This is a genomic window from Glycomyces mayteni (assembly GCF_042428885.1).
Lineage (GTDB): Bacteria > Actinomycetota > Actinomycetes > Mycobacteriales > Micromonosporaceae > Glycomyces > Glycomyces mayteni.
The window spans coordinates 562,379-615,104 of record NZ_JBHMBP010000002.1 but is presented as its reverse complement, the minus strand read 5'-3'; the positions used below and the strand labels follow the sequence as shown (position 1 = coordinate 615,104).

62 protein-coding genes (2 of these 62 cut by a window edge) are annotated in these 52,726 nt (G+C 71.9%); 30 read left to right on the top strand and 32 right to left on the bottom strand.

The window, feature by feature from the left end; all coding sequences use genetic code 11:
• Window positions 1–273, top strand: partial view of a YncE family protein gene (locus ACFFXY_RS09535; protein ID WP_382348942.1) — the final stretch only. 282 nt of this gene lie to the left of the window's left edge; the window shows 273 of its 555 coding nt (coding positions 283–555); the start codon falls outside the window, past its left edge; the stop codon is at window positions 271–273.
• 117 nt (window positions 274–390) lie between these two features.
• The gene (locus ACFFXY_RS09530) at window positions 391–1,227 is read left to right on the top strand and encodes an SDR family oxidoreductase (RefSeq protein WP_382348939.1); all 837 of its coding nucleotides are present in this window, start codon (window positions 391–393) and stop codon (window positions 1,225–1,227) included.
• Between the two features lie 3 nt (window positions 1,228–1,230).
• On the opposite strand, the gene ACFFXY_RS09525 is transcribed toward ACFFXY_RS09530, so the two are convergent.
• Window positions 1,231–2,025, bottom strand: a complete 795-nt coding sequence (locus ACFFXY_RS09525; RefSeq protein WP_382348936.1) for a class I SAM-dependent methyltransferase — start codon at window positions 2,023–2,025, stop codon at window positions 1,231–1,233.
• Window positions 2,026–2,090: 65 nt separating this feature from the next.
• On the opposite strand from ACFFXY_RS09525, the gene ACFFXY_RS09520 reads away from it, so the two are divergent.
• The gene (locus ACFFXY_RS09520) at window positions 2,091–2,984 is read left to right on the top strand and encodes a DUF6597 domain-containing transcriptional factor (protein ID WP_382348933.1); all 894 of its coding nucleotides are present in this window, start codon (window positions 2,091–2,093) and stop codon (window positions 2,982–2,984) included.
• Here the strand turns inward: ACFFXY_RS09520 and ACFFXY_RS09515 are convergent.
• The gene (locus ACFFXY_RS09515) at window positions 2,959–5,466 is read right to left on the bottom strand and encodes an excinuclease ABC subunit UvrA (protein WP_382348930.1); all 2,508 of its coding nucleotides are present in this window, start codon (window positions 5,464–5,466) and stop codon (window positions 2,959–2,961) included. The genes ACFFXY_RS09520 and ACFFXY_RS09515 overlap by 26 nt on opposite strands.
• Before the next feature lie 137 nt (window positions 5,467–5,603).
• Here ACFFXY_RS09515 and ACFFXY_RS09510 point away from each other — a divergent pair, with 137 nt between their 5' ends.
• From ACFFXY_RS09510 to ACFFXY_RS09500, 3 genes are all read left to right on the top strand, one after another.
• The gene (locus tag ACFFXY_RS09510) at window positions 5,604–6,596 is read left to right on the top strand and encodes a phosphotransferase enzyme family protein (protein WP_382348927.1); all 993 of its coding nucleotides are present in this window, start codon (window positions 5,604–5,606) and stop codon (window positions 6,594–6,596) included.
• Between the two features lie 88 nt (window positions 6,597–6,684).
• Window positions 6,685–7,284 (top strand): dihydrofolate reductase family protein, encoded by a 600-nt coding sequence (locus ACFFXY_RS09505; protein ID WP_382348924.1) that lies wholly within the window; start codon window positions 6,685–6,687, stop codon window positions 7,282–7,284.
• Between the two features lie 119 nt (window positions 7,285–7,403).
• Entirely contained in the window at window positions 7,404–8,306 is a 903-nt protein-coding gene (locus ACFFXY_RS09500; protein WP_382348921.1) for a 2-hydroxyacid dehydrogenase, read from the top strand.
• Between the two features lie 2 nt (window positions 8,307–8,308).
• Here the strand turns inward: ACFFXY_RS09500 and ACFFXY_RS09495 are convergent, their stop codons facing one another.
• Window positions 8,309–8,581, bottom strand: a complete 273-nt coding sequence (locus ACFFXY_RS09495) for a DUF2277 domain-containing protein (protein ID WP_359949396.1) — start codon at window positions 8,579–8,581, stop codon at window positions 8,309–8,311.
• Between the two features lie 117 nt (window positions 8,582–8,698).
• Between ACFFXY_RS09495 and ACFFXY_RS09490 the strand changes: the two genes are divergently transcribed.
• The gene (locus ACFFXY_RS09490; RefSeq protein ID WP_382348918.1) at window positions 8,699–9,331 is read left to right on the top strand and encodes a TetR/AcrR family transcriptional regulator; all 633 of its coding nucleotides are present in this window, start codon (window positions 8,699–8,701) and stop codon (window positions 9,329–9,331) included.
• 89 nt (window positions 9,332–9,420) lie between these two features.
• Window positions 9,421–10,518 carry an acyltransferase family protein gene (locus ACFFXY_RS09485; RefSeq protein ID WP_382348915.1) on the top strand — a complete coding sequence of 366 codons (1,098 nt, stop codon included), beginning with the start codon at window positions 9,421–9,423 and terminating at the stop codon, window positions 10,516–10,518.
• Here the strand turns inward: ACFFXY_RS09485 and ACFFXY_RS09480 are convergent.
• From ACFFXY_RS09480 to metX, 4 genes are all read right to left on the bottom strand, one after another.
• Window positions 10,515–11,750 (bottom strand): endo-1,4-beta-xylanase, encoded by a 1,236-nt coding sequence (locus ACFFXY_RS09480; RefSeq protein WP_382348912.1) that lies wholly within the window; start codon window positions 11,748–11,750, stop codon window positions 10,515–10,517. The two genes, ACFFXY_RS09485 and ACFFXY_RS09480, sit on opposite strands and share 4 nt — an antisense overlap.
• A 63-nt stretch (window positions 11,751–11,813) precedes the next feature.
• Window positions 11,814–12,293: a hypothetical protein gene (locus ACFFXY_RS09475; protein ID WP_382348909.1), complete on the bottom strand. Its 480-nt coding sequence runs from the start codon at window positions 12,291–12,293 to the stop codon at window positions 11,814–11,816.
• Between the two features lie 13 nt (window positions 12,294–12,306).
• Window positions 12,307–13,278 (bottom strand): aldo/keto reductase, encoded by a 972-nt coding sequence (locus tag ACFFXY_RS09470; RefSeq protein ID WP_382348906.1) that lies wholly within the window; start codon window positions 13,276–13,278, stop codon window positions 12,307–12,309.
• Window positions 13,279–13,333: 55 nt separating this feature from the next.
• Window positions 13,334–14,500 carry a homoserine O-acetyltransferase MetX gene (metX, locus tag ACFFXY_RS09465; RefSeq protein WP_382348903.1) on the bottom strand — a complete coding sequence of 389 codons (1,167 nt, stop codon included), beginning with the start codon at window positions 14,498–14,500 and terminating at the stop codon, window positions 13,334–13,336.
• Between the two features lie 90 nt (window positions 14,501–14,590).
• On the opposite strand from metX, the gene ACFFXY_RS09460 reads away from it, so the two are divergent.
• The 7 genes from ACFFXY_RS09460 to ACFFXY_RS09430 all read left to right on the top strand — a co-directional run bounded on the left by ACFFXY_RS09460 (window position 14,591) and on the right by ACFFXY_RS09430 (window position 20,537).
• Entirely contained in the window at window positions 14,591–15,877 is a 1,287-nt protein-coding gene (locus tag ACFFXY_RS09460) for an O-acetylhomoserine aminocarboxypropyltransferase/cysteine synthase family protein (protein WP_382348900.1), read from the top strand.
• Entirely contained in the window at window positions 15,877–16,464 is a 588-nt protein-coding gene (locus tag ACFFXY_RS09455) for a CoA-binding protein (protein ID WP_382348897.1), read from the top strand. Before ACFFXY_RS09460 ends, ACFFXY_RS09455 begins: the two co-directional genes overlap by 1 nt.
• A 29-nt stretch (window positions 16,465–16,493) precedes the next feature.
• A complete protein-coding gene (locus tag ACFFXY_RS09450; protein WP_382348894.1) occupies window positions 16,494–17,063 on the top strand; it encodes an OsmC family protein in 570 nt (189 codons plus the stop codon).
• Window positions 17,063–18,286, top strand: coding sequence for an NAD(P)-binding domain-containing protein (locus tag ACFFXY_RS09445; RefSeq protein ID WP_382348891.1), 1,224 nt, complete (start codon window positions 17,063–17,065; stop codon window positions 18,284–18,286). Before ACFFXY_RS09450 ends, ACFFXY_RS09445 begins: the two co-directional genes overlap by 1 nt.
• 81 nt (window positions 18,287–18,367) lie before the next feature.
• Window positions 18,368–19,555, top strand: a complete 1,188-nt coding sequence (locus ACFFXY_RS09440) for a nucleoside 2-deoxyribosyltransferase domain-containing protein (protein WP_382348888.1) — start codon at window positions 18,368–18,370, stop codon at window positions 19,553–19,555.
• An 81-nt stretch (window positions 19,556–19,636) separates the two neighbouring features.
• Window positions 19,637–20,044: a cupin domain-containing protein gene (locus tag ACFFXY_RS09435; RefSeq protein ID WP_382348885.1), complete on the top strand. Its 408-nt coding sequence runs from the start codon at window positions 19,637–19,639 to the stop codon at window positions 20,042–20,044.
• A gap of 64 nt (window positions 20,045–20,108) precedes the next feature.
• Window positions 20,109–20,537 (top strand): GNAT family N-acetyltransferase, encoded by a 429-nt coding sequence (locus tag ACFFXY_RS09430; protein WP_382348882.1) that lies wholly within the window; start codon window positions 20,109–20,111, stop codon window positions 20,535–20,537.
• A 31-nt stretch (window positions 20,538–20,568) separates the two neighbouring features.
• Here ACFFXY_RS09430 and ACFFXY_RS09425 read toward each other — a convergent pair whose 3' ends face one another.
• From ACFFXY_RS09425 to ACFFXY_RS09415, 3 genes are all read right to left on the bottom strand, one after another.
• Window positions 20,569–22,038, bottom strand: coding sequence for an Hsp70 family protein (locus tag ACFFXY_RS09425; RefSeq protein WP_382348879.1), 1,470 nt, complete (start codon window positions 22,036–22,038; stop codon window positions 20,569–20,571).
• A gap of 119 nt (window positions 22,039–22,157) precedes the next feature.
• Window positions 22,158–23,246, bottom strand: a complete 1,089-nt coding sequence (locus ACFFXY_RS09420) for a Gfo/Idh/MocA family protein (RefSeq protein WP_382348876.1) — start codon at window positions 23,244–23,246, stop codon at window positions 22,158–22,160.
• Complete coding sequence (locus tag ACFFXY_RS09415; RefSeq protein WP_382348873.1) at window positions 23,231–23,938, bottom strand: ThuA domain-containing protein; 708 nt, start codon at window positions 23,936–23,938, stop codon at window positions 23,231–23,233. The genes ACFFXY_RS09420 and ACFFXY_RS09415 overlap by 16 nt, the downstream gene beginning before the upstream one ends.
• A 140-nt stretch (window positions 23,939–24,078) precedes the next feature.
• Here ACFFXY_RS09415 and ACFFXY_RS09410 point away from each other — a divergent pair, with 140 nt between their 5' ends.
• Window positions 24,079–25,095, top strand: coding sequence for a LacI family DNA-binding transcriptional regulator (locus ACFFXY_RS09410; protein WP_382348870.1), 1,017 nt, complete (start codon window positions 24,079–24,081; stop codon window positions 25,093–25,095).
• A gap of 7 nt (window positions 25,096–25,102) precedes the next feature.
• Here ACFFXY_RS09410 and ACFFXY_RS09405 read toward each other — a convergent pair whose 3' ends face one another.
• The 8 genes from ACFFXY_RS09405 to ACFFXY_RS09370 form a co-directional block, all read right to left on the bottom strand.
• Window positions 25,103–25,948: a sugar phosphate isomerase/epimerase family protein gene (locus ACFFXY_RS09405; protein WP_382348867.1), complete on the bottom strand. Its 846-nt coding sequence runs from the start codon at window positions 25,946–25,948 to the stop codon at window positions 25,103–25,105.
• Window positions 25,945–26,772, bottom strand: coding sequence for a hypothetical protein (locus tag ACFFXY_RS09400; RefSeq protein WP_382348864.1), 828 nt, complete (start codon window positions 26,770–26,772; stop codon window positions 25,945–25,947). Before ACFFXY_RS09400 ends, ACFFXY_RS09405 begins: the two co-directional genes overlap by 4 nt.
• Complete coding sequence (locus ACFFXY_RS09395; protein WP_382348861.1) at window positions 26,769–28,007, bottom strand: ROK family transcriptional regulator; 1,239 nt, start codon at window positions 28,005–28,007, stop codon at window positions 26,769–26,771. Before ACFFXY_RS09395 ends, ACFFXY_RS09400 begins: the two co-directional genes overlap by 4 nt.
• Complete coding sequence (locus tag ACFFXY_RS09390; RefSeq protein WP_382348858.1) at window positions 28,004–29,260, bottom strand: enolase C-terminal domain-like protein; 1,257 nt, start codon at window positions 29,258–29,260, stop codon at window positions 28,004–28,006. The genes ACFFXY_RS09395 and ACFFXY_RS09390 overlap by 4 nt, the downstream gene beginning before the upstream one ends.
• Window positions 29,261–29,296: 36 nt before the next feature.
• A complete protein-coding gene (locus ACFFXY_RS09385) occupies window positions 29,297–30,181 on the bottom strand; it encodes an NAD-dependent epimerase/dehydratase family protein (protein ID WP_382348855.1) in 885 nt (294 codons plus the stop codon).
• Window positions 30,178–31,068 carry a carbohydrate ABC transporter permease gene (locus tag ACFFXY_RS09380; RefSeq protein ID WP_382348852.1) on the bottom strand — a complete coding sequence of 297 codons (891 nt, stop codon included), beginning with the start codon at window positions 31,066–31,068 and terminating at the stop codon, window positions 30,178–30,180. Before ACFFXY_RS09380 ends, ACFFXY_RS09385 begins: the two co-directional genes overlap by 4 nt.
• Window positions 31,065–32,006, bottom strand: a complete 942-nt coding sequence (locus tag ACFFXY_RS09375; protein ID WP_382348849.1) for a carbohydrate ABC transporter permease — start codon at window positions 32,004–32,006, stop codon at window positions 31,065–31,067. Before ACFFXY_RS09375 ends, ACFFXY_RS09380 begins: the two co-directional genes overlap by 4 nt.
• Window positions 32,007–32,068: 62 nt before the next feature.
• Complete coding sequence (locus ACFFXY_RS09370) at window positions 32,069–33,460, bottom strand: extracellular solute-binding protein (RefSeq protein ID WP_382348845.1); 1,392 nt, start codon at window positions 33,458–33,460, stop codon at window positions 32,069–32,071.
• A 170-nt stretch (window positions 33,461–33,630) separates the two neighbouring features.
• Here ACFFXY_RS09370 and ACFFXY_RS09365 point away from each other — a divergent pair, with 170 nt between their 5' ends.
• The 3 genes from ACFFXY_RS09365 to ACFFXY_RS09355 all read left to right on the top strand — a co-directional run bounded on the left by ACFFXY_RS09365 (window position 33,631) and on the right by ACFFXY_RS09355 (window position 37,481).
• Window positions 33,631–34,758, top strand: coding sequence for a Gfo/Idh/MocA family protein (locus tag ACFFXY_RS09365; protein ID WP_382348842.1), 1,128 nt, complete (start codon window positions 33,631–33,633; stop codon window positions 34,756–34,758).
• A 72-nt stretch (window positions 34,759–34,830) separates the two neighbouring features.
• Complete coding sequence (locus ACFFXY_RS09360; protein ID WP_382348839.1) at window positions 34,831–36,630, top strand: serine/threonine-protein kinase; 1,800 nt, start codon at window positions 34,831–34,833, stop codon at window positions 36,628–36,630.
• A gap of 59 nt (window positions 36,631–36,689) precedes the next feature.
• Window positions 36,690–37,481, top strand: coding sequence for an FHA domain-containing protein (locus tag ACFFXY_RS09355; protein ID WP_382348836.1), 792 nt, complete (start codon window positions 36,690–36,692; stop codon window positions 37,479–37,481).
• Here ACFFXY_RS09355 and ACFFXY_RS09350 read toward each other — a convergent pair.
• Window positions 37,478–37,891 carry a hypothetical protein gene (locus tag ACFFXY_RS09350; protein WP_382348833.1) on the bottom strand — a complete coding sequence of 138 codons (414 nt, stop codon included), beginning with the start codon at window positions 37,889–37,891 and terminating at the stop codon, window positions 37,478–37,480. The genes ACFFXY_RS09355 and ACFFXY_RS09350 overlap by 4 nt on opposite strands.
• Before the next feature lie 85 nt (window positions 37,892–37,976).
• Between ACFFXY_RS09350 and ACFFXY_RS09345 the strand changes: the two genes are divergently transcribed.
• The 6 genes from ACFFXY_RS09345 (at window position 37,977) to ACFFXY_RS09320 (ending at window position 41,025) form a co-directional block, all read left to right on the top strand.
• The gene (locus tag ACFFXY_RS09345; RefSeq protein ID WP_382348830.1) at window positions 37,977–38,357 is read left to right on the top strand and encodes a DUF1304 domain-containing protein; all 381 of its coding nucleotides are present in this window, start codon (window positions 37,977–37,979) and stop codon (window positions 38,355–38,357) included.
• 102 nt (window positions 38,358–38,459) lie between these two features.
• Window positions 38,460–38,801, top strand: a complete 342-nt coding sequence (locus tag ACFFXY_RS09340) for a WXG100 family type VII secretion target (RefSeq protein ID WP_382348827.1) — start codon at window positions 38,460–38,462, stop codon at window positions 38,799–38,801.
• Window positions 38,802–38,865: 64 nt separating this feature from the next.
• On the top strand, window positions 38,866–39,360 hold the full coding sequence (locus ACFFXY_RS09335) for a WXG100-like domain-containing protein (RefSeq protein WP_382348824.1): 495 nt from the start codon (window positions 38,866–38,868) through the stop codon (window positions 39,358–39,360).
• Window positions 39,353–40,009, top strand: a complete 657-nt coding sequence (locus tag ACFFXY_RS09330) for an ADP-ribosyltransferase (protein WP_382348821.1) — start codon at window positions 39,353–39,355, stop codon at window positions 40,007–40,009. The genes ACFFXY_RS09335 and ACFFXY_RS09330 overlap by 8 nt, the downstream gene beginning before the upstream one ends.
• A gap of 51 nt (window positions 40,010–40,060) precedes the next feature.
• Window positions 40,061–40,477, top strand: a complete 417-nt coding sequence (locus tag ACFFXY_RS09325; RefSeq protein ID WP_382348818.1) for a hypothetical protein — start codon at window positions 40,061–40,063, stop codon at window positions 40,475–40,477.
• 5 nt (window positions 40,478–40,482) lie between these two features.
• Entirely contained in the window at window positions 40,483–41,025 is a 543-nt protein-coding gene (locus ACFFXY_RS09320) for an RNA 2'-phosphotransferase (protein WP_382348815.1), read from the top strand.
• Between the two features lie 4 nt (window positions 41,026–41,029).
• Here the strand turns inward: ACFFXY_RS09320 and ACFFXY_RS09315 are convergent, their stop codons facing one another.
• The 3 genes from ACFFXY_RS09315 to ACFFXY_RS09305 all read right to left on the bottom strand — a co-directional run bounded on the left by ACFFXY_RS09315 (window position 41,030) and on the right by ACFFXY_RS09305 (window position 43,596).
• Entirely contained in the window at window positions 41,030–41,617 is a 588-nt protein-coding gene (locus tag ACFFXY_RS09315) for an NIPSNAP family protein (protein ID WP_382348812.1), read from the bottom strand.
• Window positions 41,614–42,054: an Rrf2 family transcriptional regulator gene (locus ACFFXY_RS09310; RefSeq protein WP_382348809.1), complete on the bottom strand. Its 441-nt coding sequence runs from the start codon at window positions 42,052–42,054 to the stop codon at window positions 41,614–41,616. The genes ACFFXY_RS09315 and ACFFXY_RS09310 overlap by 4 nt, the downstream gene beginning before the upstream one ends.
• Before the next feature lie 90 nt (window positions 42,055–42,144).
• Entirely contained in the window at window positions 42,145–43,596 is a 1,452-nt protein-coding gene (locus ACFFXY_RS09305) for an MFS transporter (RefSeq protein WP_382348806.1), read from the bottom strand.
• 164 nt (window positions 43,597–43,760) lie between these two features.
• Here ACFFXY_RS09305 and ACFFXY_RS09300 point away from each other — a divergent pair, with 164 nt between their 5' ends.
• Complete coding sequence (locus ACFFXY_RS09300; RefSeq protein WP_382348803.1) at window positions 43,761–44,150, top strand: winged helix-turn-helix transcriptional regulator; 390 nt, start codon at window positions 43,761–43,763, stop codon at window positions 44,148–44,150.
• 74 nt (window positions 44,151–44,224) lie between these two features.
• Window positions 44,225–44,611, top strand: a complete 387-nt coding sequence (locus tag ACFFXY_RS09295; protein WP_382348800.1) for a VOC family protein — start codon at window positions 44,225–44,227, stop codon at window positions 44,609–44,611.
• A 56-nt stretch (window positions 44,612–44,667) separates the two neighbouring features.
• Here ACFFXY_RS09295 and ACFFXY_RS09290 read toward each other — a convergent pair whose 3' ends face one another.
• From ACFFXY_RS09290 to ACFFXY_RS09270, 5 genes are all read right to left on the bottom strand, one after another.
• Window positions 44,668–45,414, bottom strand: coding sequence for a class I SAM-dependent DNA methyltransferase (locus ACFFXY_RS09290; protein ID WP_382348797.1), 747 nt, complete (start codon window positions 45,412–45,414; stop codon window positions 44,668–44,670).
• 59 nt (window positions 45,415–45,473) lie between these two features.
• The gene (locus ACFFXY_RS09285) at window positions 45,474–45,860 is read right to left on the bottom strand and encodes a nuclear transport factor 2 family protein (protein ID WP_382348794.1); all 387 of its coding nucleotides are present in this window, start codon (window positions 45,858–45,860) and stop codon (window positions 45,474–45,476) included.
• Window positions 45,861–45,941: 81 nt separating this feature from the next.
• Window positions 45,942–46,691 carry an SDR family NAD(P)-dependent oxidoreductase gene (locus tag ACFFXY_RS09280; protein WP_382348792.1) on the bottom strand — a complete coding sequence of 250 codons (750 nt, stop codon included), beginning with the start codon at window positions 46,689–46,691 and terminating at the stop codon, window positions 45,942–45,944.
• 64 nt (window positions 46,692–46,755) lie between these two features.
• Entirely contained in the window at window positions 46,756–47,193 is a 438-nt protein-coding gene (locus tag ACFFXY_RS09275) for a hypothetical protein (RefSeq protein WP_382348789.1), read from the bottom strand.
• Entirely contained in the window at window positions 47,187–47,648 is a 462-nt protein-coding gene (locus tag ACFFXY_RS09270; RefSeq protein ID WP_382348786.1) for a hypothetical protein, read from the bottom strand. Before ACFFXY_RS09270 ends, ACFFXY_RS09275 begins: the two co-directional genes overlap by 7 nt.
• A 154-nt stretch (window positions 47,649–47,802) precedes the next feature.
• On the opposite strand from ACFFXY_RS09270, the gene ACFFXY_RS09265 reads away from it, so the two are divergent.
• The gene (locus tag ACFFXY_RS09265) at window positions 47,803–48,720 is read left to right on the top strand and encodes an NAD-dependent epimerase/dehydratase family protein (RefSeq protein ID WP_382348783.1); all 918 of its coding nucleotides are present in this window, start codon (window positions 47,803–47,805) and stop codon (window positions 48,718–48,720) included.
• A gap of 95 nt (window positions 48,721–48,815) precedes the next feature.
• Here ACFFXY_RS09265 and ACFFXY_RS09260 read toward each other — a convergent pair whose 3' ends face one another.
• A complete protein-coding gene (locus tag ACFFXY_RS09260; protein ID WP_382348780.1) occupies window positions 48,816–49,124 on the bottom strand; it encodes a hypothetical protein in 309 nt (102 codons plus the stop codon).
• Window positions 49,117–49,419: a hypothetical protein gene (locus ACFFXY_RS09255; protein ID WP_382348777.1), complete on the bottom strand. Its 303-nt coding sequence runs from the start codon at window positions 49,417–49,419 to the stop codon at window positions 49,117–49,119. The genes ACFFXY_RS09260 and ACFFXY_RS09255 overlap by 8 nt, the downstream gene beginning before the upstream one ends.
• Before the next feature lie 322 nt (window positions 49,420–49,741).
• Here ACFFXY_RS09255 and ACFFXY_RS09250 point away from each other — a divergent pair, with 322 nt between their 5' ends.
• Complete coding sequence (locus ACFFXY_RS09250; RefSeq protein WP_382348774.1) at window positions 49,742–50,581, top strand: Scr1 family TA system antitoxin-like transcriptional regulator; 840 nt, start codon at window positions 49,742–49,744, stop codon at window positions 50,579–50,581.
• Window positions 50,553–50,807: a DUF397 domain-containing protein gene (locus ACFFXY_RS09245; RefSeq protein WP_359949272.1), complete on the top strand. Its 255-nt coding sequence runs from the start codon at window positions 50,553–50,555 to the stop codon at window positions 50,805–50,807. The genes ACFFXY_RS09250 and ACFFXY_RS09245 overlap by 29 nt, the downstream gene beginning before the upstream one ends.
• Before the next feature lie 54 nt (window positions 50,808–50,861).
• On the opposite strand, the gene ACFFXY_RS09240 is transcribed toward ACFFXY_RS09245, so the two are convergent.
• The 3 genes from ACFFXY_RS09240 to ACFFXY_RS09230 form a co-directional block, all read right to left on the bottom strand.
• The gene (locus ACFFXY_RS09240; RefSeq protein WP_382348771.1) at window positions 50,862–51,467 is read right to left on the bottom strand and encodes a hypothetical protein; all 606 of its coding nucleotides are present in this window, start codon (window positions 51,465–51,467) and stop codon (window positions 50,862–50,864) included.
• A 152-nt stretch (window positions 51,468–51,619) separates the two neighbouring features.
• Entirely contained in the window at window positions 51,620–52,093 is a 474-nt protein-coding gene (locus ACFFXY_RS09235) for a phosphotransferase (RefSeq protein WP_382348768.1), read from the bottom strand.
• Window positions 52,090–52,726, bottom strand: partial view of an inositol monophosphatase family protein gene (locus ACFFXY_RS09230; RefSeq protein WP_382348765.1) — the 3' portion only. 320 nt of this gene lie beyond the right edge of the window; only the last 637 of its 957 coding nucleotides appear in the window; the start codon falls outside the window, past its right edge; its stop codon occupies window positions 52,090–52,092. Before ACFFXY_RS09230 ends, ACFFXY_RS09235 begins: the two co-directional genes overlap by 4 nt.

Genomic DNA, 52,726 nt, shown 5'->3' with positions numbered 1-52,726 from the left:
GAACACGACGCCAACGCGTGGGCCGTCAAGATCACCCTGTACGCCCCGAGCGGACAGATCGCCGGCAAGATCGAGTTCCACCCGCAGGGCGAGTACGTGTACGTCTACGACACCCTGTCCGACGGCGTGTCCCTCTTCGCGACCATCAACGGCGAGAAGCACCTCCCCAAGGGCGGCACCCCCTACGACCTGGCCTTCGACGAGGGCGCGAACGTCATGGTGTCGATCCACACCTCGAACGGCGTCTTCGAGTCGGGGCTCGGGAACGCTTGACCGCCCCGGCCGGAGGAAATTCGGATAGCATTCGTACCGAACGAACGGCACCCCCTGGCGGGGTGCCGTTTCTCGTTCCGTTCGAGGAGAAGGGAAGCGGTCGTGGGGATTGTCGCGGTGACCGGGGCTACCGGGCAGTTGGGGGCGCGGGTGGCGGAGCTGCTGGCCGGGCGCGGGGTGGCGCAGCGGCTGGTGGTGCGGGACGCCTCAAGGGCGCCGGTGCTGGCGGGGGCGGAGGTCGCCGTCGCGTCGTACGAGGACGAGGGGGCGCTGCGGGAGGCGCTGGCGGGGGCGGACACGCTGTTCATGGTGTCCGCGCACGAGAGCGAGGACCGGATGCCCGAGCACCGCAGCGCGGTGCGGGCCGCGGTGGCCGCGGGGGTCGAGCGGGTCGTGTACACCTCGTTCATGGGCGCGTCGCCGCACGCGACGTTCACGTTCGCGCGGGAGCACTCGCTGACCGAGCAGCTCATCGTCGAGTCGGGGCTGCGGCTCACGGCCCTGCGCAACGCGCTGTACGCCGACATGCTGCCGCTGTTCGTCCAGGACGGCGAGATCCGCGGGCCCGCCGGGAAGGGCCGGGTCGCGTGGGTCGCCCGCCACGACGTGGCGCGGCTCGCCGCGCAGGTGCTCGTGGACCCGGCGCACGCCGACCGGGTCTACGACGTGTCGGGGCCCGAGCCGCTGAGCATGGACGAGTCGGCGCGCGTCCTCGGCGGGGTCCTCGGGAGCGAGATCCGGTACGTCGCCGAGACCGACGAGGAGGCGCGCGCCTCGCGGGCCGGGGCCGAGGAGTGGCAGATCGACGGGTGGGCCGGGTCCTACAAGGCCGTCGCCACCGGCGAGACCTCGGTGACCAGCCACACGATCGAGCACGTGACGGGGCAGCGGCCCTGGACGCTGGAGGAGTTCCTGCTCAACGAGCCCGGCTCGTGGACGCATCTGCGCGACTGAACGTCAGTGCGCCGCAAGGTGGCAGCGGAAGACCATGCCCATGCGGACCGTGCCGTCGGCCCGGGTGAGCGGCGCGAACAGCGTGCGCAGCGCCGCATCGACTGCGGCCCTTCCGGAGTGGCGGACCGCCGCCGTCACCGGGCCCGCCGGGAGCTGGGCCGCGACGGCCGCGTCGACCGAGGCGTAGTCCACGTCGAACGCGATGTCGAAGGTCGTCGCCGTGGCGAATCCGGCGCGGCGCAGGGCCTCGCCCGCGGCGGCGGGGTCGGTGAGGTCGAACGCCTCGGCGTCGGGGACCTCGGCGGGCGCGGCGAGCGGGTTGACGAGCGCCGCGCTCCGGGCCTGGTCGGGGCCCGCGCCGACCGTAAGGACGGCCCGGTCGGCGCTCACGCGCGCGATCTCGGCGAGCGCGCGGTGCGGGTCGGCGGCGTAGTGGACGGCGTTGAACGCGGTGACGGTGTCGAACGCGTCGTCGCGGAACGGGATGCGGCCGAGGTCGCCGACGACGTAGCGGGGCCCGGGGCGGTGGGCGCGGGCGTAGGCGATCAGGCCGGGCGCGGCGTCGAGGCCCATGACCTTCGCCCCGGTGCGGGCGGCGAGGTCGGCGAACAGGCCCGCGCCGCACCCGGCGTCGAGGAGCCGGGTGCCCGAGTGCGGTTGCAGCCGTAGCAGGATGCGCTCGTAGAGGGGCAGGATGCGGCCTTCGGCGGTCTCGGCCCAGGACTGCGGGTCGCTGCTCCACAGCTCCCCTTGGACCGCGGCGTTCGAGGCGGCGGCGGACGGCTTGGTGTCGGACATGGCTCGACCGTACGGCCGCGGACCGGTCCCGGTCTTGAACGAACCGGGCATGGATACTCAGACGCGTGAGCGACGTTGCTGTGAACACCGCTGCCGTGGCGAGCACTGCCGGCGGGCAGAGCCACGTCGAGCGCGCGCCCGGCGCGGCCCTGCGCGGGCTCGTGGCCTCGGCGTGGGTGCAGCGGGTCGAGGCCGGTGCGGCGCCGTACGTCCACCGCCGCCTCCCCAACGGCGCCGTCGAACTCACCTGCACGATCGGGGCCGCCCCGCGGCTGGTCGGGCCGCTCACCGCGCCGCTGACGGAGACGATCGCGCCCGGGGCGACCGTGGTCGGCGTCCGGTTCGCGCCCGGCGCCTTCCCCGCGGTCGCGGGGGTCCCGGCCTCGGAGCTGACCGGGCTCGACGTTGCGGCCGAAGCGGTCTGGGGCCGCGCGGCGGCCGAACTCGGGGAGGCGGTCGCGGAGGCGGCGACGCCCCAAGCGGCGCTGTCCCTTCTGGAGCACCACGTGGCCGAGCGCGCCCGGGACGGCGGGGAGCCCGATCCGCTGGTTTCGGCGGCCGTGCGGGGCCTGATGCCATGGCGCGCAGGCGATGTCGCCTCGATCCGGGCGTCGCTGCACATCTCGGAGACGCAGTTGCGCCGCCGCTGCCTGAGCGCCGTGGGGCTCGCGCCGAAGGCGCTGCACCGGATGCTCCGGTTCCAGGGGTTCCTGGCCCTCGTGCAGGAGTCGATCGCGCGGCACCGCGCGCCCACCGAGACCCTCGCGCACCTGGCGACGCGGGTCGGGTACGCCGATCAGGCGCACCTGTCGCGCGAGTGCGTCCGGCTCACCGGCGTGCCGCCGCGGGTCTTCCTGGCGCAGACCCGCATGACCTGCACCGAAGGACACGACCACTCGGCCTCGTTCGCGCCGCTGCTCAGCGCCGAGCCCGTCACGTCGCGGGGCCCGCGGCCTTGAGGTGCCGGTCGAGGTAGCGGCCGGTGAGGCTGTCCGGCTCCCGCGTCAGGTCCTCGGGCGTGCCGGTGGCGACCACGGTCCCGCCCCGCGAACCGCCGCCCGGGCCCATGTCGATCACGTAGTCGGCGTTGGCGATCAGGTCCAGATCGTGCTCGATGACGAGCACGGTCGCGCCGTGCCCGGTGAGCCGGTCGAGGACGCCCAGGAGCGTGCGCACGTCGAGCGGGTGCAGGCCCACCGAGGGCTCGTCGAACACGAACAGGGCGTCGGTCTGGTCGCGGCCGAGCTCGGAGGCGAGCTTGAGGCGCTGGGCCTCGCCGCCGGAGAGCGCGGGCGTGGCCTCGCCGAGGGTCAGGTACCCCAGGCCGAGGTCGGCGAGGGTCCGCAGGCGCGCGCCCACCTTCTTCAAACCCTGGACGCGGCCGAGCGCCTGCGTCGCGGTGAGGGTGAGCAGGTCGGGGAGGGCGAGGCCGTCGCGCTCGTAGCGGCGGGCCGCGGGCGCGTAGCGGCAGCCCTTGCAGTCGGGGCAGGCGATGTCCACGTCGGGGAGGAACTGCACGTCGAGCGAGATCTCCCCGGTCCCTTCGCATCTGGGGCAGCGCAGCGAACCGGTGTTGAAGGAGAAGTCCCCCGCGGTGAGCCCGTCGGCCTTCGCGTCCGGGGTGGCGGCCCAGGCGCGGCGCAGGTCGTCGAGGATGCCGGTGTACGTGGCGACGGTGGAGCGGACGTTCGCGCCGATGGGTGAGGAGTCCACGGTGTGGACGCGGCGGACCGGTCCGGGGCCGACGTCGGCGACGTGCGCCGGGAGCGGCGCTTCCGCAAGGCGCGCTTGCAGCGCCGGGATGAGGCTTTCGAGGACCATCGTGGTCTTGCCCGAGCCGGAGACGCCGGTGACCGCCGTCAGGCGTCCGGCCGGAACGTCGAGGCCGAGGGCGTGGACGGTGTGGATCGGCCTGGTGGACAGCGTGATCCGGCCCAGGGCGAACACGTCGTCGGCGCGGGCGCGGACCACGGAGGGCTCACGTCCGGCGAGGAACGGCCCGATGAGCGAGCGCCCGTTCGCGGCGAGCGCGGCGGCGTCGCCGGTCGCGAGCACCTGGCCCCCTTGCGATCCCGAGCCGGGGCCGATCTCGATGAACCAGTCGGCCTCGCGGAGCACCTGCACGTCGTGGTCGACCATGACCACGGAGTTCCCGTCGGCGAGCAGGTCGCGCATGACGGTGATGAGGCCGTCGACGTTGGAGGGGTGGAGGCCGATGGACGGCTCGTCGAGGACGTAGAGCACGCCCGTGGTCTCGTTCCGCACGGCCCGGGTGAGCTGCACGCGCTGCCGCTCCCCCGTCGAGAGCGTCGATCCCGCGCGGTCGAGCGAGAGGTAGTCGAGGCCGAGCCCGATGAGGCGCTTGCCGATCTCCAGGAACTGCGCGGTGATCGTCTCGCCCATCCGGGCCATGTCGGCGGGGAGCGCGGCGACCACTTCGGGGACCCAGACGACGAGTTCGCCGAGGGTCGTCGCGGTGGCCTCGGCGAGGTCGCGACCGTCCACGGTGGTGGAGCGCGCCCGCTCGTTGAGCCTGGTGCCGCCGCACACGGGGCAGGTCTGGACGGAGATGAAGCGGTTGACGCGGGCGAGGCCCTTCTCGCTGGCGGCGTTCCTGACCGCCTCCTCGACCGCGCGGCGGGCGTTGCGGTAGGTGAAGTTCAGGTCGAACAGCTTGCCGCTCTTGGAGGGCACGCGGATCTGCCGCTTGACCTCGGGGCCGCGCATGACCGTCTCGCGCTCCTTCGCGGTCAGGTCGGCGTACGGCACGTCGGTGCGCACGCCCAGCTCGGCGGCGACCGCGGGCATGACGGTGAGCCCGAACATGGACCACGGCGCGACCGCGCCGTCCTCGATGGACTTGGACGGGTCCGGGACGAGCGTGGCCTCGTCGACCTCCCGGACCACGCCCGTGCCCTCGCAGCGCGGGCACGCGCCGTCGGAGTTGAACGCGAACGACTCCGCGCCCGGCGGCGTGAACACCGCGCCGCACACCGGGCACGTCAGGTCCGCGCCGGTCGCCACGTCGATCGTCGGCTCCTGCCGGTGGCCGTTGGGGCACAGGTGCGCGCCGAGCCGGGAGTACATGAGCCGCAGGTAGTTCAGCAGTTCGGTGGAGGTCCCGAAGGTGCTGCGCACCGAGGGCGGGCCGGGGCGCTGGCGCAGGGCCAGCGCGGCCGGGACGTGCTCGACGGAGTCGACCTCGGCGCGCGGGGCCTGGGCGAGGCGGCGGCGCGTGTAGGTCGAGAGGGCCTCCAGGTAGCGGCGGGAGCCTTCGGCGTAGAGGACGCCGAGCGCGAGGGAGGACTTCCCGGACCCGGAGACGCCCGCTACGGCGACGAGCCTGCGCAGCGGCACTTCGACGTCGATGCCCTTGAGGTTGTGGACCCTCGCCCCGCGCACCGCGATGCGCACCGGTGCGCCGTCCCCGTCTCGTCCCATGTCGGTCCCTTCCGCCTAGGCCATCTTCGCCGCATCGCGCCCGCAGGGGGCGGTTTTCGCCGGGCGCGCCTGGATTCGTCGGGTCTGGCGGCTAAATCGCTTGCCGCCTCCGGGCCGGGCCGGTTGAATTGCCGGTTATGGACGTGACCGGTGTGCCCGAGCAGCTCGATCTGGGACGGCCCCTGCGGCCGCCGACCGTGCTCAAGGACGACGAGCAGAACCCGGTGTGGCGGGTCGAGACCGATTCGGGCCCTTGGGTGGTGAAGGTCCTCCAGCCGTGGGGCGACTTCTGGCTGCGGATGGCCGCGCAGTCCGGCTCGCTCGAAGCCGCGGCCTGGGAGTCCGGCATGGCGATGCCCGAGCCGCACACGACGGTGCTCGGCGAGGCGGGCCTGTGGCGTCCGGTCGGCGGGGGCCGATACGCGCGGGCCGTCCGCTTCGTCGAAGGGGCGCACCCGGAGCCGCCCGCTTCGGAGGCGCTCGCGGGGTGGATCGGCGGCGCGGTCGCACGGCTGGCGCGGCTCGGCGTCCCGTCCGATCCGACCGTGGACGGCGACTACAAGTCCCACCCCCGGGAGGAGTGGGACGACTGGTTCGAGGAGGCCGAACGCCTTCGGACGCTCAGCGCGGACGAGGTCCGCCGCTTCCGGCACGCGGTGGACCGCGCGGAGGCCATGGTCGCGGCCAACCGCGACCTGTGGGAGAAGAAGCAGGTCATGCACCGCGACCTGCGGTTCCCGAACCTCCTGATCGGCGCGGACGGGCCGGTGCTCCTCGACTTCGACGCGGCCGGGGCGCAGCTGCCGTGGTGGGAGCTGGTGCAGGCGGCGTTCCAGACGGCGGGGTTCGGCGACGGCTCGCTGGTGCCCGAGCGGCGGATCGTGGCGGCCTGCGTGGCGGGGTACGCGGACGCGGGCGGGGAGGTCGGCCCGGCCGACGAGTCGGCGTTCGCGGGCATGTTCGCGGGCCGTGTGGGCGCGGCGACCTGGCAGATGTGGATGGCGTCCGGGCACCGCGGCGGGAGCCCCGAGTTCCAGGCCGGGTTCGGGCGGATGCTGCGGGAGTCGGTGGCGGCCATGGACGTCACGCTCAAATCGCTGCCGGAATGGTCGGGCTGGCTCGCCGCGTAGGGCCGCCGCGATGAATCCGCGGTGGCCGCCTCGTCTCAATCCGTGACGCCGGCGCGCGGTCGGCGGCACGACGCGGATTGGAGCGAGGATGAGCAAGGTGCTGAGCCACATGACGATGTCGCTGGACGGCTTCATCGCGCAGCCCGACGACCAGATCGGCGAGCTGTTCGAGTGGTACGGGGCCGGCGACGTGGAGGTGCCCGGCCCGAACGAGGACGTCAGGATCACCGTGGACGCCGAGAGCGCGGCGTTCCTCACGGAGGTCGTCGGGAACTGCGGGGCGCTCGTGGCGGGGCGGCGGCTGTTCGACATGACCGGCGGATGGGGCGACCGGCACCCGGTGGGGGCGCCGGTCGTGGTCGTCTCGCACGGGGTGCCCGAAGACGCCGCGCAGCGGTGGCCGAGGACCGAGTTCGTCGACGGCGTGAAAGAGGCGCTCGCGCGGGCGCGGGAGATCGCCGGGGACCGGGACGTGACGATCGCCAGCGCGAACATCACGCAGCAGGCGCTCGCGCTGGGCCTGGTGGACGAGGTGTGCGTGAGCCTGGTGCCGGTGCTGTTCGGGGAGGGCGTGCCGTACTTCGCGGCGTTCGACACCGGGCACCTACTGCTGGAGGACCCGGTGGTGGTGCAGGGGCGGCGCGCGGTGCACCTGCGGTACCCGGTGCGGCGGCCCGCGGGCGGCTGAGCTGGGGCGCTGCCGTGGCCGGGTGGCGGGCCCGGCCGTTCGGCGCGCGCATGTGACCGATCCTCGGGCTTGCCGGTCGGCCGGTCGGGGCTGCGTGGGGGACGCCATAGGATGGGCGCATGAAGATCTGGATCGCTCATGAAGCGGGGCTGCCGCACCTCGGAGTCCTCCCCGACGGCGCCGAGGTCGAGGTCTGGGACGGCGGCGAGTTCCCCTCCGACCCGGCCGACGTGAAGCTGCTGGTCGCGGGGGGCGGCGGCGTGGACGAGCGGGCGCTCAAGGCGATGACGGGGCTGGCGGCGGTGCAGATCCTGAGCGCCGGGGCCGAGAAGTGGGTCCCGATCATGCCCGCGGGGGTCGCGCTGTGCGACAACCGGGGCGCGCACACCGAGACGACGGCCGAGTGGATCCAGGCGGCGGCGCTCGCGTCGGTCCGCCGGTTCGACGCGTTCGCGCGCAACCAGTCGGAGCGGAAGTGGGCGACGGCGTTCACCGGGACGCTGACGGGCGCGACCGCGCTCATCGTGGGCGCCGGGTCGATCGGCGAGTCGGTGGCGCGGCGGTTCGCGGCGGGCGGCGTGAACGTCGTGAAGATCGCCCGCACGGCGCGGCCGGGCGTGGGGACGATCGAGGACCTGCCCGACCTGCTGCCGAAGGCCGACGTCGTGGTGATCATCGTGCCGCTGACGCCCGAGACCGAGGGCCTGGTGGACGCGGCGTTCCTGGCGCGCATGAAGGACGGCGCGCTGCTGGTCAACGCCGCGCGCGGCCGGGTCGTGGACACGGGCGCGCTGACGGCGGAGGTGGCCTCGGGCCGCCTGCGGTGCGCGCTCGACGTCACCGAGCCCGAGCCGCTCCCGGCCGACCACGAGCTGTGGGGCCTGGAGGGCGCGCTCATCACCCCGCACGTGGGCGGCGCGGTCGCCGGGTTCGTGGAGCGGGTCTATCCGCCGGTCGGCGAGCAGATCCGCCGCCTGGCGGCGGGCGAGCCGCTCGCGAACACCGTGGTGAACGGCTACTGACCTCAGGCGGTGCCGAAGCGCGCCGCCGAGCGCGCCTTGGCCTTCGCGGCCTCCTCTTCTCTGTCCCGGGGCGGCGCCGCGGTCACGAGGGAGTCCAAGAGCTCCCTGGTGGCGGCGGCGACCGCCTCGACCGCTTTGTCGAACGCCTCCTGGTTGGCCTTCGACGGCTTCGCCGACCCGCTGAGCTTGCGCACGTACTGGAGCGCCGCGGCGGCGACCTCTTCATCGGTGGCGACGGGGTCGAGGTTGAACAGGGTCTGGATGCTTCGGCACATGCCCCAAGCCTGACACGGGCCACCGACAGTCCGCAGCCGCGTCGCTGACCTGCCTCCATACCGGAAGTTTTCAATACTTCTGGTATTCAGTACTTTCGGTATGCTACGGTGGCGGGCATGAGCGACCCTGCCGGCGACCCCGCCGAACCCGCCAAGCGCCTCCCCCGCGAGGAGGTGCGCCGCCGCATCCTGGCCGCCGCGGCGGCCGAGTTCACCGCGCGCGGCTACGACGACGCGCGCCTGGACGCCATCGCGCAGGCGGCCGGGTTCACCAAGGGCGCGGTCTACTCGAACTTCGGCGGCAAGCGGGAGCTGTTCGCCGCCGTCCTCACCGAGCGCGCCGACGCCGAGCACGAGGCCGTCAGGGCCGATGTGGACGGCGTCGGGATCGGCGCGGCCGTCGAGGCCGCCGCCGCCCGCGTCGCGGTCCGCATCGCGTCGGACCCCGAGCGGGGCGCGCTCGGCCTGGAGTTCGCCGCGCGGGCGACCCGGGACGAGCGGGTCCGCGAGGTCCTCGCGCCGATGCGCCGCGCCCAGCGCGAGGCCGCGGCCGAGGCGGTGGCCGCCGTCGCCGCGCAGACCGGCGCGCCGCTCGCCGTGGACCCCGCGCTCGCGGGGACCATCCTGCACTGCTTGACCAACGGCCTGTCGATGGAGCACCTGGCCGATCCCGAGGCGATCGACGCCGCGACCGTCGAGCGCGCGCTCGCCGCGGTCATGACCCTGCTGACCGGCGACCAGGAGCGCTGAGAGGACCCTCCCCGCACCACCTCCCGCCCCGGCTCCGGCCGAAGGCGCGGCCCGACCTCACCCTTCTTCCGCTGCAAAGGAATCATCCCGTGCGCCACCACTACGTCGACTGGATCAGGAACCTGTGCATCCTGTTCCTGTTCGCCTTCCACACCGCCCGCTTCTTCAACGCCGACGCCACCGAGACCTCCTTCTACCTCAAGGGCGTGGAGAACGCGTTCTCCACGTACCTCGTCTACGCCTCCTCGTTCTGGTTCACGCCGCTGCTGTTCCTCATCTCGGGGATGTCGGCGCACTTCGTGCTCAAGCGCCGCTCCGCGGGCGCGTTCGCGAGGGAGCGGACGATGCGCCTGGCGGTGCCGTTCGTGTTCGGCTGCCTGGTGATCGTGCCGCCGCAGTCGTACTACGCGCTGCGGTTCCACGAGGGGTACGAGGGGAGCTACTGGGACTTCCTGGGGGCGTACTTCACCGACTTCTCGGACTGGGACCCGCTGACGAGCCTGTCCCCGGCGCACCTGTGGTTCATCGCGTTCCTGTTCGCCATGAGCGTGGCCGCGCTGCCGCTCCTGCGGTGGACGGTGCGGCGCGGGTACTCGCCGAAGTGGATGCGGGACCCGCGCCTGCTGTTCCTCGCCTGCGCGGGCCTGGCGCTCCTGTCGCTCCTGCCCGCGCCGGGCGGCAAGAGCCTCTTCGTGTCCGCCGGGTACTTCCTGCTCGGGTTCTTCATCGCCACCGACGACGCGATCACCGAGGGGATCGAGCGCAACCGGCACGTCTTCGGGCTCATCGCCCTCGCGGGCACAGCGGCGATCGTGGCCGAGGAGGCCACGGTCGGGCGGAAGTCCGACCTGCTGTCGGTGCTGTGGCACCACCCGGTGTACTGGGCGGTGCTCCTGGCGTTCCTCGGCTACGGCAGGCGGCACCTCAACCGCCCCAACGCGTTCATCACGTACCTGACGCGGGCGTCGTTCCCGGTCTACATCGTCCACCAGACGTACCTGGTGGCCGCCGCGTACTACGTGTTCCGGGTGAGCGACCACGGCGTGCTCCCGTACCTGGCGATCGCCCTGGGCGCGTTCGCCCTCAGCATCGCCACGTACGAGGCGAACCGCCGCTGGAACCCGGCGCGGGCCCTGTTCGGGCTCAGGAGCGCTCCGCGGCCCGCGCCGGTGGCGTCGCGCCGCTAGCCGAGCGCGGCCTCCACGCGGGCCTCGCCGGGTTCGACGAGCGCGACGTCGGCCCGGCGGCCCTCGGCGGTGATCGTGTAGTCGCCGAGGAAGCCGGTGAAGCGCAGGCGCCCTTCGGCGTCGGTGGCGAGCGTGGTCGACGGGGTGCCCCACTCCTCGTTGACCAGGTGGTGCAGGCGGTGGTAGGAGGGCTTGGGGGTGCCGTCGACGCCCACGAAGCCGCCGGGGGCGCCGAGCCACATGCCCGCGTCGTTCATGCCCCAGTAGGTGACCGCCTCGACCGAGGGGTGCGCCAGCAGCGTCCGGTAGTGGCGCTCGATCTCGTCGGCCTGGCGCGCTTCGCCTTCGGGGGTGGAGGGCCAGGAGTCGACCACGTGGTCGTTGAGGTCCTCGATGTGCGCGGGCATGATCTCGCCGGAGAGGATCGTGGTCTCGGTGAAGTGGATCGGGAGGCCGTACCGGGAGAAGCGGTCGAGGATCGCCTCGGTCTTCTCCTCGCCCCAGTAGCCCTGGTGCATGTGGCTCTGGAGGCCGAGCGCGTCGATCTGGATCCCGGCTTCGAGGACGCCCTCGACGAGGCACTCGTAGGCCGCGGTCATGTCGAAGTCGTTGAGCAGCAGGGTCGCCGTCGGGTTCGCCTTGCGGGCGGCGTCGAAGACCATGCGCACCATGGGGATGCGGCCGATGTCGCGGCACAGGCGGGTGATGCCGTTGTCGTACTTGTCGAAGATCGGCATGATGACGACCTCGTTGATGACGTCCCACATGTCGATGGCGCCCGCGAAGGCGCTCACGTCCCGCTCGATGCGCTCGACCTGGGCGCGGGCGATCTCCTCGTTGTCGAGGTCGAGGAGCCAGTCCGCGGTGACGGTGTGCCAGGCGAGCGGGTGGCCCTTGACGGGGTGGCCGCGCTCGGCGAACCAGCGGGCGGCCTTGAGGAGGCGCTCGGTGTCGGGCTTGCCGCGCACGGGTTCGTAGCGGCCCCAGTAGAACGGGAGGGTCGCGAAGTTGAAGAGCCCTTCCCACAGGTCGGCGTTGCGGGCGGCGGCGTCGGGGTCGGCGGCGGCGCCGTTCGCGTGGTCGACGAGCTCGAAGCCGGTGCACCCGAACAGGAACTTGTGACGGGTCTGTTCGAGGACGACCTCGCGGTCCGCGAGCGGCTGGCCGTCGAGGGTGAGGGTGACCGTCGCGTCGGCGGTCCGGTGCCGGTACCGTCCGGAAGTTTCTGACATCTCGCGGCTACTTTCCATGGAATTTTCGGTGCACCCGTATTCCAGCAGTCCCGCGCGCTCACGTCAAGGGCGGCGGGCGAGGTCTCGCGACAGATGCGACCGGGCGAGCCCGTGCGCGGCGAGCCGCCGGAGGTCGGCGGCGTTGTCGTACATGAGCTGCACGTGGAAGTAGTTGACGTGCTCCAGGACCGCGAACAGCGCGAATCCCAGGCCGAGGAGGGCCGGCCGGCCGGGGTCGGCGGCGGCGGACCAGCCGGTGAAGAGGACGGCGGCGGCGAGCACGGCCGGGTTGGCCCGGCGCGCGAGGGCGAAGGCCGCGGCCCCGGGCAGGGGGCCGCCCGCGTCGAGCTGGCGCAGCTTGGCCGCCCAGTACGCGGCGCCCTGCACCAGGAGCAGCGCGAACGCCGCGAACCCGGTGAGGTTCGCGGCGCTCGCGGGGAGTCCGAGGAGGCCGAACCAGACGAACGCCTGGAGCGGGAGGTTCACGAGTTCGAGTGCGGCGAGCGATCGGAGGCGCTTGCGCACGAGGAGTCGGGGAGGCACCCCGCCAACCTACCTACCAGGCGTACGCCTCGGGGGCGGCGCCGCCGGGGCCGGGGAAGTGCTCGTCGAGGGTCTTCAGGTCCTCGTCGGTGAGCTCGACGTCGAGCGCGGCGACGGCGTCTTCGAGCTGGCTCATGGTGCGGGGGCCGATGATCGGGCCGGTGACGCCGGGCTGGCGCAGGACCCAGGCGAGGCCGAGGACCGCGGGCGCGACGCCCTTGGCCGCCGCGAGGGCCTCGTACGCCTCCAGGGCCGGGCGGTGCTCCTCGATGCGGGCGGCCATGTGGGCGCTGGCGCGCCGTCCGGTCTCGGCGGCCTTGGCGAGGACGCCGCCGAGGAGCCCGCCCGCGAGCGGGGACCACGGGATGACGCCGAGGCCGTACTGCTGCGAGGCCGGGATGACCTCCAGCTCGATGTGGCGGTTGACGAGGCTGTAGATCGACTGCTCGGAGACGAGGCCGAAGCCGCCGCGCTTGGCGGCCTGCTCGTTGGCCCGCGCGATCATCCAGCCCGCGAAGTTCGAGGAGCCGGAGTAGACCACTTTGCCCTGCGCCACGAGGACTTCGACCGCCTCCCAGATCTCCTCCCAGCGGACCGAGCGGTCCACGTGGTGGAACTGGTAGAGGTCGATCCGGTCGGTCTGGAGGCGCTTGAGGGACGCCTCGACCTGCGCGCGGATGCTGTAGGCCGACAGGCCGCGGTCGTTGACGCCCTCGCTCATCGCGCCGTACACCTTGGTGGCGAGGACGACCTGGTCGCGGGCCTCGGGGCGGGCGGCGAACCAGCGGCCGATGATCTCCTCGGTCCAGCCCTTGCGGTCGCGGCCGTAGACGTTCGCGGTGTCGAAGAAGTTCACGCCGAGTTCGAGCGCGCGGTCCATGATCGCGTGCGCGTCGGCCTCCTCGGTCTCGGGGCCGAAGTTCATGGTGCCGAGGACGATGCGCGAGACCTTGACGCCCGCGCGGCCGAGCTGGGTGTATTCCATGGTTCCTCCATTGGTCAGGACCGATCCTAGACCCTCGGGAAAGCCCTTTCTGCGGTCACGCTTCGAGGAACTCCCGCACCGCCTCGTGGTAGCCGGGCGGCTCCAGGAGGAACGAGTCGTGGCCGTGCGGGGAGGCGATCTCGGTGTGCCGCACGGCGGCCCCGCGCGCGGCGAGGGCGTCGCGCAGGCGCAGCGAGTGCGCGGTGGAGAAGCGCCAGTCGGAGTCGAAGGACAGCAGGCGGAACCGGGTCGCCGTGGTCAGGGTGTCGTTGCCGCCGAACGGGTCGAAGTAGTCCATCGCGCGGGAGAGGTAGAGGTAGGAGAGGGCGTCGAAGCGCTCCAGGAACTTCTCGCCCTGGTGCTGGAGGTAGTGCTCGACCTCGAAGTCGGGGCCGAGGCGCTGCGCGGGGCCGGCGGTGCGCCGCTCGTGCCCGAACTTGGCGGTGAGGGACCGGTCGGAGACGTACGTGACGTGCGCGAGCATCCGGGCGGTCTTGAGGCCCCGCGCGGGGACCGTGCCGTGCTCGGCGTAGCGGCCGTCGTGGAAGTCCGGGTCGGCCATGATCGCGTGGCGGGCGACGCTGGAGAGTGCGATGTTCTCGGGGGTGAGGCGGGCGGTGGCGGCGACGAGCAGGGCCCGGTCGATGCGGTCGGGCTCGTCGAGGACCCATTGGAGGACCTGCATGCCGCCGAGGGAGCCGCCGACGGCGGCGTGGAGGCGGCCGACGCCGAGCCGGTCGAGCAGGCGGCGGTGGACGGCCACGAGGTCGGCGACGTGGAGGGCCGGGAAGCGCAGGCCCCAGGCGCGGCCGGTGCCGGGCTCGGTCGAGGAGGGCCCGGTGGTGCCCTTGCAGCCGCCGAGGAGGTTGGCGCACACCACGAAGAAGCGGTCGGTGTCGACGGCCTTGCCGGGGCCGACGAGGTTGTCCCACCAGCCGGTGCGGCCGGTGGCGGCGTCGCGCCCGGCGGCGTGGGCGTCCCCGGTGAGGGCGTGGGCGATGAGGACGGCGTTGCCGCCCTTGGGGTCGAGGCGGCCGTAGGTCTCGTAGGCGACCTCGACGCGGTCGAGGGCTGCGCCGCCGGTGAGGAGGAGCGGGTCCTCGGGGCCCGCGACGGCGAGCGTGCGGGTCTCGGTGGCGGCGAGATCTGTTGCGGTGGTGACGGATGGTCCTGAAGTCGTGACCCGGGACGGGAATGACGTCCCACATGCTGGATTTCGCAAGTGCTCCGGCCGATCTGTGCGTCAGACTGAAGCGGATAGTCTACTACTCCGACAGGATATGTAGCTAATCCATTGGTGGAAGGACGGCGCATGGCCGATCGCGAGTACGGGTTCCGGACGCGGGCCGTCCACGCGGGCAACATCCCCGACGCCGTCAGCGGCGCCCGCGCCCTGCCGGTCTACCAGTCCGCCTCGTTCGTCTTCGACGACACCGCCGACGCCGCGGCCCGGTTCGCGCTCCAGAAGTACGGCAACATCTACTCCCGCGTCTCCAACCCCACCGTCGCGAGCTTCGAGGAGCGCGTGGCGAGCCTGGAGGGCGGCCTCGGCGCCGTCGCCACCGCCAGCGGCCTCTCCGCCGAGTTCATCACGTTCGCGTCCCTCGCCGGGGCCGGCGACCACGTCGTCGCCAGCGCCCAGCTCTACGGCGGCACCGTCACGCAGCTCGACACCACGCTGCGGCGCTTCGGGATCGAGACGACGTTCGTCCACTCCGACGACCCGAAGGACTACGCGGCGGCGATCACCGACCGGACCAAGCTCGTGTTCGCCGAGACCGTCGCGAACCCCTCCGGGGAGATCGCCGACATCGAGGGCCTCGCGGACGCGGCGCACGCCGAGGGCGTGCCGCTCGTGATCGACTCGACCATCCCGACCCCGTACCTGAACCGGCCCTTCGAATGGGGCGCCGACATCGTGATCCACTCGGCGACGAAGTTCCTCGGCGGGCACGGGACGACGCTCGGGGGCGTCGTGGTCGAGTCGGGCCGCTTCGACTGGCGCAACCCGCGGTTCCCGCTGTTCGACGAGCCGGTCCCCCACTACGGGGGCCTGACGTGGAACGGGAACTTCGGCGAGTTCGCGTTCCTCACGCGCCTGCGCACCGAGCAGCTGCGCAACATCGGGCCGACGCTCTCGCCGCAGTCGGCGTGGCTCCTCGCGCTCGGCGTCGAGACGCTGCCGCTGCGCGTCCAGCAGCACGTCGACAACGCGCGCACGGTGGCCGAGTGGCTGGAGGGGGACCCGCGGGTCGAGTTCGTCAACTGGGCTGGCCTGCCGGGCCACCCGCACCACGAGCGGGCCGCGAAGTACCTGCCCGCCGGGCCCGGGAGCGTGTTCGGCTTCGGCGTCAGGGGCGGGCGGGACGCGGGGCGGCGGTTCATCGAATCGCTCGACCTGGCGAGCCATCTGGCGAACATCGGCGACGCGAAGACCCTCGTCATCCACCCGGCGTCCACGACCCACTCGCAGCTGAGCGAGCAGCGGCTCGCCGAGGCCGGGGTGGAGCCGGGCCTGGTGCGCATCAGCGTCGGCATCGAGGACGTGGAGGACATCGTGCACGATCTGGACCGGGCGCTCGCGAAGGCGGTGGCGTGATGGCGGACTTCGTCCAGGCGCGGCTGGCGAACGGCCTCACGTGCGCCCTGCCCGCGTCCTCGCCGCTCGCGCGGCGGCTGCGCTCGGAGCGGACCTGGCTGGGGCCGGGCGCGAAGGAGCGGCTCGGCATCCTGCGCCGGGCGCGCTCGGTCGCGGTGGTCGGCTTCTCCCCCAACCCGGCGCGCGCGAGCTACTTCGTGGGCACCTACCTGGTGCAGTCCACGGACTACACCGTCCACTTCGTCAACCCCAACGCGGCGGGGCAAACGGTGCTCGGAGTGCCGGTGCACGCCTCGCTCGCGGACCTGCCGGAGGTCCCCGACATCGTGGACGTCTTCCGCAGGCCCGACGGCATACCGGCCGTCGTGGACGAGGTCGCGCCCCTGCGCACGCCGGAGGGCGAGCCGCCGGTGCTGTGGGTGCAGCTGGGCATCTGGAACGAGGCCGCTGCCGTGGACGCCGAGGCGCGCGGGCTCACCGTGGTGATGGACCGCTGCCTGAAGATCGAGCACGCCCGCTTCCACGGCGGGCTGCACCTGCTGGGCTTCGACACCGGGCAGATCACCGCCCGGAAGTCGATCCGCTGAATCACACCGAAACGCCTTGGAGGCAACGCATGACCGACACCGCACCCGCCGTCGACAACGGCGTCAACGTCGAGGCCCTGTTCGGGGCGCGCGCCGCGCTGGCCGACTCGCCGGAGCTCGCCAAGTTCGAGTGGCGCTCCACCGTGGAGTGGGTGAAGGGCACCCACAGCCTCACGGAGGTCGAGACCTTCTACGGGCTCGGCGGCGAGCAGTCGCACACGAAGAAGTTCACGTTCGACGCCGACCACCCGCCGCAGTTCGCGGCCGCCGACCACGGGATCACGCCCGCCGAGTACGTGCTCGTGGCGCTCGGGAGCTGCCTGACCGCGGGCGTCGCGGCGGTGGCGCAGGCGCGGCAGGTGAAGCTCAACTCGGTCCGCGCGGTCGTGAAGGCCGACTTCGACCTGCACGGCATCCTCGGCGCGGACCCGGAGGTGCGCAACGGGTTCTCGAACATCACCGTGGACTACGAGATCGACGCCGACGCCTCGCAGGAGGACATCGCGGCGATCGTGGCGCAGTCGCAGAAGCGCTCGGCGGTCTACGACGCGCTCACGAACCCGACGAACGTCGACGTGAACGTCAACCGCCCCTCCTGATGCCGACCGCGACCGCCGTCGTCGTCGGCGCCGGCCACTCCGGCCTCGCCGTCAGCCGCCGCCTGGCCGAGCGCTCGATCGACCATGTGGTCATCGAGCGCGGCCGGGTGGCGCACTCGTGGCGGACGCAGCGCTGGGACTCGCTGCGGCTGCTCACGCCGAACTGGATGACCCGCCTGCCCGGGCACCGCTACGGCGGCGCCGACCCCGACGGGTACCTGACCGCGGCCGAGACCGCCGAGTTCATCGCCGGGTACGCGGCGGTCGCGGAGGCGCCGGTGCGCACGGGCACCACCGTGACCGCGGTGCGGGCCGCCGAACACGGCTTCACCGTCGCGACCGACCGGGGCGAGTGGCGGGCGCGGGCCGTGGTGCTCGCCGCGGGGCTGACGGCCTCGCCGCTCCCTGCGCTCGCGGCGGCGCTCCCTCCGGGCGTCGATTCCGTCGCGGCCCTGGACTACCGGAATCCCTCCCAGCTCGCGGACGGCGGCGTCCTCGTCGTCGGCGGGGCCGCCAGCGGCGTGCAGATCGCCGAGGAGCTGCACCGCTCGGGGCGGCCGGTCACGCTCGCCACCGGGGAGCACGTGCGCGTGCCGCGGCGCTACCGCGGGCGCGACGTCATGTGGTGGCTCGACGCGGCGGGCGTCCTGGACCAGGGGCTCGGGGAGATCGACGACGTCGTGCGGGCCCGGAACCTGGCCTCGTTCCAGCTCGCGGGCGGCGACCGGACCGTGGACTTCAATGCGCTGCAATCGCAGGGGGTGCGCCTGGTGGGCAAGCTCGCGGGGATCAGGGACGGCGCGGCGCAGTTCTCGGGGTCGCTGCGGAACGTCGCGGCCCTCGCCGACCTCAAGCTCAACCGGCTCCTCGACGGCTTCGACGCGCACGCGGGCGGGCGCGGCGAGCGGCCCGAGCCGACGCTGGTGCCCGAGCGGCCGCTCCTGGGCCTGGATCTGGCGCGCGGGGAGATCCGGACCGTCGTGTGGGCCACCGGGATCAAGCCCGACCTCTCCTGGGTCGAGCTGCCGGTCTTCGACTACAAGGGGCGCCTGCGCCACGACGGCGGGGTCGTGGACTGGCCCGGCCTGTACGTCACGGGCCTGCCGGTGCTGCGCCGCCGCCGCTCCACCTTCATCGACGGCGCCGCCGCCGACGCCGCCGACCTCGTCGCCCATCTCGCCGCACACCTCAGCGGACGCCCCGCCGCCCCCTCCCGCCCCTGATCGGAGACCGCGCAACCCGGGCCACGAGGGCGGCGCGGGCGTAGACTGGGTCGGCCCGAACACGTGTCGAGGGGAGTCCCGGTGGCGTCCGAAGTCGTTGTGGTGCATGCGAACGAGACCCCTCCCCAGTGGTGGGACGCCGCGGTGTTCCTCGCCGGGCCGCTGCCGCGGGACCCGGGGGTCGCCTCGTGGAACCCCGAGGCGATCGCGCTCCTGCGCGATCAGTGGACGCGCCCGGGGCGGCTCGTGGTCTTCACGCCGGAGCTGCGCGAGGGCGTCCTCACCGACTACACCGGACAGATCGAGTGGGAGCACCGCGCGATGCACGACGCGGACGTGGTGCTGTTCTGGGTCCCGCGCGACCTGGCGACCATGCCCGCGCTGACCACGAACATCGAGTGGGGCATCTGGTACGCCACCGGAAAGGTCGTCTACGGGGCGCCCCCGGAGGCGGTGAAAAACGAGTACCTGCGCCACCTCGCCGAGTCCCGCGGGGTGCCGGTCGCCGAGCGGCTCGGCGACACCGTCGCCGCGGCGCTGGCGATGATCGGGGACGGGGCGCGGCGCGAGGGCGGGGAGCGGTCGGTGCCGCTCCTGGTGTGGCGCACCGAGAGCTTCCAGACCTGGTACCGGGCGCAGGTCCACGCGGGCAACGTCCTCGAAGGCGCGAGTCTGGAGTGGACGTTCCGGTCCGGGGCGCGGCGCGAGGACGTCGTGTTCTGGGCCGCGCACGTGCGGGTCCGCGTGAGCGCCGAGGACCGCGTGAAGACCAACGAGGTCGTCCTCTCCCGGCCCGACACCTCGCAGGTGCTGCTGTACCGGCCCGGCGCGACCCTGGACGAGACGGTGATCGTGCTGGTGCGCGAGTTCCGCTCCCCCGCTTCGACCCCCGACGGCTTCGTCCACGAGCTCCCCGGCGGCTCCAGCCGCGGCCAGGTCGACCCGGCCGTCCAGGCCCTCGACGAGGTCCGGGAGGAGACCGGCATGTCGTTCACCGCGGACCGGCTGCGGCCCGTCGGGGTCCGCCAGGTCGCGGCCACCGTCTCGGCCCACCGCGCGCACCTGTTCGCCGCCGAGATCACCGAGGCCGAGCTGGAGTGGTTCCGCGCGCAGCGGGACGTGCCGCACGGCGACGGCGGCACGGAGCGCACCTGGATCGAGCTCGCGTCCTACGGCGAGATCCGCAGGCGCGCCCTGGTGGACTGGGCGACCCTCGGGATGATCGCCCAGGCGCTACACGTGAGCGAAACCGAGGCCGGTAGGCGATAGCGTTCCGCACCGGTTCACCAGCGACACACTGAGAACGGCCCAAAGGGTGGCTGCCGCCGCGGCGTCATGTACGTTTTGTCCATGAATGTCGTAATTATGAAGAACGAGAACGGCACCTACACGGGTGCGCAGGGCGGCCGGTTCTCCGCGGGGGTGTCCCGCGAGTCGGCCGGGTCCGAGCGCCTGTGCCTGCACCGGGTGTTCATCGAGGCCCGCACCGAGACCCGCGCCCACATGCACGACGGCCACGAGTCGGCGATCTACGTCCTCTCCGGACGCCACCAGATCCGCTACGGCGACGAGCTCCAGCACCTGGCCGACCTCGAACCCGGCGACATGGTCTACATCCCCGCGGGCATGCTCCACCAGCCCATTGTCGGCGACGAGGACGTCACCGCCCTCGTCGCCCGCACCGACCCCGCCGAACAGGAGTCCCTGCGCCTCCACTCCCCCGCCCCCGAAACGGTCGGAGCCGGAACCCACCCGTAACCGCGAACCGGCCCCGGCCGACCACGCACGCCGGGGCCGCGGTCGCGCCGCATAGGATTCCGCGATGGAGATCATCGACATCCCGCCCGCGGACGCCCGCCTCACCACCGAACTGCTCCCGGTCCTTCGAGAACTCCGGCCGGACCTGAGCGCCGAGGACTTCCTCGCCGTGTACGACGAGGGGCACCCGCAGGGCCTGCGGTTCACCGCGGCGTACGCGGAGGGCCGCTGCGTGGGGGTGGCGGGGTGGCGCACCGTGGCGAACACCAACCGGCTGCGGATGCTCTACGTCGACGACCTGGTGACGGCGGCCGACGCCCGCTCAACCGGAATCGGCAGCGCCCTCCTTGAGCACCTCGAACGGCGGGGGCGCGAACTCGGCTGCACCGCACTCCATCTGGACTCCGGCACCCACCGGCGCGACGCCCACCGCTTCTACATGCGCGAGCGGCTCACCATCAGGGCGTTCCACTTCGCCACGGAGCTCGACTGACCCGCCGGTCCCGCGGATTCCCGAACAGGCCCTAGTCGCAGACGGTCTCGTCGGTGCCGCTGTAGGAGTAGGTGATCGTGATCGTGTCGGCGAAGGCGCGCTCCTCGCCCGCGGCGGGGTCCTGGGCGATGACTTCGCAGTCGTCGTAGTAGGGGCCGAAGAGGCCCTCCTGGTCGCCGGTGCGGGCGACCTCGGCGAAGCCGGCGCCGTTCAGCGCCGCTTCGGCCTCGTTCGCGGTCAGGCCCGTGACCTCGGGGACGCCGCCGGAGGTGGGGGCCTCGGGGGCCTCGGTGGTCGGGTCGCTCTCCGACTCCTCCTCGGCCGCTTCGGACTCCACCGCGTTCGGCGAGCCCGGGGCCTCCTGGCCTCCCGCGCCGCCGGTGTCGCCCTCCTCGTCGGGGGAGGTCGGGGCCTCGCTCGCGGCGGTCGCAGTCGGCTCGGGCGATTCGGAGGCGATGGCCTCCGGCGGGTCGTCGTCGCGGAGCTGGTTGCCGTACACCGCGCCCGCGGCGACCAGCGGCACGAGCACGGCCGCGAGGACGACCAGGCGCTTCCTGCGGTTCGGGCGGCCCTTGACGTCGGCGACGGGGGCGTTGGCGAGCGCGACGATCCGCGCGCCGTCTGCCCCGGCGGCCTCGGGGAACGCGGGCAGGACCGGTTCGAGGCCGGTCCGGGCCGCGAGCGCGGTCGCCAGGAGCGGGGTGCGGCTGGCGCCGCCGACGAGGATGAGGCCGGTGACGGCGGTGTCGGCCTCGGCGATCGTCGCAACAGCGAGGTCGGCGGCCTGGTCGACGAGTTCGGCGATGCACGCTTCGAGCTCGTCGCGGGTGAGGTGGAGGTCGCGCTCGCCCACGGGGAGCGGCACGCCCGCCCTGGGACGCTTGGAGATGAGTTCGCGGGCGCCGCGGATCTCGGCGAGGAGCGCGGCGCGCAGGGCCTCGTCCTCGACCGTCGCCGGGGCGTCCACCTTGTCCCAGAAGTCGGGGTCGGTGTCGCGGTAGCGGCCCGAGAGGTACGCGAAGAGGAGCTGGTCGAACTCGCGGCCGCCGACGGCGGCGGTGCTCGCGGAGGCGCGGTGCTGGAAGTCGTCCTCGCCGCGCACGACCACGGTCACGTCGAAGGTGTTCGCGCCCAGGTCGCACACGACGAGCCCGGCCCCGGCCTCCAGCTCGCGCCCGAGGCCCTCCACGTAGCAGACCGCGGCGGCCTCGGGCCCGGCCATGACCTCGACCTCGCCGAGCCCGGCCTCCCGCGCCAGGTACACGAGCTCCTGCCGCCGGGGCGCGCCCCACGACGCGGGGACGGCGAAGCCGACGGGAGCGGGCACCGCCCCCGCGGCCTCGTCCCTGGCGTCCCGGACCCGCCCGAGCACGGCTTCAAGCGTCGCTTCGCCGTCCAGGCAACGGATCTCGGTCTCCTGGTCGCCGCGTCGGACCGACAGCGTGACATTCGGCCCGCCGAGCTCGACGCCGATCGCTGCCATTGCGGGGTTGTGCTGCATGATCCCGAGTCTAGAAACATTGATAGACGCCCTTTGATCTACCTTGCGTCTAATCCCCTTTACCTGCTCGAACACCCGATCCGATCGCTTTGCGTCCGTCCCTTGTCACGCTCGGTCCGCTATTCGCCGGGCGCGTCCTGGAGGGGGACCGCGGCGGGGCGGGCGCAGGTGCTCTCGACCGTGATCGCGGTGCCCTCGTGGGCGGCGCGGAGGAGGGCGGTCATGGTTTCGAGGACGTGGTAGGCGAGGTCGCCGTTGGCGCGGAAGGGTTGGCCGGGCGGGGTGGTGGCGAGGTCGGCGACGCCGTAGCCGCGGCCGGCGCCGCGGTAGCCCGCGGAGGGCGGGAGGGTCTCCCACTCGCCGCCGAGGGCGTGGAGGCGGACCTCGCCGTCGAAGTGGTTGGGGTCGGGGACGATGAGGGAGCCGGTCTGGCCGTGGACCTCGATGTTGGAGGCGCGGGTGGCGACCGAGTCGAAACTCATGACGAGGGTGGAGAGGGCCCCAGACTCGTGGCGCAGGACGCCGGTGACGTGGGTGTCGACGGAGACCGGGATCGTCTCGCCTGCACGGGGGCCGGAGCCGATGACGCGGGTGTCGCGGGTGTGGCTGGCGGCGCCGACGACGGAGGCGACGGGGCCCAGGAGCGTCACGAGCGCGGTCACGTAGTAGGGGCCCATGTCGAGCAGGGGGCCGCCGCCGGGGACGTAGTAGAAGTCCGGGTTCGGGTGCCAGCGCTCGTGGCCGGGGCAGAGCATCGAGGCGGTGGCGGCGACCGGAGCGCCGATGAGGCCGTCGTCCACGGCCTTGCGGGCGGTCTGGATGCCGGTGCCCAGGACGGTGTCGGGGGCGCAGCCGACGCGCACGCCCGCCTCGCGGGCGGCGTCGAGGACGGCCTTGGCGTCGCCGAGGTCGGCGGCGAGGGGCTTCTCGCCGTAGACGTCCTTGCCCGCGGCGATGGCGCGCAGGGCGATGTCGGCGTGGGCGGCGGGGATCGTGAGGTTGAGGACGAGGTCCACCTCGGGGTCGGCGAGGAGGGCGTCCACGGTGAGGGCGCGGGCGCCGTGGGCGTCGGCCACCTCCTTGGCGCGGGCCTCGTCGAGGTCGGCGACGGCGGCGAGGCGCACGGCGTCGAGGCGCTCGAAGGCGGCGAGGTACTGGCCGGAGATCGCTCCGACGCCGACGATGCCGATGTTCAGCGGCTGGCCCACAGGATGCCCCTCTCGATGATGGTGCGCACGTTCTGGTCCGCGAGGACGCCGGTGTCGTGGCCGGGGGTGGCGACGAAGATGCGGCCCTGGCCCCACCGGCGGGTCCACACGGCCGGGCAGGTGACGGGCCGGTGCCACGGGTGGTAGGGGGTGACGGGGATGGTGGTGGTCGCGAGGACGTCGTTGAGCTCGTCGGAGAGGACCCAGTACTGCTCGGTGTGGAGGTCGAAGTCCGCGATGCCCTTGACGATCGGGTGGTCGGCCTGGTCGGGGACGATGTTCACGGTGTAGTGCGTGAAGCAGTCGGCGGCCTCGCCCTTGAGCTCCTCGCGCGGGGCGCGGGTGGGGTGGGTGGCGAACTGGCCGCCGATGAACTGGAGGTAGTCGGAGCTGTTGCGGTAGGAGTCGGCGATGCCGCCGTGCCAGCCCGCCATGCCCGCGCCGTTCTCGACGGCGGCGATGAGGCCGTGCAGCTCGTCGCGCTCGATGGTGTTCATGGTGTTGGTCTGGACGACGAGGTCGACCGTGGCCATGTACCCGGCGTCGGCGTAGACGGCGGTGGCGTCCTCGACGCGGACGTCGTAGCCGTGCTCCTTGAGGAAGGGCAGGAACGAGTCGGTGGCCTCGACGGGCTGGTGCCCGTCCCATCCGCCGCGCACGACCAGCGCGCGCTTGTTCTCCGCAGTAGGCATTGCTTGGCTCCAAATGTTGCGCAAGTTTCGGCACCGGTCAGGTGCCATCGGTTGATTATGTCAAGAGTTTCGCGCTATAGCCAGCCCGATTTTCGGCGGCCGAGTTGCGCAAGTTTTCGGGTGCTCGGTATGCTGCGGCCATGCAGGAGCAGCAGCGGCGGACGACGCTCGCCGACGTGGCCGAGGCGGCCGGGACGACGGTGCCGACGGCCTCGAAGGTCCTCAGCGGGCGCTCGGACGTGTCCGCGGCGACGCGCGAGCGGGTGATGCGGGCCGTGGCCGACCTGGGGTACCGGGGGCGGTCGGGGCGCGGCACGGTGCCGCGGACCGATCGTCCGTCGCTTGTGGACCTCGTGTTGAGCGGCGTGGAGGGCACGTGGGCCAACCGGGCGCTCATGGGCGTCGAGCGGGCGGCCACGGCCGCCGGGGTGGACCTGGTGGTCTCGGTGGCGCGCAGGGACGGCGCGTGGCTCACCCGCCTGCTGGAGCGGAACCTGCGGGGCGCGGTGCTCGCGCTGGTCGACGTGACGGCCGGGCAGCTCGCGACGCTCGCCGCAGCGCGCGTCCCGGTGGTCCTGCTCGACCCGGTGACGCAGCCGCCGTCCACTGTGGCGAGCGTGGGGGCGGCGAACTGGGCGGGCGGCCGGGCCGCGGCCGAGCACCTCATCGAGCTGGGCCACGAGCGGCTCGCGGTGCTCGGGGCCGACCGGCGGGCCCTGTACACGCAGGCGCGCGTGGACGGGTTCCGTTCGGCCGCAGCGCATGCGGGCATCGAAGTGGAGGTGGCGTTCATCGAGTGGACCGAGACGGGGGCCGCCGAGGGCGCCGCGGCGCTGCTCGACACCGCGCACCCGCCAACCGGGATCTTCGCGTGCACCGACAACATCGCCGCGGGCGTGTACGACGCCGCCGAGTCGCTGGGCCTGCGCCTCCCGGCCGATCTGAGCGTCGTCGGCTTCGACGACCTGCCCGAGGTGCAGTGGCTGCGCCCGGCCCTGACGACGGTGCGCCAGCCGATCGCCGAGATGGGCGAGGCCGCGATGCGGATGCTGCTGCGGATCATGGCCGACCCGCCGCGCGACGCCCCGCGCGAGGAGCTGGCGACCCAGCTCATCGTCCGCGGCTCCACGGGCCCCTCGCAGGTCTGGCACCCCTAGACACCCCCTAGAACAGCTCGCCGTAGCCCATCGCGACGAGGTTGAGGTACGAGGTCGTCAGGCACTCGATCGCGGTGCGGCCGTAGAACTCGTCCTGCTCGACCAGGAGGTGGTCGGCGCCGATCGCGATGGCGGCGTCGATGATCGACGGGAAGTCGAGGTTGCCCTCGCCGACCTCCGCGAACTGGACGACGTCCCGCATGGCCTCCTGCCACGGGCCGCGGTCGCCCGCGTCCAGGGCGGTGTAGACCTCCTCGGGCAGGCGCGCGATCCGGTAGTCCTTGAGGTGGACCATGGACACGCGCCCGGCGTACCTGCGGAGGGTCGCCACGGGGTCGAGGCCGCCGCGCTGGACCCAGTGCGCGTCGATCTCCAGGCCCACCAGCGGGGCGCGCTCGGCGATGACGTCGAGCAGGTGCCGGCCCCCGTACTTCGCGAAGTCCACGTGGTGGTTGTGGTAGTGGAGCCGGATGCCGTGGTCCGCAAGGCGAACGGCCGCCTCCTGGCAGTCGTCGGCGAACGCCGCCACCGTGGCCGGGTCCCGCATGGCCTCGGGCGGGAGCATCCCGATGCGGATCATGTCCGCGCCGAGGGCGTGCGCGTCGCCGACGAACTTGTCGAACGCGGTCGTCAGCGACTCCTCGCCGGCGAGCCCGCCCGAGATGGACGCGAACGCGAAGCCGAGCTCCTCGCGGGCGCGCACGAGTTCGGCGACGTTCTCCTTGGTCATCGCCAGCGCGGAGACCTCCGCGGTGCGGTAGCCGATGTCGCGGACCTTCCGGAAGGTCTCGTACACGCCGTGCGCGGGGAACTCGTCGCGCAGGGTGAAGCACTGGACGCCGATGCTGGTCATGAGGGCTCCTTCGGGTCGACGGTGCAGGTCAGGTCGAACACGGCGGTCATGGACGCGCCCGGGGCGAGCACGAGCGGGCCGAGCGGGCCGCCGTCGTGCTCGTAGGGCCGGGAGGCCGGTTCGAGGGCGATGGTGTCGGCCGCGCCCCACCACGGGAACCCGGTGTTCGCGCGGTGCTCCTGCCAGACGTAGAGATAGGGGAACGGCTCGGGGTCCCAGGCGAGCACGGCCGCCGTGCGGCCGTTGCGGATCGCGGCGGTGCCGCGGCCCTTCGCGCGCAGCTCCTGGAAGCCGCTGTGCGCGTCGAAGCGGGCGTCCACGCGGTCCCCGCCGATGGTGACGACCGCGTCGGGGCCGATGAGGGCCGGGCCGAACGCCGGGTGCTCGACCCAGGTGAAGGCCGCGTCGGCGGCCCCGTGGTTGGCGACGGTCTGGGTGACGCGGACCCCGGCCCCGGTCGCCTCGACTCTGCGGCGCACGGTGAGCGGCGCGGTGCGCAGGACCACCGCGAGCTCGCAGGAGGCGGCGTCGGCTCCAACCGATTGCCACCGCCGCCATGCGGCCTCGCCGTGGAAGGGGTGGGCGATCCCGTCGAGGGTGCGCGCGTCCCCGGCGTTGGGCACGAGCGTGTGCCACCCGCCCGCGTACCGGCGGTGCCACTCCTCGTTCGAGTTCGCGGACTGGTAGGCGCCGCTCCAGTCCTCGCCGCCCCACGGGACGGTCAGGAGGAACTCGGTCCCGGTGGGGGCGTGGCGGATCGAGGCGATGCGGGCGCCGACGGGATCGACGTCCACGGTGTAGTCGCCCGCGGCGAGCCGGTTCACAGGCCGTACCCCCGGGTGCGGCGCACCGAGGGCGCGAACGCGGCGTGGAAGATCGTGGAGGCCGCGCCGATGGCGCCCGCCTCGGTCTTCACCATCGAGCGCTCCACGGCGACGTGCCGGGCGTGCCGGGCGGTGGGCATGGTGTTGACGGCCTTGTCGATCGCGTCGAGGGTGAGGGCCTCGATCTGGGGCTCGAACGCGGGCCCGCCGACGACGAGCAGCGGCAGGTCGAGCAGGTCGATGAGGGCGACCGCGCCGAGCGCGATGACGTCGGCGATCTGCCGGGCCGCCGCGGTGGCGGCCGGGTCGCCCGCGCCGACCTCGGCGCACATCTCCAGATACGTTGCGGCCGTGCCGTTGTAGCCGAGTTCGCGGGCGATCTCGGGGAGCGCGGCGGTCGGGTTGCACTCGCGCACGAGGCGGGGGCGGCCGGAGTCGTCCACGCGCCCGGACCTGACGGCGCACAGCTGCCCGAACTCGCCCGCGTTGGCGCTCATGCCCCGGTAGGTCTCGCCGTTGAGGACGAGGCCGGAGCCGATGCCGGTCCCGAAGTACAGGTACACGAAGTCGCTGGCGCGCTCGGTGCGCCCGACCCAGCGCTCGCCGACCGCGGCGGCGGCCCCGTCCTTCTCCAGGACCACGGGGCAGTCGAGGCGCGCGGCGAGCATCGACCGGAGCGGCACGTTGCGCCACTCGCGCGACAGCGGCAGGTCGAGCAGCTCCCCGTCGGTGGTGATCGGGCCGGGCGCGGCGACGCCGGTGCCCAGGAACGTGGACCGGTCGATCCCCGAGGCGGCCACGGCCTCCTCGGTGCACGCGGCGATGGTCTCCACCAGCGCCTCCGGGGACGTGCCGTGCTCGATGGGGAGGCGCTGCCTGTGGAGCGCGGTCCCGTCGAGGTCGGTGAGGACCACGGTGACGAGCTCGGGGTCCACGAGGGCCCCGACCGCGTGGGCGGCCTCGGCGCGCAGCCGCACGGGGGTGCGGGGCTTGCCGAGGCGCTCGGCGCGCTCGGAGGCGCCCTCGGCGAGGAGGCCGCGTTCGAGGAGGATGCGCAGGATGCGCGAGACCGACTGCTGCGTCAGGCCGGTCCTCTCGGCGATCTCGACGCGGGAGATGGCCCCGGCCTGGCGGATCGTCTCGATGATCGTGGCCTCGTTGAACGAGCCGAGGTCGGACTGGTTCGCACCGGCCCGGTCGCTCGGGCGGGTCGGTGCGGTGTGCCGGTCGGTCACGGGGCCTCCAGTGCGCCGTCGGGTCTGCGGACGCCGGCGGCCCAGGCGTCGTGCCCGGACAGCTCGGCGGGGTACTTGGCGGCGGCGGCCTCGTCCAGGTCGATGCCCCAGCCGGGGGCTTCGTTCGGGTAGAGCCACCCGTCCTCGATGCGGAGCGTCCCGGGGAAGACCTCGTGGACGCGCTCGCTGTAGACGTGGCCCTCCTGGATGCCGAAGGCCGCGGAGGTCACGTCGAGGGCGACGTTCGCGGCGGCGCCGATCGGGGACGTGTCGCCGGGGCCGTGCCAGGCGGTGCGCACGCCGCACAGCTCGGCGAGGTCGGCCACCTTGCGGGCGTTGGTGAGTCCGCCGATGTCGGAGACGTGGCTGCGGATGAAGTCCACGCCGCCGTCCCGTACCAGCCGCACCGCGTCCTGGAGGGACGTCGTCAGCTCGCCGACCGCGATCGGGACGGGGCTGGCGGCGCGGACCTCGGGGAGGCGGTCCCAGTGCTCGGGGGCGAGCACGTCTTCGAGGAAGAACAGCCGGTAGGGCTCCAGGGCGCGCGCGAGCCAGACGGCCTCCTTCGGCGTGAGCCGGGAGTGGACGTCGTGCAGCAGCTCGATGTGGTCGGGGAGCTTGTCGCGGGCGGCCTCGAAGAGCGCCGGGGTGCGGCGCAGGTAGTCGCGGGCGGACCAGCCGTTCCGGTAGGGCGCGTCCGGGTACTCGGTGGGCACGGCCGGGGCGCCGTACCCGCCGCCGCCGGGCGTGGACATCTGGAGCCGGACGTGCCGCTGGCCGCGTTCGATGAGGCGCTGCGCGTCCTCGATCACCTCGTCCACGGTGCGCCCGGCCGCGTGCAGGTACGTGTCCGCCGCGGCGCGGACCTTCCCGCCGAGCAGCTCGTGGACGGGCATCCCGGCGCGCTTCCCGGCGATGTCCCACAGCGCCTGGTCGATCCCGGAGATCGCGTTGTTGGTGACGGGCCCGCCGCGCCAGTACCCGGTGAACGCGGCGAGGCGGGTGAGGTCCCCGATGTCGCCGGGGTAGCGGCCGACGAGGAGGCGCGCGAGGTGGTCGTTCACGAACGACACCACGGCCTTCCACCGCTGCGTGAAGGTCGCGCAGCCGAGCCCGTAGAGGCCGGGCACGTTCGTGTCGACGCGCACGACGACGAGCGCGGTGCCGTCGGGGGCGGTCGCGACCGCCCGCACGGAGGTGATCGCGACGTCCTCGCGGGGCGGCCACGGGTTCGCGAACGTGTCAATGGTCATGGGTCGCTGCTCCTCGCTGGGTCTCCATTATGGGGGTCACCGGAACTCGGCCGGGAGGTCGAGCGTCGGCACGGGCAGGCGGCGGTGCGCCTCGAAGCCGATGAGCTCCCTTGCGGGCGTCAGGTCGATCGGGACCTCGCGCTCCACGAAGCGGCGCAGTCGGGGCGCGGCGGGCGCGAACGCCTCCAGCATCGCCTCGGTCCGGTACGGCGCGATGGTGTCGTTGGCGGCCAGGAAGAACGCGTGCGCGCCGGTGGTCGTCGCGGTGAGCGCCAGGACGATCGCGCGCGCGGCGTCCTCGGTGTGCAGGTACGACCAGGCCTCCCGCAGGCCCGGCCGCGGGTCCGCTTCGAGCTGCTTGGACTGGGCCATGAGCGCGTGCTCGTCGTGGACGTGCGGGAACCGCAGCGTGACCACGTCGATCCCCCACTGCCGCCACGCCATCCGCGCGGTGCCCTCGCCGTGGTGCTTCGAGAGCGAGTACCAGTCGGCGATGTCGACGGGGATGTCGGTGTCGAGCGGGAAGTACGCGGGCGTCACGTCGTGGCGGTTCATCGGCAGCCCGTAGGCGTTGATGCTCCCGGCCACGACCGCCCGGCCCACCCCGGCGGCCCCGGCCTGGGCGAGCACGTTGAACGTCGAGACGACGTTCACGGAGTACACGTCGTAGGGCGGGGCGATGTCGCGGTGCGCGAGCGCGGCGAGGTGCACGACGAAGTCGGCGCCCTCCAGCGCGGCCCGGACGTCCTCCTGGGACCGGGTGTCGCCCAACAGGACCCGCTCGGCCTCCAGGCCCGGGTTCTCCTGTATGGACAGCGTCGTGACCTGGGCGCCCGCGGCGCGCAGGTGCGCGACCGCGACCGGGCCGATGCGGCCCGAGGCGCCCGTGACGAGGACCCGGGCTCCGTTGAGGGACGTCATCCCTTCACACCTCCTGCGGTGCCGACCCCGCGGAGGAACTGCTTCTGGAAGATCGCGAAGAGCACCACGGGGATGATGATGGACAGGAACACGGCGGCCATCTGGACCGCCAGCGGCGAGTTGCCGGTCGCCAGCCGCGGCAGCATCACCGAGACCGGCTGGAGGTCGGGGTTCGACAGGACCAGCATGGGCCACAGGAACTCCTTCCACGACCCCACGATCGACAGCAGCACGATGACGCCGAGGATCGGCCGCGACAGCGGCAGCACCACCATGGTGAGCACGCGCATCGGCCCGGCCCCGTCGATGGTCGCCGCCTCCATGTACTCGCGCGGGATCGAGTCGAAGAACCGCTTGAGGACCACGACGTTGAACGCGCTGGCCCCGGCGGGCAGCCAGACCGCCCAGAACGTGTCCTGGAGGCTGACGTGCAGCAGCGGCATGTCGAGGATCGTCAGGTACAGCGGCACGAACGAGACGACGCCGGGCAGGAACAGGGTCGCGAGGATCGCGCCCGACAGCCACGGCCCCCACTTGGGGCGCAGCACGCTGAGCAGGAACGCCGCCGCGACGGAGACGATGAGCGTGGACAGCGTGGACCCGACCGCGAGGATCACGGTGTTGCCCAGGGACTGCCCGATGCGGGCGCCGTTCCAGGCGAGGGCGAGGTTGCCCCAGTCGTTGGGGCTGAACCAGATCCCCATCGGGTCGGACACGATGTCGTTGGAGGGCGACACGGAGGCCTTGGCGGCCCACAGGAGCGGGCCGAGGCCGGAGACGATGAGGACGATCAACAGGACCGTCTGCGCGACGCCGAACCAGGCCCGCACGGAGGGGCGCCTGCGGTCGGCGGTGGAGACGACGCCGCGTTCCTTGAGCTCGCTCATGAGGTGCTCCATCGCTTGGTGACGAAGTAGTAGACGACCGAGAGCAGCCCCAGGAACGCCGCGAGGAGGACGCTGAGCGCGGTCGCGGCCCCGAAGTCGCCGTTGACGAACGCGTAGTTGTAGATCTTCAGCAGGATCGTCTGGGTCGCGTTGTTGGGGCCGCCGCCGGTGAACAGGAACGGCTCGGTGAAGATCTGGAACGTGCCGATGAGCTGGAGGAGCATCATCACGAAGATGACGTTCCGCAGCTGCGGGAGGGTGATGTGCCAGATGCGGCGCCCGATCCCGGCGCCGTCGATCTCCGCGGCCTCGTACAGCTCGGTGCGCACGGTCGACAGCGCGGCGATGTAGATGATCGCGGTGGACCCGGCCCCGGCCCACGTGGCGTACAGGACGATCGAGGGCATGGCGGAGTTCTCGGCGTTGAGCCACGGGAAGGGCCCCAGGCCGATCCAGCCGAGCGCGGTGTTGAACATGCCCGTCGCGTCGGGGTCGTAGAAGAACTTCCACAGCAGGATCGCGGCCACGGGCGGGACGATCGCCGGGAGGTAGGCGAGCGCGTTGTACAGCGCGTCGTACTTGCGCAGCTCGTTGATGAGCACGGCGAGGATGATCGGGATCGGGAAGCCGAACACAAGGGCCAGGAGCGCGAAGTACGCGGTGTTGAGCGAGGCCTGGACGAGGCCGGGGTCGGCGAGCACGTACGTGAAGTTCGACCAGCCGACCCATTCGGCGGGCTGGATGAGGTTGGTCTTCTGGAAGCTCAGGACGAGCCCCTGGACCACCGGGCCCCAGCTGAAGTACGCGTACACGAGCACGACCGGGACCGCGAAGAGCACGGCGTGCAGGCCGCCGCCGCGCGCCCAGCGCGTGAGGTTGAACCGCTTGCGGCGCTTCGCGGCCGGGGCCGCGGCCGCCGCTTCGAGGATCTTTGTCATGGGAGGTCTCCGTTTCCGAGGCCGGCCGGGCCCGGCGCGGGGCCCGGCCGGCGGCTCGGGTCCTACCGGGCGGCCTGCGCGATGATCCCGTTGAGGACCTCGCTTGCGTCGGCGACGGCCTGGGCGATGTCGGCGTGCTCGTCGGTGAGGATCTGCTGCACGACGGGGTCGAGGGCGGCGTACGTCTGCTGGGTGCCCGCCGGGGGTTCGGCGATGAGCGGCAGCGTCGAGGAGGTGTAGCCCGCGAACTGCTCCAGGGGGACGTTGATGTGCGGCTCGATCCAGCCCAGGTACCGGTCGTAGATCTCCTGGGAGACCGGCGGGAGGCCGGGGAGGCCGACGGGGTTCCCGGCGGCCGCGTTGGTCTCGGCGTCGTCGAGGGCGGCGGTCTCGTCGTAGTACTTGTCGAAGTCGTAGAACTTGATCCACTTGGCGGCGGCGAGGAGCTGGTTCGGGGTGGCCTTGGCGTCGAACAGCTTCAGGGTGCCGCCGGTGAGGGTGCCGTTGGCGCCGGAGCCGCCCTGCGGGAGCTGGCCGATGCCGAAGTGGGCGGGGTCGAAGGCGTAGTCGCGCACGAGGGTGTTGTACGCGTCGGGGGCCTGGAGGACCATGCCGATGGTGCCGCCCGCGAAGGCCTGGCGCACGCTCTCCTGGTCGTAGAGGAACTCGCGGCCCATGGTGTCGTCGACCCAGCGCATGTCGTGGAGGAGCTGGAGCGCGGCGATGGTCTCCTCGCCCATGACGGACTCGGTCCCGGCGTCGTCCTGGATGCGCCCGCCGTTGGCGTACGTCATGGTGGTGAGCATCCACCCGCCGGTGTTGTTGGTGGTCATCTGCGCGTAGGGGGTGACGCCGGGGACGTTCGCCTTGATCTGCTGGGCGAAGGCGCGCACGTCGTCCCACGTGGCGGGCGGGGTGTCGGGGTCGAGCCCGGCCTGCTCGAAGACGTTGCGGTTGTAGGCGATGCCGACCGAGAACAGGCCGGTGGGGATGGTGTAGACGTTGCCGTCGTCGTCCTTGACGTTGTCGAGGGCGAGGGGGTTGAGGTCCTTGGTGAGGTCGAGCTCGTCGAGGTAGGGGGTCATGTTCGGCAGCTGGCCGTTCTCGATGAGCTCGTAGCTGTAGGTGAGGGACACGCCCATGACCGTGGGGAGGGTGCCCCCGGCGAGCTTCGCCTGGAAGGTCTGGGCCTCCCAGACCTCGGCGGAGGGTTCGAGCGTGATGTTGGCGTTGGCGGCCTCGAACTCGGCGACGCGGTCGTTGAAGGCCGCGAGCTCTTCGGGCTTGTCCTCGGTCGGCTGGTCGCCGACGGAGATGGTGACGTCGGCCGAGGGGTCGAGGTCCTCGGTCTCGCCGTTCGCTCCGGGGTCGCTGCATGCGGCGGTGCCCGCGAGGGCGACCACCGCACCGCTGGAGCCCGCTGCGAGCACGTGGCGCCTGGACAGTTTCATCATTGAAACTCCTGAGAGGGTTCTGGCCCGTGATCCGTTCGGGCCGGTCGTCGTGGTGCCAATAAACTAAATCCATTAGTGTTAGTAAGTCAAGCGGGTGCGGGCCGTTAATTTCCGGCCCTCCCCGGGCAACGTTCCCCCTCGATCGCCGAATGCCAAGGAGCACAAGCACTATGAGCACTGAAGCACCCCTTCGCGTGGCCGTCGTCGGCTGCGGCGTCATCGGCCGCCTCCACGCCGAGGTCGCCGCCCACTCCCCCGACCTGGAGGTCGCGGCCCTGGTCGACCCGTACGCGCCCGCGGCCGAGGCGGTCGCCGACCAGCTCGCCGCGCTGGGCCGCCCGCGGCCGGGCGTCCACCCCGACCTCGCGTCGGCGCTCGCGGCGGGCGGCGTGGACGTCGTCGCCGTGTGCACCCTCAGCGGCACCCACGCCGACCTCGCCCTCGAAGCGCTCGAAGCGGGCGTCCACGTCGTCGTGGAGAAGCCCCTCGACGTCGCGATGGGCCCGGCCCGGCGCCTGAAGGCCGCCGCCGACGAGCGGCCCGGCCAGGTCGTCGCCGTCATCTCCCAGCACCGCCACGACCCGGCGTCCCTCGCGGTCCACAACGCGCTCAAGGCGGGGCGCTTCGGGACCGTGACCTCCGCGGTCGCCAACATCGACTGGTTCCGCACCCAGGCGTACTACGACTCCGCGGACTGGCGCGGCACCTGGGCGCTCGACGGCGGCGGGGCCCTCATGAACCAGGGCGTCCACACCCTCGACCTGCTGCTGTGGTTCCTCGGCACGCCCGTCGAGGTCACCGCCCACACCGCGCGCCTGGGGCACGAGCGCATCGAGGTCGAGGACGTGGCCGTCGCGATCCTCCGCTTCGAGGGCGGCGCGCTCGCCACGCTCCACGCGACCACCACGGCCTACCCGGACCTCGGTGTGCGCCTTCAGGTCCACGGCACCGACGGGTCGGCGGTGATCGCCGCCGACGAGCTGACGTTCCTGCACACGCGAGACGCCGAGGGCCTCGACGGCGACCAGGTCGCCCGCGAGCTGCGCGACGCCGCCGAGACCCCGCAGGGCGGGTACGCGAACCCGCACCTGACGCAGTGGACCGACATCGCCGCGGCCGTGCGCGAGGGCCGCGATCCGTGGGTGACGCTCGACGACGGGCTCCTGGCGCTCGCCACGGTACGCGCGGTCTACCTCTCGGCGACCCTCGGGAGGCCGATCCGGGTGGCCGACGTCCTCGGCGGCGTCTACGACGGGCAGGCGACGCAAACGGGCTTCACCGCTCCTGTTGGGGAGTAACCGGTTCGCTCCGGTGCATTAAGGTGGAGCACGGCACATGGGGGCCATTCGGGTTATCGGTGGGAGCGGCCAGTGCGCGCTGGGCACGTCGTGGGCGGTCGGTACCGGCTTGAGGAGCGCCTCGGGTCGGGCAGTCAGGGCGAGGTCTGGCGGGCGGCCGACGAGCGGCTCCACGACCGGCCGGTGGCCCTCAAGCGGGCCCTGTCCGGCGGCGACCGCGCGGCGGCGGCCAAGGTGCGCAAGGAGTCCGAGGCCCTGGCGAGCCTGAACCACCCCCACGTCGTCACCGTCCACGACCTGGTCGAGGACAAGGGCGACCACTGGATCGTCATGGAGTTCGTCGCGGGCAGCTCCCTCGCCGACCTCGGCACCGTCGGCGCCGACGCCGCCGCCCGCTACGGCGCGCAGCTCGCGGGCGGCCTGGAGGCGGTGCACGCCGAGGGCATCCTCCACCGCGACATCAAGCCCGCCAACGTGCTCGTCACCGAGCAGGGCCAGGCGAAGCTCGCCGACTTCGGCATCGCCCGCCAGGTCCACGCCGAGCCCACGCTCACCGGGACCGGCGCGGTCACCGGCACGCCCGGCTACGTCGCCCCCGAGGTGGTGCGCGGCGGCCGGTACACCGCCGCGGCCGACGTGTTCTCCCTGGGCGCCACCCTCTTCCACGCCGTCGAGGGGACCACCCCGTTCGGCGAGGGCAACGCCCACGCGCTGCTGTGGCGCACCGCCCAAGGCGACCGGGTCGCGCCGAAGCAGGCCGGGAGCCTGGAGCCGGTCCTGGACCGGCTCCTCGAAGCCGACCCGAAGCGGCGCATCGGCATCGGCGAGGCCCAGGCCGCGCTCGCGCGCCTCTCCGGCGAGCCGGTGAGCGGCCGCGCCCGCAAGCCCATGCGCCGCAGATGGATCGGGGCCGCCGCCGCGGCCTCGGCCCTCGTCGTCCTCGCCGCGGTCCTGTGGCCCGCGCTGCGGCCCGCCGAGTCCGGCGGCGAGCCGGGCGGCGATCCCGGCGGCGGCGTCGCCGCGGACTACCTCGGGGACGAGCGCACCGCCGATCCGTGCGCCCTGCTCGACCTCGACCGGCTCGGGGAGTTCGGGGAGACCCGGCTCGACTCGGACTACGGCGGCTGGCCCCACTGCAACGTCTTCATCGACACCGAGGTCGGCTACACGAACGTGGAGCTGTACTTCTACAGCAGCGAGCAGGAGCCGGACCCGGGCGAGACGACGATGGAGGGCCCGATCGGCGTCATCCGCTACGAGGGCGACCACGCGGGGTGCAAGCGCAACCTCGTCCTGCCCGACGGCCGCGACATCGTCTCGATCGAGGCGACGCAGGACGAGAGCGGCGACGCCGACCTGTGCGCCATCGCCGACACCGCCGTCGAGGGCGCGCTCGCCGTCCTCGCCGAGGGCGAGGTCCCCCGGCGCGCGCAGTCGCCCGACCCCGCCTCGACCTACTACCTCGACGCCTGCGACCTGCTCGACAACGAAGCGCTGGAACGCTTCCCGGGCGTCAACGCCCACGCCCCCTACCGCGCCTTCGGCGACTGGCGGTGCGACTGGTACTCGACCACCAGCGCCGACGAGGTCCACGTCAGCTTCGACTTCAACGAGCCGCCCACCGCCGAGGAGTACGACCTCATCGACCTCGCCGGGCGCACGGCCGTCGTCAGGGGCGACGACTGGGGCGAGCACTCGTGCCTCGTCACGGTCGTCCACCGGCAGTACCCCAGCGTCGACGGCGACGGCTCCACCGTCGCCGAGAACGTCCGCGTCCAGGTCTTCGGCGACGAGACGGCCGCGCAGGACGACCTGTGCGACCTGGCGACCGACCTGGCCCGGTCGGTCGCCGAGGCCCTCCCCGACGCCTGATCCGGGAGTGGTCCCGAACGGGGCGTGCGAAGGTGGGCGGGAGGAGACCGGAGGCCGAGATGACTGACATCCCGCAGGTGGAGGGGATCGAACCGCTGCCGCCCGACCATGCGAGCCTGGCGTTCGGGGTGGCCGACACGGTGCCGGGGACGATCTACGCGCTGTCGGTCTCGGGCGGGGTCCGGTTCCGCCCCAAGGAGGACCGGGTCGTCCTGTTCGGACGAAACCGGCCTGACGTGCACGTGTGCGTGGGCGAGGACGACCGCCGCGTCAGCCGCGCGCACGGCCGCGTCGCGCGCGTCGGCGGGCACTGGTGGCTGGCGAACACCGGGCACCTGCCGCTCCAGCTCCCCGGCTCGCGCACGCTGTTCCCCGAGGACGAGCCGGTGCCGGTCCTGACCGGGTACACGCCGGTGTTCATCAGCGGCACCGCGCGGCGCAGGCACCTGGTGGAGCTGTACGTGTCCGGCGACGACGGCAGGCTGCCGCCGCCCGCGCCCGGCGCGGCGACGCTGAAGGACCGGCCGTGGCGCCTGGCCGCCGACGAGCGGCTGGCGCTGGTGTGCCTGGCGCAGCGGTACCTGCTGCACGAGGCGTACCCGCAGCCGGTGTCGTGGAAGCAGGTCGCGGTCGAGCTGAGCCGGCTCGGCGGCGGGCAGTGGCGGCCGAAGAAGGTCGAGCACCTGGTGGCGAACGTGCGCAAGCGCCTGTCGGGCGCGGGCGTGCCGGGCCTGACGCGCGAGGAGGTCGGCGAGCCGGTGGGGAACATGCTCAACCACAACCTCATCACCGAGCTGCTCCACACGCGCACGCTCGTGCCCCCGGACCTGCGCGTCCTCGGCGACGACTAGCGCACGCGCAGGCCGCCCGCGAAGCCGATCGCCACGGCGGCGGCGACGAGGGCCGCGAAGCCGAGGACGAGCCCGCCGGACCCGCCGCCGTAGACCACGGCGACCGCGGCGAGGACGGGGCAGAAGAACGCGGGCCAGGCGGCCAGGCGCAGCCTGCGGGCGATGAGCGGTCCGGCGACGGCGGCGGCGAGGGGGCCGGCGGCGAGCGCGGCGAGGACCCACTCGAAGCCCTCCCAGTCGGTGTCGTCCGGTTTGGACCCGCTGCCGACGGCGGCGCCGATGAGGACGAGGGCGATCGCCACGGCGACCGCGACGGCGATCTGGGCGAGCGCGGTCCACAGGCCCTTGAATGCGGCCCGGACGCGCTCGTCCCTCGTCTTCCCCGTCGCAGGAGTCTGATCGCGGCTCATGGGCACCAAGCGTAACCGCCGGGTGCGACCTCCGCATCGACCTGGAACACTGGCGCGATCGGCGCGGATGGGCGAGACTGCTTCCATGCTGCTGGCAGTTCAGATCCTCGCCGCCCTCGCCGGGCTCCTCCACGTCTACATCTTCGTCATGGAGAGCGTGCGCTTCGCCGACCCGAAGGTCCACCAGGCGACCTTCAAGACCGACCCCGCGGACCTGGAGGCGGTGCGGCCGTGGGCGTACAACCAGGGCTGGTACAACCTGTTCCTGGCCGTCGGGGCCCTGGTGGGCGCGGCGCTGGTGCGGACCGAGCCCGCGGTGGGGTGGACGCTGATCGTGTCCTCGTGCGGCTCGATGCTGCTGGCGGCGCTGGTGCTGGTGACGCGGGACCGCTCGATGGCGTCGTCGGCGCTCAAGCAGGGCCTGCTCCCGCTGCTCGCGCTGGCGTGCTCGCTGACGCAGCTCTGATGGACGCCACGGGTCCCGGCGTCGGCCGTGAAACGTTCCCGTAGCTTCGCTCGGGTATAGTCCGGCTCGAAAGGCCTGAATGTACAGAGGAGGCCGATGGCCATGGCGGGCTTCGATGTCGACCCCGAGACGATGCGCCGGTGCGCGGACGAGCTCGACGCGGCGAAGGACGAGGTGCAGGCGCTGCTCGACGAGTTCACCGCGACGGTCGGGCAGTACGCGGACGCCTTCGGCGGGGACACCATCGGCACCTTGGGCGGGATCGCGCACGAAACGTGCATGGGAGCGCTCTCCGACTGCTTCACCGGCGTCGTCGAGGACCTGACCGGTCTCTCCGAGGCGGTGCGCGGCATGGCCGACGACCACGACGCGGTCGAGGAGGAGGTCGTCCAGTCCTTCACCAGGCTCCAGGGCGACCTCGGTTCGAGGTCCGCGGCCGTCTGACCGCGGCGGCGGCTCCGCCTTCCGCACGACCGTATCCGTTTCCCCCGCAAGGAGAACGCATCCCATGGGCATGCAACTACCCGGAGAGCTCATCGGCCTGCTGGGCGTGCTCGGCTACGACTGGCCCGAGTCCGATGAGGAGTCGATGTTCAACCTGGCCGGCGAGTGGACCGGCATGGCCGACAGGGTCGCCGAGCGGGTCGAGGGGCTCCAGTCCGCGGCGCGCACGCTCCTGGAGAACAACTCCGGATCGCACATCGACGCCTTCCAGCGCGAGTGGGAGGCCGAGGAGTCGTCCCCCGCCGCCCTGTCCAAGGCCGCGGACCCGGCCAACCAGCTCAACATCGGGCTGACGGTCATGGCCGGGATCGTCCTGGCCCTGAAGATCCAGGTCATCGTGCAGCTCGCGATCCTGGCGTTCCAGATCGCCTGGGCGCTGGCGACCGCGCCCGTCACGTTCGGGGCCTCGCTGGCGCAGATCCCGATCTTCAAGCAGATCACCGGACTCATCATCGACCAGCTCATGGGCATGGCCACCACGAGGATTCTCAATGGCTAAGAGCAAGAACGGAGACGGCTCCGACAGCGACAGCGACGCCGGGTCCGGCGTCGGGGCGCGGATTCTCACCAGGGCGCTCGACGACGGCGGGTTCTCGCCGCCGACGCCCAAGACCCGCGAGCGGGGCGGCGAGGGCAGCAGCCGGGGCGACCAGGGCCCGGCCGACGACCCGATCCGCCGCTACACGGACGACAGCGACGAGCTGAACCGGTATCTGCGCACGACGGACAAGTCCAAGTACAGCGCGGAGGACAAGGCCCGGCTCGACAAGCAGGCCGACGACATCGCGGCGGAGCTGAAGAAGCGCCCGGTGCCCGACGAGCGGGTGACCTGGCGCGGACTGCCCGGCGGGGCATGGCTCGACAAGTACAAGAAGGGCGACCTGTACTCCGACCCCGCGTTCATGAGCACGTCCAAGAGCGAGGCGACCGCGAACCGGTTCAAGACCATCGCCACCGGGGGCTTCTCCGGCGAGCGGCGCCCCGGCGCCATCTTCAGGGTCGACGGGATGACCGGGCGCGACGTGAGCCGCGATTCGAGCCTCGGGCACCAGGACGAGGTCCTCTACGACCGGGGCGCGCTCTTCCGGATCACCGACAGGCGCCAGGACGGCGACACCACCTACATCGACATGACGCAGTTGGGGTGAGGCCGGTACGCTGGCGGCGCCCCCTTCCCCCATGAAGACTGGAGTGCCCCCATGGCCTACCCACCTGCCCCGCAGCCCCTGAAGGTCCGGTACAAGACCTGGTACCCGGTGCTGTTCACCGTCGTCGGCGCCCTGCTGCTGGTGATCGGCGTGCTGAACCTGCTGGTCGGCGAGTTCCAGGTCGCCGTCATCCTCGGCCCGCTGCTCCTGCTCATCGGCATCCTGACGTTCGTGAACCCGTACGCCTCGTACGAGGCGGGCACCGTCTACCTGCACTCGCCGCTGGGCTTCCGTGCCGGGACGTACGGCGCGGCCAAGGGCGAGCGGCTGTGGTTCGACGGCACGAACGTGCTGCGCATCCTGCCCGACGGCAAGCAGAAGAAGGTCAACCTGAAGGTCGGCCGGCCCGAGGAGGTCGCGCTCGTCCTCCAGGCGATCGGCGCCGCCCAGCAGCAGGCGCAGCAGTAGGTCCGATGGACGAACGGCGGCTCGTCAAGGTCTCGAAGTACCTGTCGCGGCACCTGCGCCACGACCCGCAGCGGCTCGGGATCGAGCTGGACGCGCAGGGCTGGGTGGACGTGGACGTGCTGCTCGCGGCCCTGGAGCGCCAGCGCTTCCCGCTGACCCGGGCCGAACTCGACGAGGTCGTGGAGCGCAACGACAAGCGCCGGTACGTGATCCGCGACGGCCGCATCCGCGCGAGCCAGGGCCACACCGTCGACGTGGACCTGGGCCTGGAGCCCCTCGACCCGCCCGCGGAGCTGTTCCACGGGACGGCCGAGGGGTTCCTCGCCGCGATCCGCGCGGAGGGCCTGAAGGCGATGGACCGCCACGACGTGCACCTGTCGCCCGATTACGCGACGGCCGTGCGCGTGGGCTCGCGCCGCGGGCGGCCGGTCGTCCTGGTGGTCGACGCGGCGCGGATGGCCGCCGAGGGCCATGAGTTCTTCCGGTCGGACAACGGCGTGTGGCTCACGGAGTCGGTGCCGCCGTGGGCGATCGCGTTCCCGGACTAGCGGTTCAGCGGAGCCTGGACCCGGCGGTGGGTTCGAGCCTGAGGGTCTGGACCAGTCCGGGCAGGTCGTGGGCGGCGTCCCCTGCGGCGAACCAGACGAGGGCGTCTTCGCCGGTCCGGACGGGCAGCGCGGGGAACGTGTTCTCGGCGGGCTCGGTCTCCAGGCAGGCGAGCGGCGCGATCTCGCGGCGGCAGCGCTCGGCGAGTCCGGGCGCGTTCCGGTGGACGGCGGCGGTGAAGCGCCCCGCCTCGTCGCCGCCGGGCGCGGGGAACCCCGCGCCGGGATAGGCCGGGCGGAGCAGGAGCACGTCGTCGGAGTCGAGCATGGTCGCGTTGGCGGCCCTGCTGTGCTCCTTCCAGACGGGGCCGCCGTAGAACGCGGTGAGCGCGGCGGCGCGGGTCGCCATGTCGCCGAAGCCCCTGACCCACACGAGGCGGTCGGGGCGGTCGAGGTCGCGGAACTGGCCGACGATGCGCATCCCGGCGTCCTCCTGCGGCTCGATGAGCTCGCGCTCGAACAGCTCCACGAGCTCGTCGCGCCGTCCCGGTTTGAGGGTGTACTGGCGCAGTTCATAGACGTGGCAAGGAATCACGGTCGCTCCTGGTGGGTGAGGGTGTCGGCGAGGACGTCGGCGACGGTGCGCTCGGCGAGTTCGCGCGCCACGGCCCGGTCGGCGGCGGCGTAGACCTCGGTGAGCGCGGGCCGGATGCCGAGGCCGACGGGGCATTCGAGGTTCGGTTCGGTGGTGTGGAGGGCGAACAGCGGTTCGGCGCCGAGCGCCCGGTGGACGTCGAGGAGCGAGATCGCCTCCGCCTCGCGGGAGAGGAGCCATCCGGCGCCCGCGCCGCGGCGGGACTCGACGAGTCCGGCTTCGCGCAGGTCGCCGAGGCTGCGGCGGACGATCACGGGGTTGGTGGCGACGCTCGCGGCGATCTCGTCGGAGGTCATGACCTCGCGTCCGCGCCGTCTCGCCAGCGCCATCCAGGTCAGGACGTGGACGGCGATCGTGAGTCTGCTGTTGGCGGCCATCGCTGCCTCCCCTCGGTCGCGCTGATCGTAACAGCAATGGTTACGACAGGGCCGCCGCCCCTCGCGGGGGACGGCGGCCCTGTCGTTCCGTCAGGCGGCGGCGGGGACGGGTTCGGCTTGGGCCGCTTCGGTCTTGCGGACCCGGATCACGGCGACGGCGACGAGGAACGCGACGGCGACCATGGCGGCGGCGATGGTGTACCCGAGCCGGTATCCGGCGGTGAGGGCCTCGGCCTGGGCGGCGCCGCCGTCGAGGAGCCCGGCGGTGCGGGCGGAGACGGCGGTGCTGATGACGGCGAGGCCGACGGCGCCGCCGACCTGCTGGGCGGTGTTGAACAGGCCGGAGGTGACGCCGGCGTCCTCGGGCCTGGAGTCGGCCATGCCGAGGGTCATGAGGGCGGGCATGGTCAGGCCGAAGCCGAGCGGGGCGGTGACCATGCCGGGGAGCACGTCGGTGAGGTAGGCGCCGTCGGCGCGCATCTGGGCGAAGAGCACGAACCCGAGGACCATGACGGCGAGGCCGACGACGGCGATCTTGCGGGGCGCGAACCTGGTGAGCAGGCGCGGGGCGACCCACAGGGAGACGGCGGCGATGACGAGCGGGGCGGGCAGGAACGCGAGGCCCGCGTCCAGGGGCTGGAAGCCGAGGACCTGCTGGAGGTAGAGGACGGTGAAGTACATGAACCCGAAGGCCGCGCCGACCATGAGGGCCTGGGCGATGTTCGCTCCGGCGACGCTGCGGGAGAACATGATCCGCAGCGGCACGAGCGGGGTGGCGGCCTTCGCCTGGCGGACGAGGAACCCGGCGAGGAGGAGCGCGGCGAGGGCACCGAACCCGATGGTGCGCATGGAGTCCCAGCCCTGGTGCTCGACCTCGATGAGGGTGTAGACGCCGAGCATGACGCCCGCGGTGACGAGGACTGCGCCGAGCACGTCGGCCCCGGCCTTGAGGCCGATGCCGCGGTCGTTCGCCAGCAGGCGCCAGGCGAGGACGCCGACGATGAGGCCGAGGGGCACGTTGATGAAGAAGATCGACTCCCACCCGATCGACTCGGTGAGCACGCCGCCGACAACGCTGCCGAGCGCGCCGCCTCCGGCGGACGCGAACCCGAAGGCGCCGATGCCCTTCGCCTGCTCGGCGGGTTCGGGCAGGAGCATGACGACCATGCCGAGGAGGCCCGCGGAGGCGATGGCGCCGCCGATGCCCTGCACGAACCGTCCGGCGAGGAGCAGACCTTGCGTGTCGGCGAAGCCGATGGCCGCGGAGGAGAGGGTGAACAGGGCCAGTCCGGCGATGAAGACCCATTTGCGGCTGAGGAGGTCGCCGAGGCGTCCGGCGAGGAGCAAGAGGCCGCCGAAGGGGATCACGTAGGCGTTGACGGTCCAGACCAGGTTCGACGGGGAGAAGCCGAGGTCGTCGCGGATCGCGGGGAGGGCGATCGTGACGATGTTCTGGTCGAGGACGATCATGACCTGGGCGGCGAGCAGGACCATGACGGTGAGCCAGCGGCGGCTCAGGCTCACTTCCGTTGCGGTGGACATCGCGGGGGCTCCTTCAGCTCTTGGGGAACGATTTGTTCCTGGAGCAATCATGTGTTCCAATGGAGCCGTCCGTAAGAAGGCACTTTCATGTACCGGGGGATACACGGATGTTCCTCTCCAGGTCATCCCCCGCGAGTGCCGCTCTGTGAAGTGGAGCACATGCCATGGCGAACGAATGCGACGACGTCCCGATGTCGGACGTGCAGGTCGAAGCGTGCCCGATCGTCCAGATCATCGACCGGGTCGCCGGCAAGTGGTCGGTCTCGATCCTGGTCGCGGCCATCCGCAACCCGGTCCGCTACACCGAGCTGGAGCGCAGCGTCCCCGGCATCAGCCGCCGCATGCTCACCCTGACCCTCCGCAACCTGGAGCGCGACGGCCTCCTCACCCGCACCGTCTACCCCACCGTCCCGCCCAAGGTCGAGTACGCCGCCACCGACTCCGCCCGCGAGCTCTACGGCCACCTCACCGGCCTCCTCGAATGGGCCGAACGCCACCGCCCCGACATCATCGAGGCCCGCGAACGCTACGACGCCCTCGTCGCCGCCGCCTGACCCGACCGTCTCGGAGCGGCTCCACCGCCCTTAATTCCGTTTCGCGCACCGCGCCCGGCCCTTACGATGCGGCAATGAAGGCACACTTCGAATGCGTCGTCCTCGACTGCCCCGAACCCCGGGCGCTCGCCGAGTTCTATCGATCGATCCTCGGCGGCGACGTCGACAAGCCGGACCAGCGCTGGTCCCTCGCCGACGGCAGCGCGACCCTCCACCTCGACACCGGCTTCGTGCTCCTCTTCCAGCCGGTCGAGGACTACCGCCCGCCCCAGTGGCCCGACTCCACCCGCCCCCAGCAGATGCACCTGGACTTCGCCGTCCCCGACCTCGACGAGGCCCAGACGGAAGTCCTCGCCAACGGCGCCACCCTCCTCGACGACCAAGAAGGCTGGCGCGTCTACGCCGACCCGGCCGGCCACCCGTTCTGCCTCGTCCGCGACTGGTGGTCCGCCAAGGCATGACCGCTCCGCTCGCCGACCCGGCCGTAGGTCGGGTTGACGGTGATGATCGGGCCGCCTTAGCGACCGTCGGTGGGGAGGCGGTAGACGGAGACGTGGGAGGGGGAGTCGGCGGTGAATTCGGTTCCCTGCCAGTCGGCGTGGCGGGATTCGAGGTGGAAGCCGGCGAGGCGGGCCATGAGGTCGAGTTCGGAGGGCCAGATGTAGCGGTGGGGGGAGCGGCCGAGGCGGGCTTGGCGGGTGTCGTCGAAGGTGAAGTGGTGGGAGACGAGGTGCTGGGTGAGGGGGTCGTAGGTGTCGAGGAGGATGTAGCCGTCCTCGACGATGCCGACGGTGGCCTTGCGGCCCGGCGGGAGTGCGCGCAGTTCGGGGACCCAGAGCTCGATCACGAAGCGGCCGCCCGGGACGAGGTGGCGGGCGGCGTTCTGGAAGCACTCGACTTGCAGGTCTTGGGTGAGCAGGTTCGAGATGGTGTTGAACACCAGGTAGGCGAGGTTGAATTCGCCGGGGGCGCGGACGGTGGTCATGTCGCCTTCGAGCACGGGGAGTGTCGATTCGTCCACTTTGGTGCGAAGCTGCGCGATCATGTCCGGCGACAGCTCGATCCCGGTCACCGGCACCCCGCGCGCGGCGAGCGGCACGCCCACGCGGCCGGTCCCGATCGCGAATTCGAGGGCGCGGCCGCCGTCGGCGAGTGCGGCGAGGCGGTCGACGGTCGGGTCGAGGACCTCCGGCGCGAACATGCCTTCGCCGGGCGTGTCGTACCTGCGGGCCGTCTCGGCGTCCCAAATGTCGTTCGATTCCATCGCCCCAGGATTCCCCACACCCACGCCCGTGTCGAACGGTTTGCGGCGGCGATACGGGGTCAGGAGACCGCGCGGGTCAGCATGTGCGCCTCGCGCATCCGGCCGTCCGGGGCGAAGCGGCCGAAGAAGTGGACGTCGATGGCGACGTCCTTGCCGCGCTGCGACGAGTGCAGCGTGTAGCGGGCGGCCAGCAGGTCGCCGTCGACAACGGCGTCATGAACGTCCATGCGGATCGTGGGCCGGTTCTTGCGGACCGGCCGCGTGTGGTCGATGAGCTTCTGGCGGTCGATGGGGTTCCCGTCGGCGACCTGGACGATGTCGGGCGTGTGGTAGCGGTCCACGACCAGCGCCGCATCCTCGTCGCCGGCGAGCAGGTCCCGGGTGAAGCCGGTGTAGAAATCGGCCATGAACTGCTTCGGGTCCTCGATGCTGTTGAGCTGCTTCATGGTTCCCAAGCCTGCCCGCGAAACGGCCCGGCGGCGTCGGCCCGAGGTCGGCCTTTGCGCCTACCCCCTGGGGCGTACGTGTCAGCGGGCCGGTTCGCGCATGTCGGTGGTGGCGAGGAGGCGGATGGTGAGGGACGGGGGCAGGGTTCGGGCGACGGCGGCTATGAGTCTGTTGTGCCAGCCGGGGATGCTCAGGGATTTCCGTTTGGCGAAGTCCCGCAATGCCTTCTCGGCCACCTCATCGGGGGACATCCAGAGGGGGCCGGGGACTTTGGTCATGTCCATCCGGGCGGTGTCGTGGAAGCCGGTGCGGGTGAAGCCGGGGCAGAGCGCCATGACCGTGACGCCTTGGGGGCGTGTCATTTTCGCCGTCGCCTGGGTGAAGTTGATGACCCATGCTTTCGAGGCGGAGTAGGTGGAGCTGGGGAGGAAGCCGAGGACGGAGGCGGTGTTGACCACTCCCCCGCTGCGGCGCTCCAGCATCGGGGGGAGGGCGGCGTGGGTCAGGCGCAGTACGGCTTCCATGTGCAGACGCGCCATCGCGATCTCGGCTTCGATGGGGGTGTCGAGAAATCGGGTCGGGTGGCCGAACCCCGCGTTGTTGACGAGGAGGTCGAGGCCGGAGCGGCAGCGGTCCTCGACCACGGCGAGGTCGTCGGGGTCGGTGAGGTCGGCCCGGATCGTCTCGCAGTCGGAGGAGGGCGGAAGGGGCTCGCGGTCCACGAGGATGAGTCGATGACCCTGGGCCGCCAGGAGTCTCGCGAGGGCCGCACCGATTCCGGAGGCGGCGCCGGTGATCAGGGCCGTCGGTCGCGGTGGCTCGGTGCTCATACGCCGGAGCATACGGACGGCAGGCCGCCCGAAGGCGGCCTGCCTGGACCAGTCGGGCCTGAGATCAGCAGGTGATGCGTTTGGTCGTGTCGTGGAAGGCGTCGAAGGTGTCTCCGATGATCTGAAGGGAGACGTAGTAGGAGCCGGTGCGGCAGGGCACGCTCAAGGTGAGCACGTAGTTCTGGTTGCCGCGGTAGGTCTTCGTACGCCCGTTGTCAGAGGCGCCGGGGCCGTTGATGTTGGAGTATTCGGTCCAGTATTGGCTGGAGCAGCCCGAGACGTTGACGCGGAAGTGCACCTGGACGATCGTCTGGACCTTGCTTGGCCCGCTGATGCCGCTGGCGACGATGCCGCAGGCGGCTTCGGCCGACGGCGCGGCGGCGGCATGGGAGGCCGGGACGGCCGCGGCGAAGGCGCCGGCGGCGATCAACATGAAGGTCACCGCGGCGCGGGTGATCCATCGTCGAAAGTTCATGGTCTGGTCCTTTCCGGGCTTCAGCACGAGTTCACGGTCAGGCGGGAGTCGCTGACATCGCTGGCCGATTGGCCGCTGCGCTGGACGATGATGTGGGAGATCCACTGGCCCCGCTTGCAGGACGCGGCGGTGCTGAAATAGCCGGAGTACGGCGCGTACACGGTCTGCTCAAACGTCTTGACCGGCACCCACACGCCGTTGGTGAGGATCGACGCGTGGATCAGGACCTTGTAGGTCCCGGAGCAGCCGGTCCCGCCGATCCTGATGTTGCCCGAGGCGCGGACGTTCGAGCCGGACTTGACCGCGTTGTTCGCGACGGCTCCGAGCTGACATTGGGCGGCGGCCTCGACTTCGCTCACGGCCGTGGTCTCAGCGTCGGCACCTGACGGGGCCGCCGTCGCGGTTCCGGCGATGCTCAGGCCCGCCAGTACCATTGCGAACGCCGCGAACAGCGACGTCAGCAGCCTTGATTTGGTGGTCATGGACTGTCCCTCCTTCTATGCAGGGTGACTTCAATCCATCGTGTCGAGATGAGATGCCGATCACCAGGCGGAACAGCGGCGGGAGTCCGGCGGCCCTGCGCAGAGGTGTCGACAGTGCGGGCCGACCTCGCATTCCGCGGTCTATCGTGATGCCGTGCATCAGAGGCGAGCAGTGTTCTTGGGCGGGACCGGGGCGATCGGCGGGGCCGCGGCCCTGCGGCTGGCGCGGGCGGGGTGGGAGGTCGCGGTCACCGGGAGGGACGCGGCGCGGATGCCCGCCGAGCTGGCGGCGGCCGGGGTCCGGTTCCACCGGGTCGAGCGGGGCGAGGTGCGGGAGGTGGGGCGGCTCGTCGGGGACGGGGTCGATCTGCTGGTCGACCTGGTCGCGTACACCGGCGAGGACGTCGCCGCGATGCTCCCCGTCATGGCGGCGGTCGGCTGCCCGGTCGTGGTCTCGGGGCGGGCGGTCTACGTCGATCGCGAGGGTCGGGACCTGAACGGCGAGGTGCCGCCGAGCTTCGACGGGCCGCTCTCGGAGACCGGACCCACGCTCACCCCCGCGCCGCCCGGCACCGATCCCTTCACCCGGGAGGGCTACGGTCCCTGCAAGGCCGCGGCCGAGCGGGTCGCGCTCGACTCGGGGCTCCCGGTCACCGTGCTCCGGCCGTCGAAGGTCCACGGCCGCTGGGCCCGCAACCCCCGGACCCTGACGGTCATCGAGCGGATGCGCGGCGATGCCGAACGGTTCGACCTCGCTTCCGGCGATGTCACCGACCACCTCTCGGCCGCAACGAACATCGCCGCGCTCATCGAGGTCGTCGCCTCCCGCCCCGAAGCGCGAATCCTGAACGCCGCCGACCCGGACACCCCGACCGCGGAAGCGATCGTGCGGGCTATCGCCGCCCAGATCGCCTGGGAGGGAGAGATAGTGCGCACCGAGGACTCCGAGCGCGGCCGCCATCCCTGGCAGACCCCCATGGTCCTCGACACCACCGCCGCGCGCGAACTCGGGTACCGGCCGGTCGGGACGGCGATCGAGCTGCTCTCCGAAGAGGTCCGCTGGGTCGCCTAGCGGACGCGAGGCCGTTCGGGCACTCCCAAGACAGGGGGCGGGGCCGGGCGGCTTCCACCAAAGCTCGCCCGGCCCCTGTGGGAGTGCGGATCAGGTCAAGGGGTGTCGGGTTCGGTTATGAGGGCGAGGGATTGGGCCATGATCCAGAGGGTCCATTCGTCGCCGTTCCAGGCGGGGGACCATTCGGGCGTGTCCTCGGGGTCGTCGGTGAAGCGGCAGCATTGGCGGGGGCCCGCGCCGTCATCGACGTCGAGGAGGTAGGTGGTGACGCGGGGCGTCTGGGCCGGGTGGGAGCCGAGCGTGTAGAGCGTGAAGACCGCTGGGCCGCGCTGGAAGTCGCCGAGATAGCCGTCTATGCCGGGCTCGCCGTCGGAGCGGAGGTTGTAGTCGTTCTCGCTAACCATTGCAGAACCTCGCCGCGCGGTAGAAGATGCGGAACGCCTGCTCCTCGACCCAGATCTTCGCGTGCGGCTTGAGGCCGTTCCAGAAGCGGCCCCAGGTGGCCTTGAGGTCGCCGGAGTTGAGGCCGGAGACGACGAGGACGACATCGCTGTTGTCGGGTCCGGTGAGGACCTGGAACGAGTCGGGCTCGACCGGGCCCGCGGCCCTGACCGTGTAGGTCCGGTACTCGTCGGAGAAGGTCCCGCGCACGAGGCTCTGCGGATCGGGCCCTTCACTCGTTAGGGGGACTGTTCTCATCGTAACTCCTTTTCGGACTGTCGGATTTCCGACACTCATCCACACGCTTCTTCCGGGACTGGCACCACGACGAAAGCAACGAGTCCGAAGTACGCACCTCATCCGCTCTCGACACCCAAGACTCTAGACGGTAAAATCCCAGGTCACAACATGTAATTCGTTGCAGCACAGGAGAACTGTGAATTTCCGACCGTAGAAAATCCACCGTAGTATTTCCACGGTGGGAACACCCCGCAGCGTTTCTCACAGCGGCGCAACAGGACCGACGTGTGCCATAGTGATGGACCGAACACATCAAGGACCACCGACCTTGGGAGCTGCGATGGCGAAGACGAAATCGGGAGCCTGGTTCATCCGCATGATGCTGAGAACCGGTCGAGACCGAGTGGGGAAGACGCAGGAGCAGATCGCGCGCGCCTGCCGCGTGTCCACCGATACCTACCGCGCGTACGAGGCGGGGCGATCCAGCCCCCACGCCAGGAACATGGAGAAGCTGGCAAAGCAGTGCGGCTACGACGAAGAGATGGCCGAGTACATGGTCAAGGCCGCCGACTCCCGGGATGAGGAGTGGGAAGCGCTGGAAGCGAACCCGCGGTTCAACGCCCTGTACATCGCCCTCGCAGAGCACTTCTACGGCGAGATCTTCAAGTTCGACGCGCTCATGATCCCCGGACTCCTTCAGCTCCAGGGGTACCACTACCTCGTTGTCAGGTTGGCCGAACCGCTCGCCAACGATGAGTTCATGGACGGCGGTTGGGACTTCAAAGAGACCCGCATCGCCGACATCGAGGCCCGAGCCGATCGGCCGATCTTCCAGTTCCTCATCGGGGAGGCCGCACTCATCCAACTGCGGATGGTCTCCGAGGAGCTCTACCAGGAACAGATGGCGCACCTGCGTCGCTGGGCGAGGAGGCCCGGAGTCTCCATCCGCATCCTCCGCGGCCCGGTTCTCGCTCAGCGGAGCAACTTCAGCATCTATCACGTCGGGAAGAGCCCCCAGGCTGGTCCGGCCATCGCCTACTCGGAGATCGTCGACTCCAGCTGGCTCATCGATGACCCCAAGCGCATCGCAAGTTACGATGAGATCCGCAAGATCCTTTGGAAACAGGCGATCCGGATCGAGGTCTACAACGATGACGACTGGCGTTACAGTCTGGCGTAAGAGCACCCGCAGCGGCGGCGGCAACAACTCCGACTGCGTCGAGGTTCGCCGGGCCTGGCGCAAGAGCACCCGCAGCGGTTCTGGGAACAACTCCGACTGCGTCGAAGTGGCCTTCTGCGCCGACGACGCCGGTTTCCACCTGCGGGACTCGAAGCTCGACACCGAATCCCCGGTGTTCGATCTGACCGCTGCCGACTTCACCGCCCTGGCGAAGGCTGCTGGCTGAGCAAGTACAGACCTGAACGGGAGAGGCGACCGCATCGCGGTCGCCTCTCCCGTTCTATTCGGCTTCTGCGGCCTCTGCCGCTTCGTCCGCGGCCAGGCGTTTGTACGCCTCAGGATGGTTGCGGCGCAGGAAATCCCGGTGGTACTCGGTCTTCTCGGGGTCGCCGAGGCGCTTCCAGACGGCGACACCCGCGATGTGGGCGTCGTGGCCGTCGGGTTCGAGTTCGAGGGCGCGCTCGTAATGGAACTTCATCGCCTTCTCGGAGATGCCCTCGTCCCCCACCGACGCCAGCATCGCGTGGAAGCTCGCCTTGTCCGGGTGGTGCGTGATCGCCTCGCGCAGTACCTCGGCCTGCTCCTTGTAGCGCTCCTCGCGGTGGAGCAGCGACGCGTGGACGAGCAACGCGGGCGTGTCGGAAGGATCGGCCGCGCGAGCCGCCTCGATGAGGGTGAACGCCTCCTCGGTGCGGCCCGAGAACCCGTAGGCGTGCGCGAGGACCACCGGGCCGACCGACTCGGGGCCGTAGCGCTCCAGCGCGGAGTCGATGAACCGGAGCGCCTCGGTTTGGCCGTTCTGCTCATCGTTCGACATGAGGCCGAGGACCCGTGACTCCAGCATGTAGCGCACGATCTCCGGATCGGCCCGGTCCAAGGCCTTCAAGACCACATCCTCGCGCCTGCGTACTCGACGTTTCGCCACTTCCAGGACCGCCCTTCGCACGAACTCGACCGGACCCTTGAGTTTACTTGCGTTCCATGACGAAGCAAGCGCGCAGCGTCACGTGTCTTCCCGCCTCGCCCGCTCGGCTCCGTCTAGGGGAGGCGGGCCGCCAGCGCGCGGGCCCTTGCGCGTTCGGGCGGGGTGATGCCGGTGTCGGCGTCGCGGAAGCGGAGGGCAGTGTCGAGGGCCGCCGGTGTGACGGTGCGGGCGAGGGCGTCGCGGAGGGGGGCCGGGTCGATGGGGAGGGTCGCGGGGTCGAGTTCGGCGATGATCGTCCAGGAGACGGCGCGGTCGACGGCGGGGTCGCCGGCGGCGGCGTTGGTCCAGTCGATGACCGCGGGGCCCGCGGGGGTCTCGATGATGTTCTCGGGGTGCAGGTCGAGGTGGAGGATGGTGCGGCCGTTCATGTCCAGGCCGCGGGTTTCGCCGGGGAGCCAGTCGGGGGCGGGGAGGCGGTGGAGGCGTTCGAGGAGGTCGAGCATGATCGCGGCCGCGCCGCGCGGGGCGACGCGGCCGGTGAGGAGGTTCTCGGCGAGGGTGGGGCCGTGGAGGCGTTCCATGGTCATGTCGGCGCCGTCGATCCTGAAGACCTCGGGGACGGGATATCCCTGCTCACGGAGGTGGGCCATGAGGCGGGCTTCAGGTTCGAGGTCCCATGAGCAGCGGCGCAGGACCCGATTGTCGGACAGGGCGTATACCTTCGAGGCCCTGCCCGCCGAGAGGAGGTGCATAACGCGATTTCGGCCAGGAGCGCCCGGTGGAGTTCGGGGTTGCAGGCGAGGATCGAGGTGGCGCTGGTGTCGTAGTCGACGCCGTCGAGGTCGGTGACGAGGGCTCCGGCTTCGCGGGCGATGACGACTCCGGCGGCGACGTCCCACGGGTTGATGAACGAGTGGTAGGTCGCGTCGACGCGTCCGGCGGCGGTCCAGCACATGTCGAGGGCGGCGGTCCCGAGCATGCGGACCCGCTGGATCTTGGGGACGAGGCGGCGCAGCAATTCCAGGCGCTGGGCGTTGCGGCGGACCGATTCGGCGGTGACCCCGAAGTCGCCGAAGGCGACCACGGCGTCGGAGAGCTCTGAGGGTCCGCGGACGGTGAGGGGGTGTTTGTTCAGGGCGGCGCCGTGGCCGAGGGCGGCGGTGAAGCGCTCCTCGCTGACGGGGGCGTCGACCACGCCGACGACGGAGATGCCGTTGCGG

What these genes read in the sequence shown, in the direction of transcription:
- ACFFXY_RS09525 (WP_382348936.1), bottom strand. Translation starts at nt 2,025, where the DNA reads ATGTCCGACACCAAGCCGTCCGCCGCCGCCTCGAACGCCGCGGTCCAA.
- ACFFXY_RS09515 (WP_382348930.1), bottom strand. Translation starts at nt 5,466, where the DNA reads ATGGGACGAGACGGGGACGGCGCACCGGTGCGCATCGCGGTGCGCGGG.
- ACFFXY_RS09510 (WP_382348927.1), top strand. Translation starts at nt 5,604, where the DNA reads ATGGACGTGACCGGTGTGCCCGAGCAGCTCGATCTGGGACGGCCCCTG.
- ACFFXY_RS09505 (WP_382348924.1), top strand. Translation starts at nt 6,685, where the DNA reads ATGAGCAAGGTGCTGAGCCACATGACGATGTCGCTGGACGGCTTCATC.
- ACFFXY_RS09500 (WP_382348921.1), top strand. Translation starts at nt 7,404, where the DNA reads ATGAAGATCTGGATCGCTCATGAAGCGGGGCTGCCGCACCTCGGAGTC.
- ACFFXY_RS09495 (WP_359949396.1), bottom strand. Translation starts at nt 8,581, where the DNA reads ATGTGCCGAAGCATCCAGACCCTGTTCAACCTCGACCCCGTCGCCACC.
- ACFFXY_RS09490 (WP_382348918.1), top strand. Translation starts at nt 8,699, where the DNA reads ATGAGCGACCCTGCCGGCGACCCCGCCGAACCCGCCAAGCGCCTCCCC.
- ACFFXY_RS09480 (WP_382348912.1), bottom strand. Translation starts at nt 11,750, where the DNA reads ATGTCAGAAACTTCCGGACGGTACCGGCACCGGACCGCCGACGCGACG.
- ACFFXY_RS09470 (WP_382348906.1), bottom strand. Translation starts at nt 13,278, where the DNA reads ATGGAATACACCCAGCTCGGCCGCGCGGGCGTCAAGGTCTCGCGCATC.
- ACFFXY_RS09460 (WP_382348900.1), top strand. Translation starts at nt 14,591, where the DNA reads ATGGCCGATCGCGAGTACGGGTTCCGGACGCGGGCCGTCCACGCGGGC.
- ACFFXY_RS09455 (WP_382348897.1), top strand. Translation starts at nt 15,877, where the DNA reads ATGGCGGACTTCGTCCAGGCGCGGCTGGCGAACGGCCTCACGTGCGCC.
- ACFFXY_RS09450 (WP_382348894.1), top strand. Translation starts at nt 16,494, where the DNA reads ATGACCGACACCGCACCCGCCGTCGACAACGGCGTCAACGTCGAGGCC.
- ACFFXY_RS09445 (WP_382348891.1), top strand. Translation starts at nt 17,063, where the DNA reads ATGCCGACCGCGACCGCCGTCGTCGTCGGCGCCGGCCACTCCGGCCTC.
- ACFFXY_RS09435 (WP_382348885.1), top strand. Translation starts at nt 19,637, where the DNA reads ATGAATGTCGTAATTATGAAGAACGAGAACGGCACCTACACGGGTGCG.
- ACFFXY_RS09430 (WP_382348882.1), top strand. Translation starts at nt 20,109, where the DNA reads ATGGAGATCATCGACATCCCGCCCGCGGACGCCCGCCTCACCACCGAA.
- ACFFXY_RS09425 (WP_382348879.1), bottom strand. Translation starts at nt 22,038, where the DNA reads ATGCAGCACAACCCCGCAATGGCAGCGATCGGCGTCGAGCTCGGCGGG.
- ACFFXY_RS09415 (WP_382348873.1), bottom strand. Translation starts at nt 23,938, where the DNA reads ATGCCTACTGCGGAGAACAAGCGCGCGCTGGTCGTGCGCGGCGGATGG.
- ACFFXY_RS09410 (WP_382348870.1), top strand. Translation starts at nt 24,079, where the DNA reads ATGCAGGAGCAGCAGCGGCGGACGACGCTCGCCGACGTGGCCGAGGCG.
- ACFFXY_RS09405 (WP_382348867.1), bottom strand. Translation starts at nt 25,948, where the DNA reads ATGACCAGCATCGGCGTCCAGTGCTTCACCCTGCGCGACGAGTTCCCC.
- ACFFXY_RS09390 (WP_382348858.1), bottom strand. Translation starts at nt 29,260, where the DNA reads ATGACCATTGACACGTTCGCGAACCCGTGGCCGCCCCGCGAGGACGTC.
- ACFFXY_RS09385 (WP_382348855.1), bottom strand. Translation starts at nt 30,181, where the DNA reads ATGACGTCCCTCAACGGAGCCCGGGTCCTCGTCACGGGCGCCTCGGGC.
- ACFFXY_RS09380 (WP_382348852.1), bottom strand. Translation starts at nt 31,068, where the DNA reads ATGAGCGAGCTCAAGGAACGCGGCGTCGTCTCCACCGCCGACCGCAGG.
- ACFFXY_RS09375 (WP_382348849.1), bottom strand. Translation starts at nt 32,006, where the DNA reads ATGACAAAGATCCTCGAAGCGGCGGCCGCGGCCCCGGCCGCGAAGCGC.
- ACFFXY_RS09370 (WP_382348845.1), bottom strand. Translation starts at nt 33,460, where the DNA reads ATGATGAAACTGTCCAGGCGCCACGTGCTCGCAGCGGGCTCCAGCGGT.
- ACFFXY_RS09365 (WP_382348842.1), top strand. Translation starts at nt 33,631, where the DNA reads ATGAGCACTGAAGCACCCCTTCGCGTGGCCGTCGTCGGCTGCGGCGTC.
- ACFFXY_RS09355 (WP_382348836.1), top strand. Translation starts at nt 36,690, where the DNA reads ATGACTGACATCCCGCAGGTGGAGGGGATCGAACCGCTGCCGCCCGAC.
- ACFFXY_RS09350 (WP_382348833.1), bottom strand. Translation starts at nt 37,891, where the DNA reads ATGAGCCGCGATCAGACTCCTGCGACGGGGAAGACGAGGGACGAGCGC.
- ACFFXY_RS09345 (WP_382348830.1), top strand. Translation starts at nt 37,977, where the DNA reads ATGCTGCTGGCAGTTCAGATCCTCGCCGCCCTCGCCGGGCTCCTCCAC.
- ACFFXY_RS09340 (WP_382348827.1), top strand. Translation starts at nt 38,460, where the DNA reads ATGGCGGGCTTCGATGTCGACCCCGAGACGATGCGCCGGTGCGCGGAC.
- ACFFXY_RS09335 (WP_382348824.1), top strand. Translation starts at nt 38,866, where the DNA reads ATGGGCATGCAACTACCCGGAGAGCTCATCGGCCTGCTGGGCGTGCTC.
- ACFFXY_RS09330 (WP_382348821.1), top strand. Translation starts at nt 39,353, where the DNA reads ATGGCTAAGAGCAAGAACGGAGACGGCTCCGACAGCGACAGCGACGCC.
- ACFFXY_RS09325 (WP_382348818.1), top strand. Translation starts at nt 40,061, where the DNA reads ATGGCCTACCCACCTGCCCCGCAGCCCCTGAAGGTCCGGTACAAGACC.
- ACFFXY_RS09320 (WP_382348815.1), top strand. Translation starts at nt 40,483, where the DNA reads ATGGACGAACGGCGGCTCGTCAAGGTCTCGAAGTACCTGTCGCGGCAC.
- ACFFXY_RS09310 (WP_382348809.1), bottom strand. Translation starts at nt 42,054, where the DNA reads ATGGCCGCCAACAGCAGACTCACGATCGCCGTCCACGTCCTGACCTGG.
- ACFFXY_RS09305 (WP_382348806.1), bottom strand. Translation starts at nt 43,596, where the DNA reads ATGTCCACCGCAACGGAAGTGAGCCTGAGCCGCCGCTGGCTCACCGTC.
- ACFFXY_RS09300 (WP_382348803.1), top strand. Translation starts at nt 43,761, where the DNA reads ATGGCGAACGAATGCGACGACGTCCCGATGTCGGACGTGCAGGTCGAA.
- ACFFXY_RS09295 (WP_382348800.1), top strand. Translation starts at nt 44,225, where the DNA reads ATGAAGGCACACTTCGAATGCGTCGTCCTCGACTGCCCCGAACCCCGG.
- ACFFXY_RS09290 (WP_382348797.1), bottom strand. Translation starts at nt 45,414, where the DNA reads ATGGAATCGAACGACATTTGGGACGCCGAGACGGCCCGCAGGTACGAC.
- ACFFXY_RS09285 (WP_382348794.1), bottom strand. Translation starts at nt 45,860, where the DNA reads ATGAAGCAGCTCAACAGCATCGAGGACCCGAAGCAGTTCATGGCCGAT.
- ACFFXY_RS09280 (WP_382348792.1), bottom strand. Translation starts at nt 46,691, where the DNA reads ATGAGCACCGAGCCACCGCGACCGACGGCCCTGATCACCGGCGCCGCC.
- ACFFXY_RS09270 (WP_382348786.1), bottom strand. Translation starts at nt 47,648, where the DNA reads ATGACCACCAAATCAAGGCTGCTGACGTCGCTGTTCGCGGCGTTCGCA.
- ACFFXY_RS09260 (WP_382348780.1), bottom strand. Translation starts at nt 49,124, where the DNA reads ATGGTTAGCGAGAACGACTACAACCTCCGCTCCGACGGCGAGCCCGGC.
- ACFFXY_RS09255 (WP_382348777.1), bottom strand. Translation starts at nt 49,419, where the DNA reads ATGAGAACAGTCCCCCTAACGAGTGAAGGGCCCGATCCGCAGAGCCTC.
- ACFFXY_RS09250 (WP_382348774.1), top strand. Translation starts at nt 49,742, where the DNA reads ATGGCGAAGACGAAATCGGGAGCCTGGTTCATCCGCATGATGCTGAGA.
- ACFFXY_RS09245 (WP_359949272.1), top strand. Translation starts at nt 50,553, where the DNA reads ATGACGACTGGCGTTACAGTCTGGCGTAAGAGCACCCGCAGCGGCGGC.
- ACFFXY_RS09235 (WP_382348768.1), bottom strand. Translation starts at nt 52,093, where the DNA reads ATGACCATGGAACGCCTCCACGGCCCCACCCTCGCCGAGAACCTCCTC.